This window comes from Flavobacterium sp. N502536 (assembly GCF_025947345.1).
Classification (GTDB): domain Bacteria; phylum Bacteroidota; class Bacteroidia; order Flavobacteriales; family Flavobacteriaceae; genus Flavobacterium.
On sequence record NZ_CP110011.1, the window covers coordinates 3056586 to 3114256 of the forward strand.

Here is a 57671-nt window from a genome sequence, read left to right on the forward strand (position 1 = left end):
TTATATGGTTCTTTACTAAGTGGAGGCTGTCTGCATTTGTTCAACAAAGAATCTTTAATGGATGGGGTGAAACTGCAGGCTTATTTTAACACCAACACAATTGATTGTATCAAAATAGTACCAAGCCACTGGCAAGCGCTACGTCTTGATACCGATTTGTTATTGCCAGCACGCACCATCATATTTGGAGGAGACGTATTACCGGTATCACATGTAAAAGAAATCGCAGCACAAGATCCAAACGTAAGCATTGTGAACCATTATGGTCCAACCGAAAGTACTATTGGAAAATTATTGCACAAAGTAGATCCTGATTTTGATTATGTGACCATCCCGGTTGGAAAATTATTCTCCAACAGTGAAGCTTATATTGTAAGCAGCGACATGTCGTTATGCCCAATTGGCGTTTCGGGAGAATTATTACTAGGAGGAGCAGGAATCTCAAAAGGATATTTGAATCGTGAAGATTTAACCCAGGAGAAATTCATCGCCAACCCATTTGCGGGAGCTAAGAGTGCGGTTTTATACCGAACCGGAGATTTGGTACGCAGAAATGCATTGGGAGAAATTGAATTTTTAGGACGTGTAGACGATCAGGTTAAAATTCGCGGCTATCGTGTCGAATTAAAAGAAATCAGCCGAGTGATTCAGGGATATTCCGGAATTGTACAAAGCGAGGTTTTGTTTAAAGAAGACAGCACAGGCGTTAAACGTTTGGTGAGTTATTTAGTGGCCGAAGAAGGTTATTCAGAGGCTGATTTGAAATCTTATCTTTTAGGAATAGTTCCTGATTATATGGTTCCTCAGGTATTTGTGGTCTTAGATCAGATGCCATTAACTTCAAACGGAAAGATCGACAGAAAAGCATTACCGGATCCTACCATTACAGCAGGACGCGACTATGTTGCACCAACTACAAAGGTAGAAGAGGATTTGGTTACCATCTGGCAAAATCTGCTTAATGTAGAGGAAGTAGGGGTAACGGATAACTTCTTTGAATTGGGAGGCGATTCTATCATTGTCATTCAGGTAGTGAGCAGAGCGAAGAAAAAAGGATATCAAATTCAGGTACAAGATTTGTTCGACTATCAAACGATAGCTGAGCTGGCGGTTGCTGCTGAACAAAATAGTAAAGAGCTAAGCACGGCCGAACAGGGAATCTTAGAAGGTGAGGTGCCTTTATCTCCAATTCAGCAATGGTTTTTCGAAAGAAACGAAGACGTGTTTTCACATTTTAATCAGGGTGTTTTATTAAGTATCGATAAAAAGATTGTCAAAGAAAAATTAGAAGAAACAGTAGCCTTAATTACCAAACGTCACGACTCGCTGAGATGCAGCTATCAAAAAGAGAGCACAGACGGGCAGACCGAATGGAAACAGTTTTATGGACAACCTGCCAATTTGTATCGTACCGAAACGATCGAAGCAGGAACGAACATTGCAGAAGCTGTTACAGCCATTTGTGTAAAATACCAGGAATCACTGGATATCGAAAAAGGAGATTTAGCACGTTTTGTTCTCATTGAAACACCGGATGCCGAGCAGTACAACCGACTTTTTATGGTTTCTCATCACCTGGCAGTAGACGGAGTTTCGTGGCGATTTATCATTGATGATCTGGAAACACTTTTAGCAGAAGAAACGCTGGATGAAGCCCAGTATTTAGCCAATAAAAACAACTCTTTCAGAGATTGGATCAACAAGCTGAAAAACTTTGCAGAAACCGAAGAAATAGAATCTCAGTTAGAGTACTGGCAGCAAATTAATACCGATTATAACCCGCTTCCAACTGATTTTTCGGCCAACAAACCAACCCGACAAACCAAGAAAACTCAGGTAGGAGTGCTGAGCGAGGAATACACCAAACAGCTATTAAAAGAGGCCAATACAGCCTACAATACTGAAATCAATGATTTGATGTTAAGCGCACTTCAAATGACTTTTGAAGATGTTTTCGGAACAAAACGATTGGCATTAGGTTTTGAAGGTCACGGAAGAGAAAATGTACTGAAAGACATAGATGTGAGCGGTACTACAGGATGGTTTACCAATAAATATCCTGTGATCCTGTCTAAAGGCGATGCAAAAACCGAAGGCGATACGGTAAAATCAGTAAAAGAAGCGTTGCGCAGAATTCCGACCAAAGGAATGGGGTATGGCTGTCTGCGTTACTTACACTCGTCTGATGAAATACGCAGTTCGTTAAAAAATTGCGGATGGGATGTAGTGTTCAATTATTTAGGACAGATTGATAATGTGCTGAATCAAAGCGCCATTTTTTCAGGAGCCTCAGAATTTTCGGGAGACCACATTAGCCCAACTTCCATATTAGAAGAGAAATTTATCATCAAAGCAATTATTGTTGCCAACGAACTTAGAATTTCCTGGGACTATTCGGAAGAACAATATCGTTCAGAGACTGTTCAGAATTTGGCTCGTACCTATGTCGAAAATTTAACGCAGCTGATCAAACACTGTATCAATAAAAAAGTGAGCGAAGTGACTCCTTCAGATTTTGGATTGAGTGACACCTTAGATTTTAAAGAATTCGACGCTTTATTTGAATCAGAAGCTGAGGTAGATTCAGAAAGCGAAAGCATCCTGAGATTCTAAACGCTGTTTTGTACGAACCTTATTTACTATTAATTACCTAACACCAAAACATATGAAATTACCTGTTTCTTATCACCAGCAAAGGATGTGGTTTATCGATCATTTTGAGAGAGATTATCTGTATGAAGGAGGACCTGTTTATCACAATATCCCTTTGAGTTTAACCCTTAAAAAAGAGGTGACCACCAACGAAATTTATCAGGCTTTTGCACAATTAATCAACCGTCATGATATTTTAAGGACGACCATAATAAAAGAGGGTGACCAGATTTTTCAATCCATTAAAACGCCGGAAGAAATTAACATAGAAAATTTGCTTACAGAACAGTCTGATCTTAAAGAAAATCAGGAAACATTGCGCAAAGGATTTTTCAATTTTGAAAATGAATTACTGGTAAAAGCTTTTTTTGAACGATTGGAAAATCAAACTCGAATTTTGTTTGTCTTTCATCACGCTATTGTTGACCGCTACAGTCTTGGTATTCTTAAGGAAGATTTTTTAAGTTTTATAGCGCATCCCAAAGATTCATTAGGATTCACCATGCAATACAAAGATTTTTCAGAATGGGAACAGGCCGTTGATCCTTACGAAACCGAAACATTGGTTGCGCATTGGAGAAAACGATTATCCAATCTACAGGTATTGTACATTCCGACAGATACAGAACGAGTACCGGTACATATTTATAAGGCCGCCACAACTGCTTTTTCGTTTAGCAAAGACCGTTTGCAATCTTTTGCCGCTATCAATGGCACGACATCACAAATAGTAACGCTGGCGGTTTACAAAATGGCCTTAGCTAAATTTTCAGGACTTTCTGAAATCGTGATCGGAACCCTTATGGACATGCGCAATCATCTTACCGCATCAACCGTAGGAGCTATCGAAAATCTGGTAGTCTTACAATCTGTTTTGGAAGAAAACACAACATTAGCTGAGGCTTGTACCGTTGTGGCCAATACCTGGAATACGGCAGATCTAAACAAGGGAATTCCTTTTGATAAGCTGGTGGTAGAGATCAATCCTAAAAAAGATATGAGCAGAACCGCACTATTTGATGTTTTATACCTCTACGATCAGCATAACGCTGTTACCGAAGATCAGGACGAACCATTTGAGTATAAAAATCAAGGATTAGGAAAATATGATCTTAACCTTTTGGTACAGGAAAAAGAGACCACTTTTGATTTTATACTCACCTATAACGACCTCTATTTTCAACCGGGAACCATTGCGGCATTTTTAGAAAGTATGGAAAATATTCTCGAAACCGCTGCAGTACACCAAGAAGAGTTACGAGGTATCGCATTGTTCTAATTACAACTTACACAAAAGATTGATTACGCTACTACTAGAAAATACATTTTAAAATCATGGAAAAATTCATAAAACAATTAAAAAGCCTTGGATTCGAACTTAAAATTGATGGCCAGGATTTAATCTTATTAGGAAAAGAAGGAAAACTGACACCTTCTGATATTAAAATCATTACAGAACGCCCTGATGTTACTTCTTTTATTAAAGAAAATAAAGCAGATATCATTACGTATTTAAAGAAAGAAGATTTTAAGCTGGACAGAAAAAACATCTCTTCGATGTATGGACTGAGCCCTGTACAAGAAGGTATCCTGTTTCACAGTACGTATTTGTACAATACAGAATCTAAGGAAAACACAACTTACCACACGCAGTTTGATGTTAGTTTTTCTTCAAAATTAAATGTAGACCTCTTTAAAAAGGCCTGGCAAAATGTAATCAATAACCACACCATCCTTAGAACCGGATTTATTTATGATAAAGTAAATATTCCAATCCAGTTTGTCAATAAAGAAGTAGAAGTTCCGTTGCGTTTTATCGATTTAACAAACGATACCAATCAGGAAAAAGAAGCAAAGTTCCTCGCCCTTAAAAACGAAGATCGATTTGAGGATTTCAGCTTTACCAATCCGCCGTTAATGCGTATCACTATTGCTAAGTTTGGAGAGGACGCTTATAAAATGATCTGGACAAAACACCACGTATTATGGGATGGATGGTCCGGACAGGTAATCATTCAGGAAGTAATACGAGCATATACCAACCTAATGTATGGTACCCCGATCGAGGTGCAGGCAGAAGATAAATATGAAGATTTTATCAACTACATCAAATCGATAGATGCTTTTGAAGAAAAAGCATTCTGGCAGTCTTATATGAAAGACTTTAGCGAGCCTTCTTTACTGCCATTTTGTAAAGCAGCGCACGAACGTAATAAAGGAAAAGGAAAATACGAACGTATCAGTATTGATTTTGACGAAGCATTGACACAAAAAATCAACGACTTTTCAAAATCAAATCACGTTACACCAAATACACTGACACAAGCGGTATGGGCTATTTTATTGTCAAAATACACAGGCCTTAAAGACATCGTGTACGGAGTGACGGTTTCCGGACGTCCGGCAGATTTAAACTATGACAACAAAGTGGGATTGTACATCAACACCATCCCTTTAAGAGCTAAAATAGACAACAGTCAGACTATTGCAGCTTTTTTAGACATGCTTCAAAAAACGTCAGTAGGAGCAAGAAATTTTCAGCATACCTCCCTTAGTAAAATCCAGCAATGGAATGAAATTAAAGGAGATTGCTTTGACTCTTTACTATCGTTTACCAACTATCCGTCTAAAAGCGGCGATAATTCCCGTAAAGCTGTTTTAGAAATAGACAATGTGAATGTAAAAGAAAATAACAACTATCTGCTTTCTATTCAGCCGATGCTGAAAGACAAACTTGCGATTGATTTTACGTTCAACAGTTCGATTATGGACAGGGCTTTTGTTCAAATGATTACCGAACATTTCAGAACAGCAATATGCAATATGGCAGAAGAGAAATTTACGACCATTGGCGATTTTGATATGCTGGGTGAAGACGAAATCATAGCCCTTACCAAAACCTACAACGCTTCTGAAACCGGATATCCGGCAGATCAGAATATGGTAGAGATCTTTGAAGAAAAAGTAGCCGCAACTCCAGATGCCATTGCACTAACACTTGATGGGGAAGGAATGACCTATAAAGTATTAAATGAAAAAGCCAACCAGCTGGCAGGATACTTAAAAGAACAGGGAGTAGGTCCGGAAAGCATGGTAGGAATGTGCATCAACCGCTCTTTTGAAATGATTGTTGGAATTTTCGGAATCTTAAAAGCAGGCGGAGCCTATGTACCTATTGATCCGCAATATCCTACGGAGCGTATTAACTTTATTCTGAATGATATCGATTCAAAAATTGTATTGGTAAGCACAAAGAGTAGTGAAGTACTAAAACTGGAAGATCATATTCAGCTGGTCAATTTAGATCAGGCAGATACACCCTTTTCAGGTTATGCTACAAGCAACCTGGAGTTAGATTTACCCTTATCCAATCTTGCTTACGTAATCTATACCTCAGGAACAACAGGAGTTCCTAAAGGAGTAATGATCGAGCATGGCAATGTGGTGCGACTTTTCTTTACCGATCAGCCTTTGTTTGATTTTGATGAAAAAGATGTATGGTGTGTATTCCATTCCTATTCTTTTGATTTCTCGGTTTGGGAAATATTCGGAGCCTTATTGTATGGAGGTCGATTGGTAATTGTTCCGGAGCTTGTCGCAAAAGATACCAAAGCTTTTGCACAGCTGTTAGAAGAAGAGAAAGTAACCGTTTTGAACCAGACACCTTCAGCATTTAATGCTTTACAAGAGGAGGTAATCGATAAAAAACAAGCCCTGAATGTACGTTATGTTATATTTGGAGGTGAGGCACTTACTCCCGGAGTTCTTAAACCCTGGGCAGCTCAATATCCGGATTGTTCCCTTATCAACATGTACGGGATCACAGAAACCACAGTACACGTAACCTTCAAGGAAATTGGAGCCCGCGAAATCGATCTTAACATTAGCGATATAGGAAGACCGATTCCAACAATGGGTTGTTACATACTCGATGAAAATTTTGATTTGGTACCTATGGGCGTTACCGGTGAATTATATGTTTCCGGTGCAGGAGTTTCAAGAGGCTATTTAAACCGTCCGGAACTTTCAAAAGAGCGTTTTATGACCAACCCGTTTAATCCCGGAGAGCGTTTATACAAAACAGGAGATGTCGCAAAAAGACTAACTAGCGGAGATATCGAGTATTTGGGAAGAAACGATAAGCAAATTAAAATTAGAGGATTCAGAATCGAACTTGGAGAAGTAGAGGCAGCCCTAAATGTGTGTCCGTACGCAAATCATGCCGCCGTTATTGTACACGAAGATCAATACTATTCTAAAGAATTGGTTGCTTATGTAGTGGTCAAAGAAGGGTATACCTTAGATAATTTTAAAGAATATCTTTCCGAAAGTTTACCTGCCTACATGGTACCTACCATATGCATTGAACTGGATGAAATGCCGCTTACTTCTAATGGAAAAGTAAACAAAAAAGCGTTGCCAAAAGTAGCCACACAAGGAACAACGGCTAACGGTTATGTTGCACCTCGTAACAACAACGAAGAGCAGCTGATAACCATCTGGAAAGAAATTCTGGACAGGGAACGCATAGGAGTTTTAGACAACTTTTTTGAGTTTGGCGGACACAGTCTTAAACTTACAAGACTAATTACAAGATACCATAAAGAGTATGGCGTAAAATTAGAATTGAGAGATTTATTCATCAATAAAACTATTGAAGAGCATTGTACCCTGCTATTTGGTGCCGCTGTTGAAACTAAAGTAGAAAAGATAGAGCCGGTAGCACAACAGTCCAATTACCCGCTTTCCAGCGGTCAGTATTGCATGTGGGTTTTGAGCCAGTCTTCTGAAGAAAGTAATATTTCATACAATATGCCGGCACATCTTACTTTAGAAGGATATAATATTCCTTTTTTAAAGAAAGCCATTGATGCGGTTATAGAACGCCACGAAACCTTGCGTACGGTATTTAAGGAAGACGAAAATTCGGAAGTAAGACAATGGATCTGCGCTCCTTCAACAATTGACTTTGCCATTACGGAACTTGATTTCAGAGCAGAAGAAAATATCGAGAAAGCGGTAGCAGCCTATATGAAAGAGGACGCCTTACAGCCTTTCCGTCTAGATCAGGGGCCTTTGTTACGAATTGCACTCTTACAAATTTCAGATACCGATCATATTTTCTATTACAACATGCATCATATTATTGGAGACGGAGTTTCAAAATATATCTTAAAACGAGATGTTTTAGCCTTCTATAATGGCTTTAAAAATGATACGGTGGTGTCACTTCCTGTTTTAGACATTCAATACAAAGATTTTGCGGTTTGGCAAAAACAACAATTGGAAAATGGTGCTTTTGAGCCTCACAAACAGTATTGGCTGCAAACCTTATCCGGAGACAGAGCTTTATTAGACTTGCCGACTCAGAAAGCGAGACCAAAAGTAAAGACCAACAACGGTCAGACCTTACGAACCTTAATTTCGGATACCGACACTGCTAAATTTGCCGCCTATTGTAAAGCCAATAACGGAACCTTATTTACAGGAGTATTGGCCGTTTGGAATATATTATTTTACCGATATACCAACCAAAAGGACATATTGATAGGAGCACCAATTGCCGGAAGAGATCATGTAGATCTGGAAAATCAAATTGGACTTTATTTCAACAATATGGTCGTTCGCAACCAGGTGAATCCGGAAGAGAATTTTGATGAGACTTTCAGCAAAGTAAGAGACGTTATGTTTGAAAACACAAAACATCAGATGTATCCGTTTGACAACTTGCAGGATGACTTAAAAATAAAAGGCGATACGAGCCGTAATCCGCTTTACGACGTCATGCTTTCCTACCATAACACGATAGACAACAACACCAACTATCAGTTTACAAAGGAAGAAACCGATCAAATTGTGGTTCAGGACGAAAGAGGTGCAAAACTGGATATGCTGATTAATTTTAAAGAGATTGGCAGCTATTTGTATTTTGATATTAACTACAATACAGATGTTTACAATCAAAGCTGTATTAAAGGTTTGATGCAAAATTTCAAAAACTTATTGTCACAGTTACTGGTGAATAGTCAGGAAAAAATAAGTGATGTCGATTTCCAGAAAGAGACAAAGGAAAACCTGAGAAATCTAAACGTCAATAAATTTAAGCTGGTTAAAAAATAAGCCAGTTCCCGAGACATCTTTCATTTAAAAATAGTGCTAACCCAGACAGTTTTAAAGCTGTATTTTAAAAAATAAGATCATGATCAATAGCATACAAAAATTAAAAAATATCAAGGCTGAGAAAGTAACAGCCGAAGTAAAAGTAGAATATTCAGTATGGCCTGGCGGTGCAGGTTTTCCTTTAGTGGTAAAACCTTCAACGGTAGGGATGCAGTTAAACGACTGGGTTGCTCAAAACAGACCCGAATTTCAGGAAAAAGTAAACACCTATGGGGCTTTACTTTTTAGAGGATTTCATATCAACACCGTGGAGAAATTTGAAGACTTCAGCAGGTTGTATGCCGATACACCTCTTGAATACAATTTAAGGTCATCACCGCGATATGCTGTTGGAAAAAACGTTTATCATACCACAACTTATCCTAAAGAATATTCGATCGAAATGCACAGTGAAAGCTCATATGCTCCTGCGCATCCCAGCAATATTGTTTTTTGCTGTATCGATCCGGCAGACAAACAAGGGGAAACTCCAATTGCCGATAACAAAAAAGTATTGGAGTACTTAAGTGAAAAAACAAGAACCAAGTTTTCTGAAAAAGGGGTTAAATACGTTAGAAACCTCAACGAAGCTTATGGTTTGTCCTGGAAAGAAGTTTTTCAGACCGAAGATAAAAAAGAGGTAGAAAAAACCTGTGACGAACAAGGCATTTCATACGAGTGGAAAAGCGACACCAACTTAGTCTTAACATGGGTCAAAAAAGCGATATGGGAACATCCTGCTACCGGAGTTCAGGTATGGTTTAATCATGCCTACTTCTTTAACAAATATGCATTGGAGGCCTCGTTCTTTGATCTGGTAAATTCAGAAGATCAGCTGCCTAATAACACCTTCTATGGTGATGGAAGCGAAATTTCTAAAGAAGAAATAGAAGAAATAAGAGCAGCTTATCTAAAAGCGACCGTACTATTTCCTTGGGAAAAAGGAGATGTATTGTTCTTAGACAATATGCTCATGTCTCACGGCAGAAGCCCTTATGAAGGCAGCAGACAAATCATAGCATCATTATTTTAAAAGGAAACACCTATCCACCAAAAACCAGAGCACTGTTCATGCTATGTTCGAACAGTTAAATACCTAATTAATCAGATACTAACATAATGGAAAAAGAAGCAATAAACAATGTTGAAGCCTATCAACTTTCTATAAATCAAATGAACTTATGGAGTGTAGCCCAAAAAAACATCCAGGATTATTACAATCAGGTGGTTATTGATTTGGGTAGAGAAGTAACTACAGAGAAGTTACAACGCGGATTAGCGCATGTAATACGTAAAAATGAAACTTTATTGTTTAAGATAAGTGTAGTTTCAGGTGCTGTTTTTCCAGTTCAGATAGTAGCTGAGGTAAAAGAAACTGAAATAGCAGAACGAACCGTTCAAACGCTGGAAGAAACCACTGTTTCGGCAGTAGCTCAGGAGTGTTTGGGGTACGGTTATGATCCTTTGGAAGATAACGCGATACGTCTTTGTTTACTGAAAGACCCGAACGGAAATCAGGTACTGGTTGTACGTTTGTATGCGTTATGGGCAGACAGTTATACCACTGCTTTTTTGTGCAGCGAATTGTCAAAAGCTTTGCTGGATGAGACTTCGTATGAAAAAGAAGAAAGAGAAGTGGTAGAATATCAGGATTTTTCGGCCTGGCAACAGCAATTGTTTAGCGAGCCTGAAGAAGAAGGCAGCAATTTCTGGAAAAACTATACCATCGATTTAACCAAAGATATTGTACCGTTTAAAACCAAAACAAACGCTGTATTTGCGCCACAAAGAAAATCGCTTTGCGTGATCGAAAGTGATGCCTACAACCAATTAAAAGCAAAATCGGCGCAGGAAGACTGCTCCGTAGAACATTTACTTTTAGCGCGTTATGCGGCTTATTTATCCAAATTCGATGAAGATTCTTTTACATTGGGGTACCTGCCTTACAACAGGTATTACAATGAATTGGAAAACACCTTTGGTTTAGTAGCCAAAACACTTCCGGTTCAGTTAGAAGGACTGTCCTCATTGCCAGAAAACGAAGCGGTTTCATTCCTTAAAAAATCAGTAGATGAAATCGGAACATGGTCAGACTACTTTTATGTAAACAGAATTCACGACAAAGAAGCGAGTGAGGCTACCATCTTTAAATATGTATTTGAATATGTAGCGCTAAATAAAAAAGAAACAGCGGATGTTTTAAAAATAAGAGATATCTACAGCGTTACCGATGCTTTTGAACTTAAAATAAGTGCAATCGATCACGGAGACAGGCTGGTACTCGATTTATATTATGATACTGCGCGTTATACCGATCAGGCAATAACTTTAATCGTTGCTCAGCTTCAGGCTGCCTTTACCGATCAAAAAAATGCGTTAGCAGGTCAGGCCATTATAGAAGCTTCCAACAACACCGCACAACAATTTGAATCCTTCAATACCGTTACAGCAATTTTTGAGCAACAGGTACAATTACACGCCAATAAAACAGCATTGTGTTATGAGGATGCAACCATTTCATATGCCGAATTAAATGAAAAAGCCAATCAATTTGCACACCATTTAATTCACCAGTGCGGTATTCAAAAAGGAGAGCCGGTGGCGGTTTTGTTAGACCGTTCTCCGTACTTTATGATTAGCGTTTTAGGAATCCTTAAAACAGGAGCCTATTACATTCCGATGGATACCGCGTATCCAAAAGACAGAGTACAATTTATTCTGGAAGACGCTGCTTGCACTGTTTTAGTAAGTACACCGGCCATTACAGTCGAAGGAGATTTTTCTACCGTAACCTTTCTTGATCCGTCTAAAGAAGAGATATACCAATCCGATGCAAACCCATCCAATTTCAATGAAATAAACCAGGAAGATATCGCGTATTGCATCTACACTTCAGGATCTACCGGAAATCCTAAAGGCTGTCTCATTACGCATGCCAACCTTTTAAACTACATACAATGGTCGAATGAGTACTATTTTACCGATGCCGAAACAGGCAACTGGGGCTTAATTACTTCAGTTTCGTTTGATTTGACGATTACGGCCCTTTTTACAAGTTTAACCAGAGGAAAAAAATTATGGATCGGATCTGACGCAAAAGCGATTAACGAATTGCTTACAGAGGCCTTCACCAATCCGGAAATCGATACCTTAAAACTAACACCGTCACACCTGGCCTTATTGAAAGAGCTGGCGATTGCAAAAACAAACGTAAAAATAATCATTTGCGGAGGCGAGCAGCTTACGCAAAACCAACTGCAAAATGTATGGGAGATTAACCCTGACATCCGCATAATTAATGAATACGGACCTACCGAAACCACCGTAGGCTGTATTGTACAGGAAATGACGGCAGCACAGTCGCAGGTACGTATCGGTAAACCTATTGCCAATACCGTGATCACCATTGCAGATCCTCAGGGCAACCCTTGCGATGTTGGAGTCTACGGAGAAATCATCATTGCAGGAGCCGGAGTTGCCAAAGGATATCTAAACCGTCCTGAACTGAACAAAGAACGATTTGTAACGGCAGAAAATGGAATACCGGCTTATAGAACCGGAGATATCGCAAGATGGATGGACAACGGAGAAATCATCTACAAAGAAAGAAAAGACGATCAGGTAAAAGTAAGAGGCTACAGAATTGAATTAAGCGAAATCGAACAACAGCTTATTCTTCATCCCAACATCAGTCAGGCTGTTGTTTTGGTAGATACCAGAAATCAGGACGAAAAAGAAATTGTTGCTTTTATAGTTTCTTCTCAAAAAACAGATTCAAAAGAAATAAAAAGATACCTCGAGCGCCAATTACCGGAATATATGATTCCTGCTGTTGTTGTCGAAGTAGATACCATCCCTTTAACCGTAAATGGTAAAGTCGATAAAAAATATTTGCTTACGCTAAACAAAGGAAGAGCATCAAGCGCAGTTTATGTTGCGCCTTCCAATGTGCTTGAAGAGCAAATTGCAGCCATTTGGCAGGAAGTACTTCATTTGGATACCATCGGAACGGAAGATGACTTTTTTGAATTGGGAGGTCACAGTTTGAAAGCCACACAGCTTATCAATCACTATCACAAAGCTTTTGAAGTAAAATTGGGATTAAAAGAAATATTTGCCAGTACGACCATAAAAGCACATGCTGCTTTGATTGAAAACTCAGAAGTTAAAAAACATAATTCCATACAAAAAGTTCAGGATGCCGAAGATTACCCGGTTTCAGCCGGACAACGCCGATTATGGATTTTAAGCCAATTTGCAGGGAGTACCGGAGTATACAATATGCCTTTTCGCCAGACCTTAAAAGGAACGTACGATCTAGGCTGTTTCTCAAAAGCAATCGAACTGGCTGTAGACCGACACGAAGCTTTACGAACGGTATTTAAAGTTAATGATGAAGGAGAAGTAAGACAGTTGGTAAAAACAACAGCAGAGTTGGGCTTTACCGTAAATCATATCGATTACACCACCGATTTGCATCAGGATACCAACGTAGCTTTATACATCAAAGAAGATGCCTATGCAGCCTTTGATCTCACCAATGGTCCTTTAGTAAGAGCCAGTATATTGCAGCTTTCGGATGATGAATATATATTTTGCTACAACCTGCATCATATTATTAGCGACGGCTGGTCGATGGATGTTCTTGCAAAAGATGTATTTGCGTTGTACGAACAGCTTTTGGAAGGAAAAGAACCGGTATTACCACTACTAAAAATCCAATATAGAGACTATGCGGTTTGGCAAGAGGAACAATTGAAGCAGGAACAAAATAACATTCATAAAGAGTATTGGTTAAAAACACTGGCAGGAGAACTTCCGGCTTTAGATTTACCTTACCAAAAAGTAAGACCAACGGTTAAAACCTATGCCGGTAACAGCCTTAAAACCTACATTACGCCGGAGATTACGAACCGACTTAAAAAATACGGACAACAGCAGGGCGGAAGTTTATTTATAGGATTGTTAGCCGCCTGGAACATCTTGTTTCACAAATATACTTCTGAAAAGGACATCATTATCGGGACACCGGTGGCGGGTAGAGATCATGCCGATTTAAGCGATCAGATTGGTTTTTATATCAATACACTGGCCTTGCGAAATACAATAGGACCGGAGGAGAGTTTTGAATCTTTTTACCATACGGCAAAAGAAAACACACTTCGCTCTTACGAACACCAGATGTATCCTTTTGATCACCTGGTAGACGATCTTGATATTCGAAACGATACCGGCAGAAGTGCCATATTTGATGTAATGCTGATGTTGCAGAACATGAGAGAGGTTGCCGAAAACAAAAAATTGAAGCAGTCGGCCTTTACTACAATAGAAGACCAGGGATACAAAGTGTCTAAGTTTGATATGGATATTGCTTTTCAGGAGCAGGGAGATTATCTCTCGTTTAATGTTACCTACAATACCGACCTGTATTCGAAAGAAGCGGCAAGCCGTATCATGGAGCATTACAAACAATTACTGGAAGTACTTTTAGAAAATCCGACGCAACAGATCAAAAACATAGATTACATTTCTGAAGAAGAAAAACAGCAGCTTATCGTTGATTTTAATACCAATTCGATAGCCTATCCTACCGGTACATTAATGGATTTGTTTGCGCTTCAGGTAGCAAAAACTCCTGATAACAAAGCATTATCCTTTAAGAATCAAAATTATACGTATCAGGAACTGGACAGCCTTTCCAGCCGATTGGCCCGCGCTTTAAGAGACGATCATGCCATTGTAAAAGGAGATTTTATAGGAGTAGAGTTAGAAAGAGACGCAACGGTCATTATTGCTATTTTAGGAATTATGAAAGCAGGGGCGGTTTACATTCCGATTGATACAGCCTATCCCGATGCGCGAAAAGCATACATCTATGATGATACCAAAATCAAATTATTAATTACAGACCGATCTCATATAACGGCCGGTACTGATTTTAAAGGCACTCTGTTTGATATTGTTACCGATTTTAAACCTTTTAATTATAGTGAAGAATTAGAAGATGTTACTCTAACGCCGGACGATTTGGCTTACATCATTTACACCTCGGGTTCAACCGGAAATCCTAAAGGAGTAATGATTGAACATAAAGGAATTGTAAATACCATTTTTGCACAAATTGATCTTTTTGACATCACGGCAGACAATAACGGATTACAGTTTGCTTCCTTCTCATTTGATGCTTCGATCTCCGAAATATTCACCGCTCTTTTATCAGGAGCCTGTTTGTGTGTTATAGACAGAGAACACCGCGAAGATCCTAAAATGCTGGAGAAATATATTGTGGAGAAAAAAATAGATATAGCCACGATACCGCCTTCTTATATGAGTTTGATGGACATCAAAACCTTAAGCAGACTTAAAACTTTAATTACTGCCGGAGAACCTCCTGTGTATAGTAAAGTAAAAGAATATCTGAAGCTGGGCAATTATTACAATGCCTATGGTCCTACAGAAACTAGTATTTGCTCTGCCATGTACGGTCTGCTTAAAGGAGCAGATTTGCCGACAGGAAATATACCGGTAGGAAAACCGATTGCCAATACACAAACCTTTATTCTCGACAAAGATCAGAAGATTGTACCTGTTGGAGTAATTGGAGAAATATGTGTAGGAGGAGCAGGATTGGCCAAAGGCTATTTAAACCGACCGGACCTTACAGCAGAAAAGTTCATCGAACATCCGTATAAAACAAACGAACGTCTTTACAAAACGGGCGATTTAGGAAAATGGCTTCCTGACGGTAATATCGAATTTCTGGGAAGAAAAGACGATCAGGTTAAAATTTCAGGATATCGAATAGAACCCGGAGAAGTAGAACAAGCCTTGCTGAGCCATGCGTTAATTAACGAAGCAGTTGTGGTTGTCGAGATCAATCAATTTAATATTAAAAGTCTGATTGCCTATATAGTCGTATCCGATACCACATTGTCGCTGGAACAGTTAAGAACATTTCTTAAAAACTTGATTCCGAACTATAGTATTCCTTCCGAGTTTATTGCCTTAGAACAATTGCCGATTACCATAAACGGAAAGATTGACAAAAAAGAATTGGCCAATACACCAGGAACCAGAATAGCCAGTGAAAGACAATATGTAGCACCCGAAACGGAAAAGGAGAGAGTGATCATACAAATCATAGCCGAAGTATTAGGAAAAGAAGCCAGCGTGGTAAGTATTCAGGATAACTTCTTTGATCTGGGAGCAAATTCCATAAAAATGGTCAAAATGCTCAATGAAATTAACAGGCAGTTAGGAACTGATATTAAAGTGGTAGCACTGTTTGAAAATCCGAATATAGAAGAGTTTGTTCAGTATTTAGACACCATCGATTCTCAGGAAAAAAACAATCTGGAAGAGCCGGAAGATATATCAGAGGCTTTTGATGAATTTATAAGCTTAATGTAATACAATACAATTTAATTACTATGGAAAATAAAATTAGAAAAAAGGATATTGCTATTGTTGGAGTTTCAGGTAAATATCCTAAATCAGATACTATTAATGCATTTTGGGAAAATTTAAAAAACGGCGAAGAACTAGTCCATTTTTATACCGATGATGAATTAAGAGCTGTTGGGGTAAGCGAAAAAGACCTGGCAAACCCAAGTTTAATAAAAGCACAAGCTTCTCTGGATGATCCTAATAGTTTTGATTATTCTTTTTTTGGATACACCAAACAAGAAGCGATCTCAATGGATCCTCAAATACGTTTGATGCACGAGCAGGTTTGGCTGGGATTGGAAGATGCAGGTTACAATCCGAGAACTTACAAAGATAAAATAGGCTTGTACTTATCGGCATCCGATAATATGAACTGGAGAGCCTACACCATGATTGCCAACAATGACAATGTTAACTCATTTTTCCTGAATCAGATCTCTAACAAAAACTTTATCAGTACACTGATCTCTTATAATTTAAACCTGAGAGGACCAAGTTATTATGTAGATACAGCTTGTTCAAGTTCGTTAGTAGCAGTACATCAGGCTTGTCGTTCTTTATTAATGCGAGAATGTTCTATAGCAATAGCAGGAGGTATACGAATCTATTCAAAACCCTACCGAGGACATTCTTATCAGGAAGGAATGACCAACTCTAAAGACGGTCACTGTAAAGCTTTTGATGAAGACTCATCGGGAATTGTATCCGGAGAAGGCGCGGGAGTTGTCATTTTAAAAAGATTAGAAGATGCCATAGCCGATAACGATCAAATCTACGCCGTAATTCGTTCTTCAGTGGTAAACAACGATGGAAACAGAAAAGTAGGTTACACCGCTCCAAGTATAAACGGACAATACGAGTGTATCAAACAAGCCCATCAAATTGCAGAAGTAACACCGGAGTCGATCACCTATATCGAAGCACATGGTACAGGAACAAAATTAGGAGATCCTATTGAAGTAGAGGCACTAAATAAATCGTTTGGATACAACGCTAATCATCACTGTGCTTTAGGATCGGTTAAAACCAATATTGGACATCTTGACGCTGCGGCAGGAATTACAGGATTTTTGAAGGCCACATTATCATTAAAAAATAAAATGATTCCACCGTCCCTGCATTTTAAAAACCCAAATCCTGAAATTAATTTTAAATCAGGGCCTTTTAAAGTACAAACCGAGTTAGCAGCCTGGAATTCGGTTAACAATCAACCTTTAAGAGCAGGAGTAAGTAGTTTTGGTATCGGAGGAAATAATGCCCATGTCATTTTAGAAGAAGCTCCTGAAAAAGCAGAAACGATAGCGGATAATTCGTATCAACTGCTGCGTTTTTCAGCACAGTCAGTAGGATCTTTAAATGCCTATCAGGAAAAACTAATTTCGGCTCTGGAAAATGAGGAAAGCGATAGTTTTAGAGACATGGCCTATACCCTTCAAACGGGCAGAAGCCAATTTAAGTACAACCGATTTTTAGTGAGCAATTCTAAAGAAAGTGCTTTGGAAATTTTAAAAGACCCTTTAAGCACGGCACTTTATTCGGCAAAACTGGATCAAAAGCGTAAAATAGTTTTTATGTGTACCGGTTCAGGAGCACAGTACCTTAACATGGGAAAAGACCTTTATGAAAATGAGCCTTATTTTAAACAGCTTATGGATGAAGGTTTTTCAATCATTAACGAACTGACTGGGGTAGATGTTAAAAAGGTTTTGTACAAAGAAGCTACAGCCACAGGAGGTTTTGATGTGAATAAAAATGAATTTACACAACCTATTGTATTTGTTTTTGAATATGCATTGGCCAAACAATTAATGCGTTGGGGCATACAGCCCGACAAACTGATTGGACATAGTACGGGCGAATTTGTTGCGGCCTGTTTAAGTGGTGTTTTTTCTTTTGAAACAGGATTGAGGCTGGTTGCAAAACGTGCTTTATTGATGAATAAATCTTCTGAGGGAAGCATGTTGAGCGTATCGCTTTCGGAAGAAAAAGTAAAAAAATATCTAAACAGCAATATTGCTTTAGCAGTGGTTAACTCTCCGGAATCTTGTGTTTTATCAGGTACCGTAGACGCAATAGAAACACTTATCGAAATATTTGAAGCCGAAGAAATTTTATGTTCTAAATTAAAAATTTCCTTAGGAGGGCATTCGTTTTTAATGGATCCGGTACTGGAGGAATTTAGAGAGGAACTGAAAAAGGTAGCATTTTCGACGCTTAAAATTCCTTTTGTATCCAACTTAACAGGAGCCTTAATAACGCCTGAAGAAGCCATGTCTTCTCAATATTGGATCGATCATTTGCGAAGCACAGTACGATTTTCAGATGGTTTAACCACCTTGTTAAAAGAGCCGAATACCGTTTTTATCGAAGTAGGTCCGGGAAATACATTAACAACCCTTTTCCAGCAGCAAAAACACGATCCGACTTCTAATAACACGGCAATAAATCTGATCAGACATCCAAAACAGGAAATCAACGACCAGGAACATCTTTTGAAAAAAATAGGAGAATTATGGACCAATGGTATCGATATCGATTGGGAAGCATACTACGGAGCACAAAAACCGTATAAAGTTTCAATACCGGGTTATGCTTTCAATAAAACAAAGCTTCCTGTAAAAGTAAACCCGTTTGAGTTTCTTAATTTCTCAGGAGCTGAAACATCGGCAGCAGCAATTCCTTTTGCACTGGAACATTTTGACGATACTGAAGCATTTCAGGAAGATCCGGAGGAGAATGCAATCTCTTTTATCAATTATGTGGCACCAACCAATGAAACAGAAAAAAAACTGGTCGAAATGTGGCAAACCTTTTTCAGCAAAGAGGAAATCGGAATTCTGCATGACTTTTTTGCTTTAGGAGGCAACTCTTTAAAAGGAGTGACCATGCTTAAACTGATTCAGAAAGTATTTGATATCGACATAAAAATTAAAGATTTCTATCAAAAATCTACCATCAAGGAAATGGCTGCAGAGATCGATATGAGATTAAAATTTGTTACAAAACTTGAAGAAGAAAGCAGCTATAAATCAGTAATGACGATCTAGACAGTATGGTCCTTATTTCTTTATCTGCTCAAAGCGACGGAAAATAACAACACAATTTATTACTTATAGACAAACTGTTACACAAACCAAAAACGAAATACAATGGTCAATTTATTAAATGAAATATACGAGAGTAATATTACGATATCATTAGATGGTACGGATCTTAAACTTGGTTTTAAAGACGATGTTATAGATGAGGCACTTATCTCAAAAATAAAAGAAAACAAGCAGGAAATTGTTTCTTATTTAACCAAGTATTCAGCATCAAATAAATATAACAATATACCAAGAGTTCCTATTCAGGAGAGTTATGAAGTCTCTTCATTTGCACTTGGAATATTATCTTCTGTACTTGCAGATTCAGATGGAAAGGGGTTCAATTATGTGCTGACTTCTTCTGCCCACTTAAAACAAGAAATTAATGTTGCCAATTTTAAACGGGCAGTATATAGTACTATAGATCGACATGAGTCTCTGCGTACGGTATTTAGAATCAGTGACAAAGGAGAAATAAGACAACATGTTTTGGAAAGTGCTGCTATAGATTTTACCATAAACTTTTTTGACTTTAGAGCTTTAGACAAAAAGGAAGAAATGATAAGAACGATTACCAGAGATGATTTGGAAAAACCTTTTGATATGGGTCAGGGGCCATTATTTCGAGTTCATTTGTTTCAACTTAACAATAGTGAGTTTATTTTTCATTTAAGCATACACCACGTAATAAGTGACGCCTGGTCTATTGATGTGTTGTTTAAAAATATTCTAGCGTTTTATTCCTCATTTGAGCAGGGAGTTCCGGTTGAACTTCCCGAATTAAATATTCACTACAAAGATTATGCGGCCTGGCAGAATGATCAGCTTTCTAAAGGGCTTTTTAAAAACGAGGAAGCCTATTTTAAAGAAACATTTTCGGGAGAATTACCGGTACTTAATTTCACCAATAACAAGAGTAGACCAGCAGCCAGAACCGTGAACGGAGTTGCACTAAAATCATATCTTTCTAAAGAAACCACAACATTATTTAAAAAGCTTTGCTCAGATAAAAAGGGAAGTATTTTTATGGGGTTGATTGCGGTATGGAATGTGCTCTTGCATAAATACACCAATAGTACAGATATCATTATAGGAACTGCTGTGGGAGGACGTGACCACATCGATTTAAAAGAACAAATTGGAGGTTACATTAACTCATTGCCATTGCGCAATCAAATTGATCCGGAGCAGTCATTTAGCACATTTTTTGAAACCGTAAAAGAAAATACCTTATCCGCCTTAGATTGCCAGTTTTATCCTTTTGCCGATTTATTAAAACTGATCAATTATAAAAGAGATATGTCAAGGTCTCCTTTATTTGATGTGATGATTCTGTTGCAAAATGCTGTAGACAATAATCAGCAGTATAATATAGATGAAACCCAGGTAAAAAACATTAAAAGATTAAGAGAAACCCCTGTGTTAACAGATTTAGATATCAACTTCATCGAAGAAGGAGATTATTTAGGTTGTCAATTGATATACAATACAGACGTTTTTGAATCAGAATATGTAATTGGATTATTGACACATTTTAAACAATTAGTAGAGGAAATTGTTTTGCATCCCAACATTCCCATCTCGAAAATTGATTATCTATCTGTAAATGAAAGAGAGGAATTATTGTTGGATTTTAATGATATAACATTAGACTATTCCGAAGAGGAGACTTTGCTGTCATTATTTGAAAAACAAGTAAAACAAACTCCAAATGGAACGGCTTTATTTGCAGGAAAGAAAGAATTTACCTATCAGGAATTAGAGGAAGCCTCAAATGATTTGGCACGTTATATTTTTAAACATTACCAAATTGAAAAAGGGAAATTCATAGGAATACAACTAGAACGCAATGAGTGGAATATTATATCCATGCTTGCAATTTTAAAAGTGGGCTGTGCCTATGTTCCTATTGCCCCGGAGATGCCTAACCAGGTAAAGGAGCATATCATTACAGATACTCAGTTAGAATTACTGATCACTACAACATCCTATATGTTTGATATGGAATTTTATACCGGAGCATTAATGGCAGTAGATATTGTTTTTGATACGGATGATTGTGATCCGGTAACCATTACTGTAGCTCCTACTGATCTAGCCTATGTTATTTATACTTCGGGATCAACCGGACTGCCGAAAGGAGTCATGATAGAACACGGTCAAATAGTAAATACAATCCTCTCTCAAATAGATTATTTTAAATTAGGTGAAAACAGTCGGGGTTTACAATTCGCTCCATTTTCTTTTGATGCTTCTGTATGGGAAACATTTATGATTCTTCTGTCAGGAGGAAGCCTGCATTTGGCAAGCGAAGAACAGCGAAAAGATGCAGATGCCCTAACTGCTTTTATTAAAGAGAATAATATCACTATTGCAACATTACCGCCTTCCTATATAGCTTTGGTAGATATTGAGGATTTAAAAACCTTGGAGATATTAGTTACAGCAGGTGAGGCTCCTGATTATGATATAATTAAACCATACTTAAAATATGGTACTTATTATAATGCATACGGACCAACAGAAGCCAGTGTATGTGCGACTATTTTTCAGATGCCGGAAGTTAATACACAGGATTACCGTAACATTCCTATTGGTAAACCAATTTCAAATGCCAAAATTTTTATCCTTGACCAGTATAATAATCTGGTTCCGACAGGTATCTCAGGAGAAATATGCATTGGAGGAACTGGGGTTGCCAGAGGGTATTTAAACAGACCAGAATTAACAGATCAGAAATTTATTAAAAATCCATTTGAAGGAGATGGCAGATTATACAGAACCGGAGATTTAGGAAAGTGGACAAAGGAAGGTAATATTATTTACGAAGGACGAAACGATGAACAGGTAAAAATAAGAGGATATCGTATAGAACTTACCGCTGTAGAGCAACAATTATTAGCTAACGAGCAAATACAGGAAGCGGTAGTTTGTGTAGAGCAAGGATTTGAAGACGCAAAAGAGCTTGTTGCCTATATTGTCGCAGCAGAGGCTATTAGCGCAGGAAATTTAAGATCCTTCCTTTCAAAGATTCTTCCGGAATATATGCTTCCACAAAAATATGTGCAATTAGAACAAATGCCGCTTACGATTAATGGAAAAATTGATAAAAAGGCATTGCGCAAATTGAATAATGGTACCGTAATGGAAGATAATCATGTATTTGTAGCAGCAACGACTTTAGAAGAAAAACTATTAGTAAGTGTTTGGGAAGAAGTTTTGAAAAAAGAAGGAATTGGTATTAAAGATAACTTCTTTAGTATTGGGGGTGACTCCATAAAATCAATCCAAATTGTTTCAAAATTAAAGCAACACGGATTTGTACTTAAAGCAGGTGATATTATATCAAACCCTAAGTTAGAAGATCTTGTGCCCTTGTTACAAAAAAATGACCAGATTCTGGATCAGTCAGAAGTGGAGGGAGAAGTTGTATTAACTCCTATTCAGGAATTTTTCTTTGATAAAGTACAAAACAAAATTTTTAATGCGCCTAATTACTATAATCATTGTGTGTTATTAAAAACACAAGATGAGGTAAATCCGGAGGTATTAAAGAGGTGTATCGAACAATTGGTAAAGCACCATGATGTACTTAGAATGAAATTCCCTGTCGAAAATAAGAGTAGAAAGCAATACAATAAAAATGTCAACGAAGAAAATTATACCATACATTATTATGATTTGCGAGAAGATGAAGAATATTTGACAAGTATTCGAAATATTGGAATTGAATTGCAGTCTTCCTTTGATATTGATAATGGGCCTTTGGTAAGAATTGGTCATTTCAGACTAAAAGATGGTGACCGTATCGCCTTTATTATTCATCACCTGGTCATAGATGGTGTTTCCTGGAGGATTTTATTACAGGATTTCGCTGATTTGTATGTTCAGTTTAAAGAAGGAAATCAATACAGACTTCCTTATAAAACAAGTTCATACCAAGCTTGGGCGAGTGAATTGAAAACATATGCGCAGAATTTGAAAAAAACAGAAGAACTTTCCTATTGGCAGGAGGTATGTATGCAACGTGGTATTCCTTTACATACTGTAGAAGAAAATGAAGGATACAAACTCAACTGTGACAAAAAGGCTACTATGGTTTTAGATAAAGAAACCACAACGCTTTTACAAACTTCGGCACATATCTTATATAATACTCAAATCGATGATGTAATCCTGACTTGTTTGGGACTTGCGATTAAAGAGACATTGCAAAGAGATCGGGTAACCATTCAAATGGAAGGACATGGAAGAGAAGAAATTATAGATACGGTTGATATAAGCCGTACTATTGGGTACTTTACATCTTTTTATCCTTTTGTATTGAATGTATCAAAAGACGAGGCATTAGAAAATTTACTAAAAGTAAAAGAAGACTTGTCAAAAATTCCTAATAAAGGGATAGGATATACTGCTTTACATTTTCTAAACGACGACGTAGATCTGAGCACCTCTTTTGATTTAGAATATAATTATCTGGGAGATTTTGGTTATGATGTTTCATCAAAAAATGATTCAGTATTTACCTATGCGAGAGAGAGTATAGGAGGAAATTCAAGTCCGGAAAACTACAATAACATCGGATTGAGTTTTGTAGGAATGATTTCATTAGGAGAACTCAAAATGACTATCGGATATTCTTCTTTATTATTTGAAAAGGAAATAATCGATGAATTAGTAAGTACTTTTAAAAATCATTTAGTAACCCTGGTAAATCATTTGTCATTACTAAGCGAAAGTCAGGCTCATAATAGCGATCATCTTGAGAGTAATACGGCAGCTGATTTTGAGGTAACACCTAATCAAAATTTTATATTGGGCAAAACTATGTCTCAGGGCATTATAGGCCCGGTAGTTACTCCTGAATTTGCCTCAAAAGAAGAGTTCCTTAAAAAGTTCAGATCCTTTATAGAGGTATATCCAATTTTGAGAACTCAATTTTATAAAGAAGGGGATTTTGTAAAACAGCGTATGTTACCTTCTTCAGAGGTTAAAATCGAAGTTTATCAGGAAACACAAGTAAACCAGGAACAACTTACTTCTTTACTATCAAAACCTTTTGATGTAATTGAAGGAGCATTATTGAAAGTGCTTATTATTCAGGATACAAACAACCAGTCAGATCAAAAATCGTATGCATTTGTAAGTATTCACCATGCCCTTACAGATGCCTTTACAAATAGTATTTTAATAGCAAATCTAAGAGCCCATTTTAATGATGAGCCTTTAGAAGTTAATCATACTTTATATTATGAATTTGCAACATGGCAAAAAGCATATTTGCACTCGGCAGAAGCAAACGAACATAGAAAATATTGGCTGGAGGCATTAAAAGATGTTGTAAGAAAAGAAGAAGTTGGTGATAAGCCAATTGGACTGCAGGATTATGTACAGCAAACTGTCTGGATAACGGGGGAATCATTTAAAACTATTTCAAAAATAATAAATAACACCGGTTTGACTTCTTCCGCATTTTTTACAGCATTACATCAGTTAATGCTTAATAAACATAGTGATAAAACCTTACAGTTGATATTAGCACAAGGGAGAGAATTTGGTGATAAAGACATCGAGAGTCATAAAGTGCTGGGAGTTGTAAATAACTTTTTGCCTTTACCAGTTTTGCAATTTTCTGACAGTACAAAAAATAAATACGTCAAAGAAGTTTACAGCGCTTACATGGAAGCACTTGGACATCAACAAATTCCTTATGAAGTAATATGCGAAGATATTGAGCGAGTGTATGATGTTTCGGTAAAAAGTGAAATAGGAGGGCTCTTAAATTTTATTATGAATGAAGGCGAAAAAAGGTTTTCGGATCCGGTAATAGAAAATAACACAACCTATTCTAAAAATGACTTTAATGAAGGATTAGACTTAAGTTGCAATATCTATTCGAATGCTATTGAAGTAACTATGTATTGTTCATTGAAAAAGTATAATTTATCATTTTCAAAAGACTTTAACTTTAAAAATTACCTATTTCAACTTTCTGAGGAATTAACCTAAGGATACAAATAAAGCCAATACCATCTTTTATGTCTTGCTTGAATATTATGGCGTGTGTATAAAATTATACAGTATGTCTTATGATATTCTAAAACACCTTGTGCGTGTTTTTACCCAAAACATCTGATAAAACAACAACAATATTTATTAAATAAAATCTGAAAAAAATAGAAAATATGGAAATCCAAAATGATGATTTAGTATACATTAAAAGAAATTTAGCAATAGAACCTTTAGTAGACAACTGGTATGCATGGCCACACTTGATATCTCCTGCTACTGCTGCAATGAATATTAAAGACCGACATTTGAAAATTATGACATCATATGTTCAAAATCCTATGATTCACGCTGCGGCAGTAAAAACGCCAAAAATGCTAGGAGGCCCTTTTATCGATTATGACGGAAAAAGGGTAGATGAAATTAAAGCACTTATTGACAATACTAAAGAGCAATGCGCAGACCTTTTAACATTGAGAGAAGATGTATTTGCGCTTAATGATATGCTTAAAAAAGAAGCCAAAGGATATGCTCTTACAGAATTATATAATAAGATACCAGAGAGTTTACAAGGACTTGTAGAATTGGTATATGATATCAACAACAATCCTTCATTCCGTATTTTTGAATCATTACTATACGAAACAGAGTTTTACAAAGAGTCGCTTCAAAGTTTCAATTTATTTTTAGTACACGACGACGATTCAAGATCATTTGTATTGAGTACACCAAAATTACCTGGTGAAGATATTTTACGTGTAAACTTACCTTTTAAAAGTGAAAAGATCGACCAACTGTTTGAAATGGAAGATCATCCAAGAACTTTTGGGGAAATCGCAGAAATATTTGAGATAGAGGCTGAAGACATTCCTTTGTTTAAATCCTTTTTCACAACAGAAAAATCTAAGAAATACGAGCGTTATAGCGGAGACGGCGTGCTAACAAGATATTTTGGACATGCCTGTATTCTTACCGAAACCAAAAACACAACCATATTGGCAGATCCTTTAGTGAGTTATGGCTATGAATCGGATATATCCCGATATTCTTATGACGACTTACCAGAATCGATTGATTACGTTTTGGTAACACACAATCACCAGGATCATATTCTTTTTGAGACTTTATTGCGTCTAAGACGCAAGATCAAAAACATTATTGTTCCTAAAAGTAATGGAGGTTTTCTTCAGGATCCAAACCTGAAATTAATGTTTGAAAGAATAGGATTCAAAAACATTATCGAGTTAGGAGAGATGGAAACCATTCATTTTGACGATTGTTCAATTACAGGTTTGCCATTCGTTGGAGAACATTGTGACCTGGACGTAAGAAGTAAATTATGTCATCACGTTGCTTACAAAGATGGATTAAAAGTATTGTTTGCGGCAGATTCCTGTAACGTATCGCCAAAATTATACGAGCGTATTCATAAAGTAATGGGAGATATAAATATCATCTTCTTAGGAATGGAATGTGAAGGAGCACCATTAACATGGTTGTATGGACCCTTAATGCCGGAAACTTTAGCCAGAGATAAAGACGAATCCAGACGACTGGCCGGATGTAATTTTGAACAGGCCAAAGCACTTGTAGATGTTTTTAAACCTAGTGAAGTTTTCGTATACGCCATGGGAATGGAGCCTTGGTTAAAATACATTAGCTCAATTAAATACACAGATGAGTCTATTCCAATTGTCGAGTCAAACAAATTGTTAGCGTATTGTCTGGCAAATGATATTGAACCGGAAAGGCTTTTTGGAGAAAAAATAGTTGAATACAAAAATGAACTTGTTCTTAGTTAGATATAAGAAAAACAATCGGGACATTATTATAAAACTTTAATGTCAAAAAAATAATAAATGTTAATAAATAAGATATCATGATAAAATCAACATTCATATATGCATTAGTATTGTTATGTATGTCTACAATATCCGCCCAGTCCCTGACTCAAATATCAGGAACGCTTTCTGCAGAGAATTCAGATGAGAAATTAGCTTATGCCTCTGTTATTGTCAAAAAAGATGCTCAGGTTGTAGAAACGGTGATTACCAATGATAAAGGAGAGTTTACAGTAGAAGGTCTTAAGATAGGGAAGTATACAGTTGAATTCCAATTTTTGAGCTTTCAGAATTCTACTATACCATTAAACGTAGATGGTTCTAAATTAAAGATTAATCTGGGAACTATTCATCTGAAATCTGATGTAACTTCACTTAAAGAAGTCGTTATAACTTCAGAAACATCTCAGGTATCATTAAAACTAGACAAAAAAGTTTTTGATGTTGGGAAGGATTTGATCTCTAGAGGAGGATCTGCAACACAAGTGCTGGATAATGTTCCTGCTGTAAGGGTTGATCCTTCCGGTGCTGTAAGTTTGAGAGGCAATAGTAATGTCCTAATTCTTATTAATGGAAGAAAATCGGGTCTCACATCGATTCAGGGATTAGAACAGATTCCTGCCGAATCGATAAAATCGGTAGAAGTGATTACCAATCCATCTTCGCGATATGATGCAGCAGGATCTGCCGGAATCATAAATATTGTTCTGAAGAAAAATACCAAGGATGATTTAAGTGGCAGTATGACTTTGGTTGGAGGTGTTCCTTTTGATAGCAGGGTATTAGGAAGTATCAACTATAAAAAAGGAAAATTTAATCTGTTTTCCAATTTTGGAGTTCGTTATACGGATTATGTTGGACTTAATACAAGAGATCAGGTCACTACATCAAATGGGAATGATCTTTTTTAAATCAGAGAGAAGACCAGAAAAGACATGATGATGGACGATTAGTGTATGTGGGATTGGATTATTTTATAAATGACAATAACACTATTACAACCGCATTTTATAGAAACGGAACCAAAGATTTAGACAAAAATACCCTAAAGTATAAATTTTCGGGTAACGGTATTCCGGATACACACATTCAAACCATAGGAGACTCGGAAGAAAACAGAAGCTACAATCAATTAGAATTTAATTATACAAAAACGTTTAAAAAACCAGATAGAAAATTTACGGTAGACTTTCAGTATGATTTTTGGAATAGTATAAAAGATTTTAATATTCAAAGAAGAACAGTGGATCCTGATAAACAAGATTTGTCAGTTATCAATACAAGATCAAACAGATCAAGTGATGATATTGCGTTACAGTCTGATTTTGTAACTCCTTTAAGTGAAACCGCCAATTTTGAAGCAGGTGTTAAAGCAGAACACAGAATAGTTTCTACAGATTTTGCTGCCAATGAGGAAAAGGGAGGTACAGTAAACCCAATAAATGGTTTTAATAATGGGTTAGATTATAAAGAACAAATTTTGGCAGCTTACACCCAATACGGAAATAAGATAAAAAAATTCAGCTTCCTGCTTGGTTTAAGAACAGAGTTTACCAATATTCAGATAGAGGATCAAAAGACAAATCGCGTTTTACGAGATAGTTCGTATACAAGATTGTTTCCAACCGTAAATTTGAGTTATGCTTTAACCGCAAAAACTACTGCTCAATTAAATTATAGCCAACGAATCAACAGACCTAATTTAGATCAATTGAACCCTTTTCCGGAACTTCAGGATTTTAATTCTCGCATTTTTGGAAACATCAACCTGTTGCCTTCTTTAACAGATGGAGTAGAATTTAGCATTTTAAATAAATTAAAAGGAATAGTAATTACTCCTTCATTATACTATTCAAAAACAAGAAATAATTTCCAATACTTTACTACACAAAATGATACTGGCATTTTTGAAACATTTTTAGTAAATCTTGATAATGAAAAACGATTTGGTATAGAAATTTCGGCTCAGTATGCTCCTGTAAAATGGTTGTCTCTTAGCGGAGAGATTAATGCTTACAGCTTCAGTCAGGAAGGAAGTGTTGGTACAACTAATTTGGATTATTCTAACGAAACCTGGACAGGAACATTAATAAGCCAGATTAAGTTTCCAAAGAGTTTTTCGTTTCAAAGTAAATTTGAGTATCAGGCACCTGTAAGTGATGCTCAGACTCATACAAAATCATATTATTATTTGAGTATGGCCTTAGGAAAATCATTGTTCAAGAATAATGCATCCTTAACGCTGGGGTGAGTAATATTTTTAATACCAGAAAAATACGAGAAACCACTATTGGCAGCGATTTTATGGTAAACCAGATGACCAACTTTAATGCGGCGAGATGGAACCTTAATTTTAACTATAAATTCAATAAAGCAAAAAACAGAAAAGAACATCAAAGTAATAGAAAATAACACTTTTACATATGTTACATCTTTAAAAAAATAAGTTATGTATTCAAATCAAAAAACGCAGATATTTTTATTGCATTTTGCAGGAGGAAGCTGTTATTCTTTTGATTTTCTTAGAAATGAGATTCAAGATAGTTTTGAATTTCATGCCTTAGAACTTCCGGGAAGAGGTAAAAGAAACCAAGAGTTACAACTTTTTAAAAAGACAGACGCAGTTCTGGATTATGTGTCTCAGATTAAAAAATTAAGAAATAACAATCAGCCCTATATTATTTATGGCCATAGTATGGGGGCAACCTTAGGGTTATCGGTGACAAAAAAAATGGAAGAACAGCTCGATCCGCCTAATATACTAATTGTTTCGGGTAATCCTGGGCCAGGGGCTTCCTATAATACCAAGGAAAGACACGCTTTAAGCGATGCTGAATTAAAATTAGAACTAAGATCTTTAGGAGGTGTCCCGGAAGAAATACTGGAGAACGAAGATTTATATAATTACTTCATTCCTATCATGAGATCTGATTTTGAAATTTTAGAAAAGAGTAAACTTGCCGAAGTAGGCCTTGTGATCGATACACCAATTTTTGCCGTAATGGGAGATCAGGAAGAAACTGTCGCAGATATTGAAAACTGGGAGCTTTACACTAGTGGTCAGTTTGATTATCAGGTAGTTCCGGGGAATCATTTCTTTATTCACCGTCAGGTAAAAACATTGGCGAAAATTATCAACGAATGTGCCTCTTATTCATCAGTCAGCATATAACAGAAATTAAGGTAAAAGCGATAAGATAAGTTTGTATTTATAGTTTACAGGAAAAAAATACATGTATGGTCTGGCTTTCACGAAAGTACAATTATCCCACCCAAAACTAAATCAGTAAAATAGAAACTCCAGCGTCGTGGGGCTGGAGACTATTTATAATTTTATTAAAAAACAGACATGGAAAATAATACATCAGAAATTAGTCACTCTAAACTTATACCAATAAGACCCTTAATTGGATATTCTTTACTGGCTATAATTTCAGGCTTGTCAGGATTTGCATTTATAACAATTATCAATAAAATTATAAGCAATTCTATTACTTCTACCGAAACATTCCCATTGCAAAACTACCTCTATCTATTTATCGGAACTATCTTAGCCTTTTTTATTTCTCGCAGATGGCTGGCAAGTGGTATCATCAAGTTATCTCAAAAAATATATTGGGATATAAGAAAAGATGTAATAAAGCTTATTTTGAGAGCTCCCTACAGGAAACTTCAGGAATATAAAGAAGAAGTTTATGCTACATTAACTGCAGATGCAAATCATGTTTCAAATGCCTCCTTAATGATTATTACTTTTTTTTCTTCAATTATTCTTATACTGGCCTGTTTGGTCTATATGGCTTTTCTATCCTTAAAATTATTCAGTGTTAGTGTTGTCGTTATCGCAGTGGGAGTAATAATTTATACACTCAGATCAAAGGCAAGTAATACAGAAATAAAAGAAGTAAGAGAGCTGGAAAAGACATTTATAGGGATTTTTAATAGCATTCTTAACGGAGCAAAAGAAATCAATATCAATGCTGACAAAGGAACTCAGATTTATGATCAAAAATTACTAAAAGTTGCTACAACCGGAGAAACGAAGTATGTGAAAGCACTTTTAAAATACCTCAATAGTGAAATGATAAGTCAGTTATTATTCTATTCTCTGATTACATTTATTTTGGTGTATGCAGGGGCGGTATTTCAAACACCTACAGCAATTAAAGTGAGTTTTATATTTGTATTGTTATACCTGATGGGGCCAATTGTAAGTGTAATGACAATCATTCCTGTTATGAGCAGAGCACTGGTATCACTCAAAAAAATGGATAAACTTCGAAAAGAACTTACTAAACTTGAAAAGACCATTAAAGTTGATAATAAAGGACAGTATAGAGATTTTTCAGATTTAAGGATATGTAATTATCTCTTTTCTTATGGTGAAAATCAATTTTCCGTAGGACCAATTAATTTTAATGTTAGACGAAATGAAACTGTTTTTGTCTATGGAGGTAACGGAGAGGGGAAAACAACATTTATAAATACAGTTTTAAATCTCTATAGCCTGGATGACGGAGAAGCCTATATAGACGGAAAATTAGTTCCTTTAGAAGAATTAGAGAAAATAAAAAACCTTTTTGCACCTGTTTTCAGTGATTTTTATTTGTTTGATGAGTTTTACGGAATATCAAGCGTTGATTATGAAAAAGTAGAAAAATACCTGAAATTATTTGAGTTAGAAGAAAAAGTACATATTAAAGATGGCTATTTTTCAACAACCAATTTGTCTACAGGTCAGCGTAAGCGATTGGCTCTAATTAGTACTTTATTAGAAGACAGGCCTATAATTGTATTGGATGAATGGGCAGCAGATCAGGATCCGCATTTCAGACATAAATTTTATACCGAAATTATTCCTGTGCTGGTTCAGGAGGAGGATAAAACAATCATTGCCATCACCCATGATGATAGGTACTACAATACAGCCGATGTTTTGCTCAAAATGGAATACGGTAAATTAGAAGAGGTGAACATTTCTGAGCTTACCGCAATTTTTTAATACAACTCAAATACCAAAAATCACTTCTTTTTAGTGACACTACACAAGTTCCTTTATGCCATAAGGTAAAAGGAAGAAGATTTCGTATGCTTTTTACATAAATGAATTACACCACAATTACTTATCAATATAAAAATAATCTCAAAAAATGAAAAGAAACAAAATAATTAAAAGAGTATTTGTAGTCCTATTATTCCTGGCGTGGATATTTGTTACTACTTTTAAAATTGGACCGCTTGGTTCGCTGGGTGAGCTAACAACCTACAAAACAGGTTTACTATCTGTGCCACTACAAAGTAATGAAACGCAAAAAATTAAAAGCGGTCAAAAATTAGACATCTATGTCGATAATATTGGAATTCCTCATATCTATAGCGCTACAAAAAGTGGAGCAGCTTACGGATTGGGATACATGCACGCAAAAGACAGATATTTTCAGATGGAAATGGTGTCAAGAGTTGTACAGGGAAGACTATGTGAGCTTTTTTCTTCAGGAACACTAAAATCGGATAAGTTTTGGAAACCTTATGGGTTTGAGCAAAAATCAGAAGAGCTTTTAGAAACGTACAAAAGAGAGAATCCGGAATTCTACGCTTATTTACAAGCCTATTCTGATGGAGTAAATGCCTATTTAGATAATAATGAAAACACAGATCCTTTTTACAAAGCTTTAGGAGCGACACCAAGAAAATGGAAAACAGAGTATTCTTTACTATTTACATGGTATATGAGTTACACGCTGACCTATTTTGATCATCATATTGATCAGCAGGAAATTTTTGAAAAATTACCCGGAAAAGAGATCACTTATTTCTATCCTTTACAGCCGAAAGGAATAAATACCATTTTACCTTCTGGTCTGTTACCCTCAAATACAAATGTACCTCATTTAACAACGCATTCTTTAGCGACTGCTTCATTAGAAACCGCTCAAAATGAGTCCTCGTTATTTGATTTAGGAACTAAATTAATGACAAATCATAAATTTTATCAAGGGATAGGAAGTAACAACTGGGTGGTAAACAATACCAGAACAAAGAGTAAAAACAATATTTTGGCAAACGACCCACACCTGTATTTAACTCTTCCTGAAGCTTTTTATGAGGCTCACATCGTAACAGGAAGTTTCAAAGGATATGGTTTTACGATACCGGGTGTTCCGGTAATAGTAAGTGGTCATAATGATAAAATTTCTTGGGGAATTACAAATGGAGAGTGGGATTTGGTTGACCGATACAAACTTCAGGTAAAGAATGACAGTCTCTATCTTTATGAAGGAAAATGGATTCCTTTTCAGATTAAAAACTATACAATTAAAGTAAAAGGGAAACCGGCCCATATCGAAAAATACAGAAGCACTGTACAAGGTAAAGTTTTAAAAGAAGAAAATGGGCAATATTACGCACAGCATTGGTATGCTGCAGAAAAAAGTAACTCTGTAAAAGCAATGTTTGAAGTGATGAAAAGTCAAAATTGGAATGGCTTTTCAACAGCCTTAAAAGACTACAGCTATCCTCCGCAAAACTTTGCTTATAGCGATGTAGAGAATAATATTGGGATTGTATGTGCGGGCGAATTACCAGCTAGAAGTAATGACTATATAGGTCAGGTATTAGATGGTACGAAAAAATACATTCCGGCGAAGCCATTGGATGCATTTTGGTCGACTTTTAATCCGGATAAAGGATTTTTGTTTTCAGCAAATCAACAGCCAATCCAGAACGATGTTTACTTTGGAGCACATGGTTCAAAAGACGATTACAGAGCAAAACGCATCTATTCTGTATTGGAAAAAAAGAAAGACTGGTCAGTTCCGGAAATTCAGAAAATGCAAAGTGATGTCGTTGACATTTCCTTAAACGATTTTAAAACATTAATCAATAACTATCCGGTAAAACAGAAATACAGCGGTATTGTAAAAGAATTAAAAAACTGGGATGGAAAAATGAGCGGTGATGGAAATCAGGGACTGGTTTTTGAAATGTTGCGAAAAGTTTCTCTAAAAGAGGCAAAGCAATTTGCAAAGACCAGACTACAGGTAAAACAAGAACCTTCCTTACAGAACTTTTTAAAATATTTAAATGATAAAAAGTATACCCTTCCGGGTGGTGATAACAAGCAAAAAATAGTGGACGTTATTTTTGAAAAAACACTGGACACCTTAACACAAAGTTATGGAGAACAATGGAAAAAAGTGGCTTATAAAAAGATGTCTAAATTTAATATCAGCAACATGCTCTTCATTCCCGGACTAGGAGAAAAAGTAGATAATATTGGAGGTAACGTGAATACCATTAACATCAATACAGAAAAGTTTCACCCGGTTTTCCGTGCGGTATATGAAGTGAAAGACGGAAACATACAGGCACATACAATTCTGGCAGGAGGTCAGGGTGGATCGATAAACTCAATACATTATAAAGATCAAATTGAATCCTGGAGTAAAGGCCAGTACAAAAAGAGTCAGTTTGTTTCAAACCCTGCTAAACTGGAAAGAATTATAAACACTATAAAATTTAACTAATGAAAAATATACTAAATTACTTGCCCTATATAGTTGTAATACTAGCACAATTTTTAATAAATAACTATATCATTATCATAATCTTTACAATTTTAACAGGCTTTGTTGCTGCTTTTAAAATTGAACACAAAAAAGTTTTTTTAAAGAGCTTTATAATCGGACTGGTAGTATTTACTATCGTATTTCTTATCTACGAATCGCGTGTAGAATATGTAAAAGGCCTTCTTGTAAATCTCGGGTTATCCAGTCTTTTTATATACGTATTTTTCCCGTTGTTTAATGCTTTAAACACTGCAATTCTGTTCCTTTTTGGTTATAAAATTGGTACTCTGGTTTTAGAAAGAAAACTGGCAAGAGCCAGTCAGGCATAGGTTTTCAAAGAAACTTGCTCAATCTGGACAGCCCGGACAATGGTTTGAAGAGAACCACAACTCCAGACCGTTTTTATTTATGATTACCATCCTATAGATACTGGTCGTTTCTTTCTAAAAGCAACGACCAGATACAGGAGGGTGAGTCTTCAGACCTTGCAGATTTTCTGTTTGTACAAAGCCATCCTCTTATTCTTTAAAAAATACTATTGATAACGTAAAACGCTAAAAAGATGAAAGATAATAAGCCGAAATGCAATTGCGCTAAAAATGGCGTAGTGTGCGCGCTTAAACTAAGTTTAAACAAACAAGGAGCGTCTGTAGCTGACACTGCTGCGAAAAACAAGATCGCTTGTCCTTTAAAAGCAGCCCTGTTTAGTAATGTTTCCTAAACTGTAATAGAAACCTTTTAAAAAAGGTCATTCAAGGTAAATAAATCAGCCACAACTAGCCTTTTATAGTTTTAGGAAGCTGGATTTAGATCAGATCCGTAGATATTCTGTGAGAATATGAAACAGTTAAAAAAATAACGTCATCGTTACAATACGTAACCAGGAGATGGCAAGGAATACTGAGAACATTATTCAATCATACATACCGTATCATTGAAATCAAAAAATATAAAATATTGGTAAAGTCTAATGCAAAATATATAGTGAAAAAACTCATTGTACATTTTTTATACATCTTAATAGTATTATGCAAAATTCGACACATTACTTAGCCTTTAGTGATTTTGAATCTATTCCGAAAATAGATTTGAAAGAAGATGAATACTATTTATTTCAGTATTCAAGTGATTGTAATTTCGATCAGGGTATTCTGGAATATTACCTGCAATTTTTGCCGCAAAAATTTAGGCAGGAAGTACTTAAATACAGAAGATGGGATGACAGATTCAATTGCTTGTTTGGAAAACTAATGGTGTGTATGGGATCTCATATACTGGGAAACCCTTCGTTTGAATTTGAGAAAATCGTGAAAGACCATTATGGGAAACCATACCTGTTAGGGAGCAACTTCAATTTTAATATTTCCCATAGCGGGAATACGGTTGTATGTGTTTTCAGCAAGCAGGAAATAGGCGTTGACATCGAAGAAATCCATGAGATAGATTACTCCTTGTTTGAAAATGTTTTTTCCTCCGGGGAATTTGCAGAAATCAATCGTGACGGACTGGATAAATTTTACGAATTCTGGACCAGAAAAGAATCTGTCATCAAGGCCATTGGAAAGGGAATGTCTATTCCGCTTACAGAAATCGAAATCAATAGAGGCTATACAACCTATGGTGGTGACACCTGGTACACAAAAAGCTTTAAAATTGACAACAAGTACTGCTCGATTACCACAAAGCGTGATCAGATAAGAGCACAGGAAACACAGGTCATTTTTTAAAAATTGGCATACAGCATTCACCTTCTGTGAACTATGATAGCGGACAATTGTAGGTATTGCAGAAGGTAGAACTGGCCAAAACAACTTCCACAGCAAGAAAATAATTAAAAATAAAAAACGAAAAAATTAAATCATGGAAAAATTATTACTTGAACTTGAGAGTGATACAATTCTCAAAGACCTATATGAAATGGATGAATGTCCACCAATAGGGCACACTCCGGCTCTAATGCATGCTTATGTCATACGACCGGAAAACCACGGAGCTCCGGATCAGGCATTTCAGCAGGAAATTATTGCAACCCCTAAGTTAGGATTTAACGAAGTGTTGGTCAAAGTTATGGCCGCAGGAGTAAACTACAATGGTCTTTGGGCCGGATTAGGAGAGCCGGCTTCGCCAACTGCCTTTCATGGCAAAGATTTTCACATAGCAGGAAGCGATGCATCCGGTATAATCTGGGAGGTTGGAGAAGGCTTAAAAAACAATCCTGAATTTAAATTTAAAATTGGTGATGAAGTCATTGTTCATTGTGGTCAAACCTGCGGGATATGTCAGGAATGCAATGGAGGTAACCCTATGATGTGTGAATCACAAAAAATATGGGGCTACGAAACACCCTATGGTTCTTTTGCACAGTACACCAAAGTTCGCGCACAACAGTTACTGCAAAAACCAAAACACTTAACGTGGGCAGAAGCAGGAGGGTATATGCTGACTTATGCAACGGTATGGAGAATGCTTTACGGATTTGCGCCAAACGATTTGAAACCCGGAACCAATGTATTGGTATGGGGAGGAAGTGGTGGTTTGGGAGCGACAGCGATTCAATTGATTAAACTGGCAGGAGCAAATGCAGTTGCGGTTACTTCAAGCGATGAGCGTGGAGAAAAATGTCTGGAACTAGGAGCTGTTGGTTATATTAACCGAAAAAAATTCAATTGCTGGGGAACCTTGCCCAACATTAACAACAAAGAAGAATACAAAGAATATTTAAAAGAAGTGAGGAAATTTGGAAGTGCCATTTGGGACATACTGGGTAAAAGAGTAAATCCGGATATTGTAATCGATCATATTGGTTCACAAACACTTCCGGTAAGTACCTACGTGGTGAAATCAGGAGGAATGGTCGTTTTTTGTGGCGCTACCTCAGGATTTAATATGTCATTTGATGCTTCATTTGTCTGGATGCGACAAAAAAGAATTCAGGGATCTCACTTTTCATCACTCTTTGAATTGCATCAGGCCAATCAACTTATTTTACAGAAAAAGTTCCACCCCGTTATATCCGGCGAGTTTAGCTGGGACGAATTGCCATTAGCACATCAAAAAATGCTGGACAACAGTATTGAATATGGAAATGTGGTTATCAACCTCGCTTCCTAATAAAACACCATAAGATTATTTTACACCTACCAAAAACAGTAAAAAATCAGATTCACTAAAATAAAAAAATACTAAAACGTAACCTCCAAAATCTTTGTGATTCTGGAGGTTTTTTTATGCCCAATAATCACTATTGGGCATAATTTGTTTACTCAAATTATCGGGTTTTACAACAATTGTATTTTTTCTTCCTGAAAAAAAATTACCTTGGTAGTGAAAATAGAACCTGTTGCTGCAGACCTGTATGACACATGGTCTAGGGAGAAGCGGCGGGTAAAAAGGATATACCAAAAAAAGAGAGATAAAGATGAGATCACCAAATGAACTGTTATTTTTTTTTAGTGCCTTAGGGGCATTTAATGGTTTTTTACTTTCATTATATTTTGCAATCAATGCTAAAAAGAAAATTTTTGCGAACTATTTTTTATCCTTGTTGTTACTGGTTTTAAGTATCCGAATTATTAAATCGGTATTCTTCTATTTTAATCCTCACTTATCCAATACCTTCATTCAAATCGGACTTTCAGCCTGCATACTGATTGGTCCGTTTCTTTTTTTATACCTCAAATCCTACGCCCAAAATGATAAACCCAATTGGGTCAAACATGTAGTACCTTATTTGGGTATAATGACTGTTTTAGGAACCTTTTACCCTTATGTCGAACATCAGGCAATTTGGAGCAGAGGGATCGTAAGAGTCATCTATTTTCAATGGTTCCTCTACATCGTTTTATCTTTTAAATACATTCAGCCAATCCTTCAAAAAATCAGAGAGAAAGAAAGTTTAAAAAAGCTGGAAGTATGGTTTTTAAGCATCTATTTTGGAGTTGCATTTGTATGGTTTGCCTACACCTTTGCCGCTTATACCTCTTATATCGTGGGGGCTTTGTCTTTCACCTTTATTTTGTACCTGATCATTTTACTTTTAGTTTTCAGAAACAGTCAGGAAACTGTTTTTTTTCAGGAAAAAGAGCGATATAAAAATAAAACCATTGATGAGGAAACACTAGACTTAATCCGTCAAAAAATGACGATTATAGACGAAAAAGAACTGTTTTTAAACCCTAATTTCACTCTTGAAGAAGCAGCAAAAGAACTGAAAGTAACCAAACATACCTTATCGCAATATGTCAACGAAGTATTGGGTAAATCCTTTTCAAACCTGATAAAAGAGTACCGAATTGAAAAAGCTAAAAGTTTGTTAGAAACCGAAAAAAACTATACCATTGAAAGTTTAGGGTATGACAGCGGTTTTAATTCGAAATCAACTTTTTTTACTGCATTTAAAAAACAAACCGGTTTAACACCCACCGAGTATCAAAAACAGCACTCCAAATGAGTTCTAATTTATAGAATCATACTTCAGTTTTATAATCTAAACCCCATAAACTAAGACTATCCCGGACATTTGCATTCATTATTAATAACCTAACAATTTTAAAAATGAAAAAAGTGCTTTTGTTTATCGGATTAAGTTTATTGTTTTTTAAATCAAATGCCCAGAGTCAGAATGCTGATGACGATTGGAGTCTGATTCATAAAACGCTAAATCTCTACATTGATGGTCAGGCCACCGGCGATTCTGTTATGGTAGGTCGGGCCTTCCACAGTTCCTGGCAGCTGAAAGGTTTCAGAGAAAAAGAATTTATAGTAGTACCCAAATCGAAATATTTGGTAGGGTATAAAAAACGCGATGCCAGACCGGCTAATTGGTCGGGGAGAGTCGTTTCTGTTGACTTTACAAATAATGCGGCCAGTGCAAAAGTAGAGATTAGTACCGCAAAACTATTATTTGTAGATTATTTCAATCTGCTGAAGACCGATCAGGGCTGGTTTATTGTAGACAAAATTTCAACCCGTACCCCTCACAAAACGGTTGAAGCGGACGTAAAACCAAAGGAGAAATCATAAACGCAGACCCGATAATTTCCAGCAAAATGAACAATTTAATAGTTTTAATACTGGTTTTTACAGGCCTGTATTCACAAAGTTTTTATGCACAGAAAAATATCCTGTTCGTTACCTCCAATCAGGATTATTATGGACCTACAAAAATTAGCACCGCCAATCACTTTGAAGAAATAGTAGTTCCTTATGATGTCTTCACAAAAGCAGGTTACAAAGTTGATTTTATAAGTCCAAAGGGAGGAGCAATCCCTATTGGATATATCAACGCATCGGATAGTATTCAAAAAAAGTATTTGTACGACAGTTGGTTTATGAGCAAATTAGCGCATACCCGAAAACCGGATGAGGTTATGGCCAACAATTATGCTGCAATATTTTATAGTGGCGGAGGAGCGGCAATGTTTGGAGTAGCAGAAGATCAAACGATTCAAAAAATAGCAAGAGAAATCTATAGCAAAAATGGAGTTATCTCGACAATTTGCCACGGAACGGCAGGCATTGCCTACTTAAAGGGTGAAAATGGCGTATCACTTTATGCGGGAAAAAAGATCACAGGTTATCCGGACAAATTCGAACGTAAAGAGGCGGAATACTACAAAACATTCCCCTTTGCAATAGACAAAGCCATTACAGCCAACAAAGGCAGCTTTGTTTATTCCGACAAAGGCGGAGATGGTTTTTATAGTGTCGATGGCAGGTTTGTAACAGGGCAGGACCCGAGTTCCGCTCCAAAAGTGGCTAATGAGGTCGTAACATTACTCAGCAAAAACTTTAAAGAATCCAATGACACCCATACAAAAAGCGATTCAGATCAAATCAGGGAGGCGCTTCTGGATTATATTGAGGGTACTGCAAACGGTCAGCCGGAGCGCTTGCGAAAAGCCTTTCATCCCAATTTTAACTTGTACAGCGTTGCCAATGATACTTTGTGGATCCGTTCGGGAAAACAATATATCGCTGATATAAAAGTCGGCCAAAAATCAAATCGAATCGGACGCATTATTGCCGTCGATATCGAAAAAGATGCTGCAATTGCAAAAGCAGAAATAAAAGTACCAAACTGGCGCACTTTTACAGATTATTTTATACTGCTAAAATATGAAGGAACCTGGAAAATAATACATAAAAGTTACAGCTGGCTGACCACATCTAAAAAAGAATAACCTTAAAACATCCGCTAACAGCAGTCTGACCAGGTGGCCAATGCAATAAAAAAATAGTTTTTTTCGATTAAATACTTGGGGTAAATTTAAAAGTTAAAGATGTTGAAAGGGCACATTTGGCCAGGCTGTTAACTGTTGGTGGTAATAGAAATAGCAAATCCGAAATTTCTATTTAAAAAAAACAAATCAAAATAACCATCGCATTCCATGAGAAAACAATTCATATTTGCTATCGTTCTATGCGCGTTAGCGGCAATAAATACAAAAGCGCAAAACCATCACAAAAAAAGAATTGATGATTATATCGTAGAAATTAAGAAGCAGTATCATATTCCCGGTCTGGCCGTAGTAGTAATCAAGGAGGGAAAAATCATTCACAGAAAAAATTACGGACTGGCTAATATGGAAATGGGAGTTCCGGTAACAGACAAAACGTTATTCCCTTTATTTTCAACCACAAAAGTAATGTCGGTTGTGGCGGTCTATCAGTTAATCGAGCAAAACAAACTTTCATTAGAGAATAACATTTCAGATTTTTTGGATGATTTACCGGATCGTTGGCGAAAAGTAAAAATTAAAAACCTATTAACACACTCGTCGGGTTTGCCAGATATTGTAAATTATACAAACGATAACGAAGAAGAGGCAAAACAGAAAGTATATCAGGATACCGTCAAGTTTGCGGCAGGAAAACAATTTGATTACAACCAAACCAATTATTGACTTTTAAACCGAATATTTCAGAAAGTAATTGGAAAAAAATTAAGCGAATATATTATGGAAACACAGTTTGCATTGGTACAAAAAGACGTTGTTTTTGAAGGCAATAATTTAAAAGTAGTCGAAAACTTAACCTATGGTTATGTAAATACAACAAATGGGAATCCCGTTTTGAAAAGAAATTGGAATTTTCCTGAGTACGAATATGGCGCTGCGGCACTCAATTTAACATTGGATTCGTTTATAGAATGGAACAGGAAATTCGATGATAGCGAGCTTATCTCGGAGCAAACAAAAAGGCAATTATTGACACCATTTCAGTATGAAGTAAAGCGAGACTTTACCTATGGGCTGGATTTGATCAAGTTTAACGGGGAAGTATCGTATGGTTTTTCAGGCGGTGTATCAACAGCTTTTAGAAAATTCACCAACAAAAAACTGACCATAATTCTTCTGGCAAATGGAATGTTTATCCCCACAAATCAATTAAACGGAATAAACGAAGTTGTAAATAATATTGCCCGTATTGCAGCTGAATAAGTAAATCATTACAATACACACAGCATGAAGTGCTACAATCTCAAACTTACTTAGTTTAACCTTAACATTAAACCAAACTGCAGACTTACACCTCCGTAAAAAACAATTAGAGTAAATAAAAGGCCTTAAAGTGTTAGAATAGAAATGGATACAGGATACTTTTTTTAATCAATTATAAAAATTAAAACGACATCTCAATATTAATAAATTATTAAATGACCCGCTGATAAAAATATCGATATAAGGTTTATTATACTTTTGTAAGGGTCTTCTTTAACAGTTTAAAATTACGTTATGAGTTCTAATTTGCTAATTTGTTTACGTGCTGGTGATGATTCCAGCTTTAAAGAAATCTATGATCTGTATCACTATAAAGTATTTTGTTTTGTAAAAAAATATACTGCACAACTCGCCGATGCCGAAGATGTGACGCAAAATGTATTCATCCATCTTTGGAAATACAGAAACAAAGTAGATCCTGCTGTAGATTTAGAAGCCATTTTGTTTAAAAGTTCTAAGCAGGAGATTTCGAAATGGTATAAAAAGCAAAACAGAATTTTTTCGGTAGAAAATGATCAGTTAATCAAAGAACTTGATATTGTATCTGAAACAGAGGATGATATTACTTCAAAATTGGAGGAAATAGAACATCTTTTAAACCAAATACCGGCAAAAAGAAGAAAAATTTTTAGCCTTCACAAATTTGAAGACCGCAGCTATAAGGAAATTGCTGTAGAAATGGACATGTCCCAAAGTGCCGTTGCCAACCAAATTTCAAAGACATTACAGTTCCTTCGAAAAAATACTGTGAAAAACCATGAACTCTATTGGTTTGCATTATTTTTTATAAGCCAGTCAGAATTGGTTTCTTAATGCTGTCTTTTCCCCTTTCAAATCTTAATTTACTTCAAAATTAAAGAGACGATAATCTTCTGTTGGATTAAGAAAAGGTTAACAGTAATGTTGTCCCGTGATATTTAATAGATTGAAAATCTAATGTAGTTGAATCGATAAAATTCATACCTGATTTTTAAACATTAAATGTTAATTGTAAAATGAAATCCAGAAAATTAAGAGAAGAGTGGAATGCAATACCTAACAGAGGAATTCTTCCAAACGAAACTAAATCGCGTATGTGGGATAACATACGTATTGCAACAATTGACCGATATAAAAGCTTTTATAATTGGACAGCAGTTGCCTGTATTGTATTTATTTTTTCTATTACAAGTTATCAGATATTCACGCAAGTCAATAAAAATAAGATTGAAGTTGCCGTTACCAAAACATTCAATGACGATATCCGCCTTTTATGCTTGTCAGACGGAACGAGAGTATGGCTTAATGAAAATTCAGAAATTGGATATCCCATTCAATTTGCAAAAAATGAAAGGTTAGTAACTTTAAAAGGAGAAGCTTTTTTTGAAGTCAAACGTGATCCTTCCCGTCCATTTATTATCACATCAGGAACAATAAAAACCACTGTTTTAGGAACATCATTTAATGTAAAAGCATACGATGAGAACAAACCGGAAGTAAATGTGAGAACCGGTAAAGTACAGGTTGAAAGTTTGAAAAACACGGTTTTACTGGAACGAGGTGATAAGGCAGTTTATAGACCAGATAATTTGTTACTTCAAAAACAAAAAACAAATGTATTAGAACCCGAATGGAAAAAGGTTTTGATATATGTGGATGGATTGACCTTAGAAGAAGTTTTAACCAAACTAAAGACAGACCACCAATTTGAGGTAAATTACCTCACAGCTGATTTAAAAAATCTGACAATTAAAGGAACTCTTGATACCCGACAAGGTTTGTATGAGATGCTTCAAACCATTGCTTTTGCTCTCGAAATTAAAATCAGGTCGACGGGCAATAATACTTATTTAGTCAGCAAATAAGCCAACACAAATTTATTGAAAAACGATCGTCGCTCAAACAAGTATTCCAAACTTACATTTTTAGCGACAGGATGCCTGCTGAATTTCTGCAGCAACATTACCCTAATACAAATTAAATTAATTACATAAACTAACAATCATCAATTATGAACAATTGCATTTCCAGGCAATTTGCCTTTTGGATTTTATTTTTTGGTTTTTTTCTCGGAATAAACACAATTTACGCACAAACCGGAACAGTATCGGTTGATTTTAAAAATTCATCACCTCAAAAAGTTATCGATAACTTAAAATCCCGCACGCCTTATCAATTTGTCTATCAAAAGGATCTCGATTTAAGTTTACCTCTTGTTACCCTTAAAAAAGATAATGTTTCAATAGATGAAATTTTAAGTGATTTACAAACGCTGACAAACTTAAATTTCAGAAGAAATGAAAATAATATAGCCGTAAACAGTAAAGAATCGGCTAAAAAAAAAAAGAAAGGAAAAATCACAGGTAAAGTAGTAGATGTCAACGGACTTTCATTACCGGGTGCCAATATTAATGTTACCGGAATGGGTTTGGGAACACAATCAGACATAGATGGTAACTATATCTTAGAATTGGAACCAGGTGAATATACGATTGAGATTAGTATTATATCGTTTCAAACGCAAAGAATCACCGGAGTTAAAGTAAATGAAGGGGCGGAAACACCTTTAGTAGTTTCTCTAAAAGAAGATGCACAATCGCTTAACGAAGTAATTATCATCCAAGATTATAAAAAGGCAACAGCATCGGTTCAGGGAATGCTGTTACAGCAAAAAAAAGCAGCTCAATTCTCTGATGGAATTTCCTCAGAACAAATCGCAAGAACTCCGGATAAAGATGTGGGAAGTGCGCTAAAGCGTATAACGGGTGTAACAACGGTGGGGGATAAATACGTTGTGGTGCGTTCTATGGCAGAACGATGGAATCAGGCTGTTATGGACGGAATCACACTGCCAAGTACAGACGCTTATCAGCAAAACTTTTCTTTTGATATAATTCCGACTGCCATCGTTGAAAGTATTGTCGTGAGTAAATCTGCAACTCCCGATATGTATGCCAATTTCGCCGGAGGATATGTGGAGGTAAAAACCATGGATATTCCGAAGGAAAACTTCACCAATTTCTCTATCGGTACTTCTTATAATAGTGAAAGTACTTTTAAAGAAAGACTAACCAAAAAAGAAGGAGATCATGATTATTTGGGTTTTGATGATGGAAGACGCGATTATCCCACGAATCTGACGGCATTGGAAATACCAAAGACAGCAGCTGAATCAGGTCCTTTTATAGCGCAGTCCAAACAATTTACACAGGATAATTTTAGTACTTATAAAACCTATGGTGCCCCGGGAACAACGCTTCAATTTGGTATTGGACGAACGTATAAACTGAAGGACGATAACAAGTGGGGATTTGTAGGTTCCTTAATCTTTAAGAATACACAGGAAAAATTAGATATTGAACATACAGAAAGAGGGAATTATAAAAGTAATTCAGAGTTTTTGGCAGAAACGAAAAAGACGCCCTATTCTACTTTTACAAAATATGGGTTCAAGAATTCAGGAGCAAATTACAACTACAATTCCACTTTAGGCGGAATGTTCAATGCGGCAATACAATTGGGCAATCATAAAATTACAAGCCGTAATACCGTAATGCACATTTACAACAATCAATTGAATCAAATTGCAGGCTGGGACATTGGTGAAAGCACTTCGGATATTGTAAGCGGGAACGATCTGGGGTCTGTAACCGAATCTAATTATCCGGTTTACACCACTTTTATTCAGAATAAAATTGAAGGAAATCACAAATTCGACAAACTGGAAATCAACTGGTACGGTGCTTACGGAAACGTAACAAAAGATACCAAAGACGCGACATTTCTAGAAATCATGAAACAAAAAGTAGGAGACGATGAGTTACTTTATTATGATGTTTATAATGCCGGAGCAAGATTTCCTTTCAGCAGAAGTAATTTTACTAATGACGAGATCGATTACAATGCCGCGATTAATTTCAAATACTCTTTTGACTTTAGTGATTTTTTTACAAACGATATAAAGGCAGGTTATTTTGGAACCTATAAAAAAGCAACCAACCAACAGGAATCGGCAAAATTGGTTACCGTAGGTCAAACTTCCGACAGAGCAAAAATTTACGATCCTTTGACAAAATTTTTAGACGGATCCAATTATTATTACGGTGGTTTTGGCTGGCAGGATTTTGGAATTTATGGCAACAAATATGTTGGAGATGTAAAAATACATTCCCCATTTTTAATGCTCGATGATAAAATAAGTCGCTTTGCAAGACTGGTTTGGGGAGTAAGAGCCGAAAGTTATATTTATACACAAATTGAAAGTCAGTCTGAAACGCCGGATGGATTTTCAGAAATTCAGGGAGACGATAAAGTTTGGCAATTTCTGCCATCAGCGAGTTTAATTATAAGTCCCACCAATAAAACGAATGTAAGATTCGGTTACAATAAATCGGTTTTACGTCCTCAATTTGCCGAGCGTTTGACCATTCCGTATTACGACCCAATCCGTTCTGCTAAAATTTATAACTACACAGGAGGATTAGTTTCCAGTATTGCCAATAATTATGATTTAAAATTCGAATGGTTTCCTTCAGGCGGCGAGATTTTATCTTTTGGAGTATACCATAAAAAAATTGATGATCCGATTGAAGCTGTTGGTTATTTGAATCCGTCAGGAGTTAGGGATATCTATAATATCAATTCAAATAATGCCAAGCTTTGGGGTGTAGAATTAGAGTTTTACAAAAGTCTTTCTTTTTTGGGTGATGGCGAAATTTTAAAAGATTTATTTGTTTATGGGAACGCTTCCGTAAACGATACAAAAGTGACATCGTATGTTAATTTAGATGGAACAGGCGGACTTTATGAAGCCAACAGACCACTTTACGGGCAATCGCCTTACACCTACAATTTAGGTTTAGATTATGTAGGAGAACGTTTAGGATTTAGCCTTAGACACAATGCTATTGGCGATCAGTATATACTGGTAGGTTTTGAGTATTTCGCTGAGGAAATCCGCAAACCTTATGCTGTAACAGATGCTCAGGTGAGTTATAAATTTTTTAAAGAAAGAAACCTGGAACTAAAATGCAGCATGAAAAACATGTTTGATGCCGGTATCGAAACCTATAACAACGCCAACAGTTACAGTAAAATTGAGAATGTTCCCGACGGAACAAATCCAAGAGCGAGATTCAGTCTGGGAGCCGGTGCTACTACAAAATTTGATCAGGATATCGACAGAGAAGTATTTAAAGCTAAAAACGGAAGAACCATAAGTGTATCAATCAATTATTCGTTCTAAAATGGGTTTTTAGCGGCTCTTTTACTTCAAGTTTAACTGATATAGCGGGATGTATTAAGAAACCGTTAACAATAAAAAAAGACATGATATTTTGGTTTTTCAAAAGCTAATGTATGTAGTTGTAAGTCTCAGATTTCTTTTTTGTTTAGTGCATTAAACAAAGATGTAAAAATGAACTTTAAGATGTTCTTTTAAAAATACAAAGTTCTTCATTATAAGATAAGGTTTTAAAAGAATGGAAAGTAAACCTTTTACTGCGTTAAAAAAAACCTATGAGTAAAAAGACGGAATAATAGGTATAAACCCCGATGGTAAAGCGGGATCGTTTATTGAAAAAGTTCTTTACTAAAAAAAGAGAAAGACCTAAGGAGAGATATTTTGCTGCTCTCTCCAAAGGCCTAATTTGTAATAGCAGCAAATATAGCATTAATAAAATTATTATGAAAAAAATTTTTCTATGTGCAATGATAGCTCTGGCTCTGGGCTCTTGCCAAAATGATGATTCATCTGCTGATTCTTCTTTTTCAATGAAAGCTTCTGGTGCTGATTACACAGGATATCCGGCAACAGTACAAACTGTAAGTGGTGATATTACAACAAACACTACTTGGACTAGTGATAAAGTTTGGGAAATTGAAGGAGTAGTACGTGTAAAATCAGGGGCTACATTAACCATACAGCCAGGTACATTTATTAAAGCTAAACCATTAGCAGCTGGAGTTGCTTCAGGAGTTCTTGTAATTACTAAAACAGGTAAGATCGATGCTCAGGGAACTGAAACAGCGCCAATTATTTTTACAAGTTACAATTTATTAGATGGCAACGCAGCTACAGGAGCTACTCCGGGAGATTTTGCAGGAGTAGTTATTTTGGGTGATGCTCAGGTAAATAACGGTTCAGTTACTAACATCATCGAAGGATTAGGAGATCAGCCAACTGTTTCTGATTTTTATTATGGAGGTTCAAACAATGCTCATAACGGTGGAATCTTAAACTATGTTCGTATCGAATTTGCAGGACGTATTTTAGATGCTGCAACAGGAGTTGAAATCAACGGATTAACTTTAGGAGGTGTAGGTTCTGGTACTGTGATCGATCACATTCAGGTATCTTACGGAAGAGACGATTCATTCGAATTTTTTGGAGGAACTGTAAATGCAGGACATTTAGTTTCTTTTGCACCAGACGATGATAATTTTGACTTTGATCTTGGTTATACAGGAACAATCACAAAAGCTATTGCAATTGCTGACAGTAATTCTACACATAGTTTAAGCGGAGGAAATCCGGATTCTAATGGTATTGAGTTAGACAACAATGCTACAGGAACAGTTACAGCATTGATCACACGTCCGGTAATCAACCAATTATCAATTATTGGTGTAAGCTCAACTGTAGTAGCTGATTTATACGAAAATGCTATTCACGTGCGCAGAGCAGGTAACATAAGCCTTACTGATGTTACTGTTACAGGATACAACAGAGGAGTTAATTTTGAGTCTCCTTCATTGCCAGGTGGTTCAACGTATTCTAAAGTTTCTATTCACGGTTTTGACAATGTAGCATTACCTGTAGGAACAACTTTTACAGGAATTGGTACTGCAACTTCTACGGTGAACCCAGCTACAAAATGGGCCTTAACACAACCATTCTTTAATGATGGTGCGTTAAACCTTGGTGGAGCTACAGGAGCATTTAAAACAGAAGCTGCGTGGACTAACACATGGACTAAGTTTACAAATTTTTAATAAGAGGTTAATTAAAATTATACATGGGCAGAATATTTCTGCCCATGTTTTTAATACATAAAAAAATGAAAAAAACTATACTTTTATTTGTGCTTGCTTTTGTTTCTGCAGTTTCATCAGCTCAGGTTACCGTTTGGGAAGATAATTTTGATGATGCAGATTTAGCTGGCTGGACATTACTGGACAGGGACGAAGACGGAATAAACTGGATTGCCAGAAAAAATATAAACCTTGATGAAAGCGGAAGCGCGATAGTAGATGGAGAACACAGTATTTTAGGAAACTACCTAATGAATCTGGATGATTTAAGCACAGTAGTTCGTTTAGTGGAGAACTGGGCTATTACACCAGCAATAAATTTAGCACAACATTCCGGCAAAAAAATACAGGTGGTTCTAAATGCACAAACCAGTATTTATGATACTAATCAGGATCTATTAGTATACGGATCTACTTCAAAAGACCCTGATACATTTACACTTTTGAGTACCCTTAAATTACAAAGACAAACAGAACTTGAAGCAGAATTTAAGGACTACAGTGTCGATATTTCTCAATATGCCGGCGAATCGGTGGTATACCTAGCCGTATCCAATGTAGCAGACGAAAATCTGAATTTCATAGGTTTTGAAATAGATAAAATTTCAATTGTAGCAGGAGGAAATTTAGGAATAGGGGATCATATATTGGATAAAAACCGTTCATTTCTTGCAGAAAACCCTGTTAGAGAAAATTTAGAATTGCAATTGGCAGATCAATTTAAAGACAATAAAACCGCATTGAAAATTTATAATGCAGCAGGCAATCTGGTTAAGGAAGTAAATTACAATAACCAAAATATTTCTGTAGCCGATTTACCTCAGGGCTTCTATTTTCTGTTACTAACTAACGATACAAATTCGCAAACAATAAAATTTATTAAAAAGTAAAAAAGGGCAGTAGGTTTTATTCCTGTATTAAAATTGCTGCCTTACTAAAAAATAGCATATGAAAAATAAGATTGCAAAAGCATTTTTCCTTTCTGTTGTACTCGCACTTTTGGGTGCCTGTGCTAATGATGAGCTAACGCCTTATTACGATCAGAGAAAAAGAGAAATTGGTAAAATCGTTATACACGGTTATAACGCTTTAAGCGATTCCATTCAAATGACCGTAAATGGCAAATTGATTGAAATAGGAAACGAAAAAAACAATACAGCTTTCGTAAAAAAAATAGAAAAAGAGCATGACTTTGTTTTTTTTAATGATGAGGTAAAAACGTTGGTAGTCACCAATAAAAAAACGAGTCAGATCTTGGGAACTTACCTTTTTACAAACCGGACACCTGTTAGTTCTCTATATTTCTACGCTAAAGAAAATTTATGGATAGACGATGTTTCCTTTTTAAAACCAGGCACATTGAGCCAAACTGGATATGCGGGTTTTAAGTTTATATTTCCATCACTCAATAAATATTCAGGCAGTACCTATAAGGGCGCGTTGGATGGTATTATTACAAAAAGCAATGGTCAGGTTTTAGGGATTGTAAAAAATATCAGCAAAGACGCTCCAAGTGATTTTATCGAATTTCCATTCAGTACACCGGCAGCCTTAAAAATGGAACTTGTAAAACACGGCACAAAGGAATCTTATGTTGCAGGACAAAAAGTTATTGTGGCGATGACCATGACAAACAATAAATCAAAACTAATTATTCTTGAAGAAGAACAAGATGTAAATGGTAAATTCTCCGGTGTGGGAGGCGTCATCAATTTAGCCGATTACTTTACTTTTTAAGGAGTGAACGGGCAGGGTTGAAGAGTCAATATTTTTTTGGAATTAAAAATTAAAAAATGAAATACTCCTATTACAGTCGAATATTTATTTTTCTTTTGCTTTCTTTTTTAATCCTTTCCTGTGAAAGTGATGATACACCAATAATTTACAATAAAGACTCTAATGAGTATGTAAATGAATGGATGTACGATCAAATGAAAAAGTATTATCGTTGGAATACATCAATGCCGGCTCAGGGTAATTTAACTTTAAACTCTAAGGAGTATTTTAAAAAATTATTACAAAAAGAGGATGTTTATTCTTATGCTGTTCATCCTGCATTGCCCGACACTGCACCACAAAGTCTCAGACGGAGCTTTGGTTTTGATGTGTCTTTTGTCGAATTTGAAGGAAAATATTATGGTGTAATACTATATACATTGGCAGGTTCTCCGGCCAAAAACAGTGGTTTGCAAAGAGGTCAGTTGATCACTAAAATCGATGGAACAGTTGTGAACGCAGGAAACTATGAGCAATTGTATAAAAATATGGTAGGTGCAGCAAAATTAAATCTGGAGACGGTTTCATTTTCTTCAAAATCCGGTTTTTCGAATCCAAAAGAAATTTCAGTATTGCAGGGATTTAGTTTTTCTCAGCCCATTCCATATCAGGTTATTTCGGATAAAAATGCTAAGATTGGTTATGTTGAAATTCCACATTTTGATGTCGGCCAAGCACAACAATTTTTACAAATCTTTCAGGAACTAAAAAACAAATCGATTACTGAACTTGTCTTGGATTTAAGATACAATGGAGGAGGAGATATTGCATCTGCGACCGCGCTGAGCATTATCCTGGCTCCAAATATTAAAGCAACTGATCTTTTTATAAAATTTGAAGGAAATGCTAACGGGGGCAATGTCGATCAATCATTTGAGCAAGCCTTAAAAAGTAATGAGTCAAAAATAAGTTTTGATGCTTTGCGTGGTGTCCATCCGTCAATAAACAGAATATATATATTGTGTGGAAGCCGCACCGCATCTGCATCAGAGCTTATAATCAATAATCTGAAACCTTACATGAATGTAATTGCTTTAGGCGGAAAAACTTTTGGGAAAGATGTGGCAGGATTTCCAATAGAAGATGATCGGATTCCCGGAAGTAAAGGTTGGGTATTATATCCGTCTATTTATAAGTTGTTTAATTCCAGACATGAAGGGGGGTATTCTAAAGGAATAGATCCCAATATTTATACAGATGAATTTCAGGGATTAGAAGTTTTTCCTTTAGGCAATCGGTCAGAAATTCTGTTAAGTGCAGCATTGACAAACATCTCGGGAAATACCGGTAAAATGAAAGCTGCAGAATTGCGATTACTGACTTTGCCTAAAGCCTATGCTGATTCGGACCCATTATTACGTTTTAACCCTTAATATTTTTTAAATTTTAGTCAAATAGTAATGTTATTATGCAAGGAATAAATTCTAAAGAGCATCGGATCTTGCTGACCGCTTTTCATAAATTCGAACATCTTTCTACTGTTTATAAAAATAAAATTGAAGAGGCCGAAGATGCCAGAACGCGAAAAGCTATGGAAGAACTGGATGCTCTATATGATAAATTTCAGCTATTGTATACTGAGCTTGAAAAATGTACCAAGGCTTATGAGATCAAGAAAAAATCGACAAGAAGTCTCCTAAACAGAAGCGTTCGGAAATTAATTCCAATCGCACAAAACAATAAGGATTTGCCCCGTTAAATCATATTATTGGATTAGAAAACGTGACAGAAGTAAAAGCATATCAAACAAAAGCCTTTAGACATCGGAGTTTAAAGGCTTTTGGTTTTTAAAGTTTTTTGAGACTTCTACTGGCTTTGATTTAAAAACAATTATCCCTTTCATTTTGCATCGTTGAACTTATCATTTTGATAGGAATTAGCAAGTTGAAAATTAAGTAAAAATTTTAACTTATTGGTTATTAGTGTTTTGTTTCATGTTGAGTTGTTTTGGCACACCAATTGTATCTAAAGGGGAAATCGAGACCATAATTTTAAGGTATAAAGCATCACCATAAGATTAAGTTTGAAAACGAAAAGAGTTTTCCGGATTTGCTCAGAATAGTATAGATAAATGTAAAACACCGTAAAATAAAAGAGATGAAAGCAGATAAAATAAGAAAGAAGAACATCGAAAAACTGGGGATATCAAACAAAGGCATCAAACAAAAAGACAGAGTCATCAACCTAATGGTGTTTTCTATAGTATTCTTTATTGCACTTTTGATGATTTCGCAAATCGTATAAAACATATTTTAATTAAGATATTAAAAGAAGTAAAGCTCTCGACAACGATGAGTTTTACTTCTTTTGTTTTTACATAAAAATGGCCGAGGACCATACTCTTCGAACGGCAGTCTCAAAATGATAAAATCGTATCATTTTGAGGCGTTTTTTTTACAGTTAAAATAGCTGTTTTAAGTGTAATGTGCTGATTTTTATAGGTTTTGTTGCGGTTTAGATATAGTGAAAATCTATTGGTATGTAATTTGAATATTATGCATTGTGTCTCCATCTCCTAAAATAACAAGGACAGTAAGAAATAGGAGTTACACCAAATCATATGAGAACCATAGCATGTAAAATAGGCCCTACGGAGAGAAGCTTTATGCTTTCGAAACCCTTACCAACCCAAACAGTATTTTTACCGCTAAAAGAGGCAGAGGAATCCGGTGATTTTATTATTGAAAAAGCCCGACCTATTCATACCTTTTGGATAAAACAAATTTGTGAAGTAACACTTGCATCAGCCATAGCTCGCGGAACCGGAATTTCCGGACGCTCTCCCGAGCTGCTGGAAACAAAAATGAAAAAAGGAGAAGCTGTCATCGCTTTTGCATCAGATGGGAGATGGGCAGGCTTTTCTTTTATCTCTTCCTGGGAAAATGGCAACTATGTCTCTAATTCGGGATTAATTGTAGCTCCAGAATTCCGACATACCGGACTTGCTAAAAGGATTAAAAGAAAAATTTTTGAGCTTAGCCGACAGAAATATCCCGATGCCCGTATATTCAGCCTAACTACTGGTCTTGCTGTAATGAAAATGAATCATGAACTCGGTTTTGAACCCGTCACTTACTCCGAACTAACTTCAGACGAGACATTCTGGGAAAATTGTAAATCATGTGTAAACTGCCCGATTTTGATGAATAAGGACAGGAAAAACTGTTTGTGTACGGCTATGCTTTATGACCCCAAACAAAATGGAACTAAGATAGATCTGGTAAAAGATCTAGAGATTATGTAATAGTTCTACAAATATTGACTGGGGTTTCAATCTTAGGGATACAATACATTACCACGATCTAAATAATTTAAATTTCAAATTCCATTTCATAATCACAATTTTAATATCTAGGAAATGATAGACAAAATTTGCTAGTTTTACTGAAAAGTAAATTGTAATAAAAAAGAATAGTATACAGAATATGAAGGAACAACTTACTGAAATTATAAGGCAAGTTTATCAGAAACAAAACAGAAATCTATTTACATTTTTAACGGGTGCAGGAATTTCCGCAGAAAGCGGTATACCAACTTACAGAGGAGTAGATGGTATTTGGATAAAAGGAACTAAATTTCATAAACCAGAGGAGTTTGGAACATTTAAATATTTCAAAGAAAATCCCGAAGAGGTTTGGCAATACTCACTGTTTAGAAAAAAGATGTTTGAAAATGCTCAGGCCAATGAAAGCCATCATGAGATAGTTGCAATTGAAAATCTTTTACAAGACAGATTTCATTTAATAACTCAAAACATAGACAATCTGCACCGACGTGCCGGTAACGAAAGAATCTATGAAGTACATGGAAAAACCAGAGAAATTAAATGTTCGAATGGATGTAAAGGAATAGAAAATTTGCCTGCTGAAATTCAAGGCAAAGACATAGATGAAGATTTAACAGATAAAGATATCGAATTGCTAAAGTGCAAAGAATGCGGCAGCTGGATGAGACCAAATATTTTATGGTTTGACGAGTATTATGATGAAAAAACAAATAAAAAATTCAGTTCTTTAAAAATTGCTAAAAATTCAGGGGTTCTGTTTATTGTAGGAACTTCAGGAGCGACAAATTTGCCAATGGCAATCGCAGAAACCACATTGAAATATGGCGGAACAATCGTTGATATTAATACTGAGGATAATTTATTTACAGCGCTTATTAAAGACAAGAAAAATAAAATGATCATTCGTGAAACTTCAACAGAAGCATTAAAAACAATTCGGGAAATATTAGAAAATATAGTAAAAGAATAAACTGTTTCTAAGAGTAAAATTTATGTGCGAAACTGGAAAAGAAATTAAGCTTTGTACTTGCGTTCCAAACGGGATGAATAGAATTGTACACAATAAAAAATCCCGTAGATTTAAAAATTTGCCTAAAGAATTCACCTGGACATTACGAAAATATGTGGGTTTTAGTAATTGCATGATGGATGGTATGATAATTTTTCCACTCGATATTTTATCAGAAGATTTGACAACTGAAAAAATGCTTGCAGATCTAAATAATAGAAATTGTTTTGATTTTGATTATCAACCCAATGAAGGTGATAATCTTCAAATTTTTACCCCTGAAAAGTATTCGAGACAGTTTTTATCTTTTATCTATCGAAATGGGGAATGGATTGCTGACTATTATAACGGTTTCAGAGATGCAACTGAAAAAATAAATCATGGAAAAGTATATTTTGATGAAAAAACTGAAAATAAAAATGATTAAAAAAACATTACTATTATTAATAACATTCGCAATCGTTACAAGTTGTAAAAATCAAAAAGAGGAGAGTAAATTTATAGATGTAAAAAGTGATAGTTCAAAATATCTTTTAGTAAAAGATGAAAATTACAAAGGTTTTAATTTGCAAAAGATTAAAGGCAAATGGGAACTTGAAAATGCTTCAATTGGGGATAATTCTAAAAATTATAATTTTGAATTAGGTGACAGTGAATTTACCCTGAATGAAGGAACTTGCGATACATCATTTGAAATTGATAGTATTCATAATCTGGAATATCATATACAAGGGCATTTTTATGGTCATTCAATAAAAGATGAAATGGAAATTTTAAGTGACAAATTCTACAATTTATTTAATGTTAATATATTAGACTTTAAAGGCGTTATCACCACAAAATGTGCCGTTCCGTTTCATAAAATATATGTGTTTGGAGATGATTTGTTGGTTTGGTATTCGGGAAATTATATGCATTTTTTAAAGAAGAAAGAAAACCCTAAAGAATTACTTTTTAAATGCAAAGAAAATGACAATGGCATTTCAAGATATGACGATCCTCTTAATAAAACATGTGTATGCAATGAAAACACATTCAATAACGCATATGAAATATTTTATGAGGAATCACCGGATTACTTAAAAGAGAGTTTATTGAAAAAATTACCGCAGAAAAATCATGAATGGAAAGCTGCGGATGCAGATGTGACCTATACTTGGATTTTGCAGGATACTCTAAAAATAAATATGTTTTTTCAGGGAGGTGAAAACCGTTATGTCTTTTATAAAAATAGCGACAATAAAATTGAATACAAAGAATATCTGTCGCTTCCTTAGTTTTAATATTTGATCATAACAGTAAACAGAAAGATAAACTATTTTAGTACTAAAAATTTATGTGCGAAACCGGAAAAGAAATTAAACTTTGTACTTGTGTTCCAAATGGTATAAATACAATTGTACATAACAAAAAATCCCGACGATTTAAAAAATTGCGCAATGAGTTTACCTGGACATTAGAAAAATATGTTGGTGATAGTCAGTGTATGATGGATGGAATGATGATTTTTCCTCTCGATGTTTTATCAGAAGATTTGACAACTGAAAAAATGCTTGCCGATCTAAATAATAGAAATTGTTTTGATTTTGATTATCAACCCAATGAAGGAGATAATCTTCAAATTTTTACTCCGCACAGATACGAACGGGAGTTTTTATCCTTTATCTATCGAAATGAGGAATGGATAGCTGATTATTATAACGGTTTCAGAGATGCAACTGAAAAAATAAATTATGGAAAAGTATATTTTGATGAAAAAACTGGAAATAAAAATGATTAAAAAAGTCAAAATTCTAAAGTAGCATCCTTGGAGAGTTTGTCGGTTTCATCACTTTTAATGATTAACAGCTATTAAAGACATTACCTGTGTTTTTGACGACAGGAACATAGTAAAATTTCGGGATATATTTTTTTAAAACTTGAAGAAATCATTCCGGTATAAAACAACAAAACCCTCAACAATGTTGAGGGTTTTGTCTTTTGCGGAGAAAGAGGGATTTGTACTCCTTCTCTAATGCTTTTATATATAAGGATTATATATTTTTTTCCTATTTTAGGGTCTCGCTTTTGCCCCTCTATTTTGAGTTGCAAATTTTGAAATCTTATAAGACAAATATAAAGAAATAAAATTACAATCAAAAAATAGTGAAAATTTAGATGTTCAATTATTGAAATAGTTTTAGAATATAAAATCAATTTGGAAGAAAAAACATTATAAATGATTTGGTTTTTCTTATCTTTCTAAAGCCTTTTAAAAGAAAAATAATGAATTTTTAATGTATGGAATTTTATAAAAAACGCCAACCAATTTCAGGGATTCCTGAAC

The 57671-nt window shown here is 35.7% G+C and carries 37 protein-coding genes (2 of these 37 cut by a window edge); all 37 read left to right on the forward strand.

Annotation, left to right across the window (positions count from 1 at the left end):
* Positions 1–2613, forward strand: the end of a protein-coding gene (locus OLM61_RS12960) for a non-ribosomal peptide synthetase (protein WP_264523070.1). 8505 nt of this gene lie to the left of the window's left edge; the window shows 2613 of its 11118 coding nt (coding positions 8506–11118); its start codon lies off the left edge, out of view; its stop codon occupies positions 2611–2613.
* Between the two features lie 52 nt (positions 2614–2665).
* Entirely contained in the window at positions 2666–3931 is a 1266-nt protein-coding gene (locus OLM61_RS12965) for a condensation domain-containing protein (RefSeq protein ID WP_264523071.1), read from the forward strand.
* Positions 3932–3987: 56 nt separating this feature from the next.
* Positions 3988–8772, forward strand: coding sequence for a non-ribosomal peptide synthetase (locus OLM61_RS12970; RefSeq protein WP_264523072.1), 4785 nt, complete (start codon positions 3988–3990; stop codon positions 8770–8772).
* A gap of 79 nt (positions 8773–8851) precedes the next feature.
* Positions 8852–9844, forward strand: a complete 993-nt coding sequence (locus tag OLM61_RS12975) for a TauD/TfdA family dioxygenase (protein ID WP_264523073.1) — start codon at positions 8852–8854, stop codon at positions 9842–9844.
* An 86-nt stretch (positions 9845–9930) separates the two neighbouring features.
* The gene (locus OLM61_RS12980; RefSeq protein ID WP_264523074.1) at positions 9931–16221 is read left to right on the forward strand and encodes a non-ribosomal peptide synthetase; all 6291 of its coding nucleotides are present in this window, start codon (positions 9931–9933) and stop codon (positions 16219–16221) included.
* Positions 16222–16241: 20 nt separating this feature from the next.
* Positions 16242–19304, forward strand: a complete 3063-nt coding sequence (locus OLM61_RS12985; RefSeq protein WP_264523075.1) for a type I polyketide synthase — start codon at positions 16242–16244, stop codon at positions 19302–19304.
* A gap of 102 nt (positions 19305–19406) precedes the next feature.
* Positions 19407–25352, forward strand: coding sequence for a non-ribosomal peptide synthetase (locus OLM61_RS12990; RefSeq protein WP_264523076.1), 5946 nt, complete (start codon positions 19407–19409; stop codon positions 25350–25352).
* A gap of 176 nt (positions 25353–25528) precedes the next feature.
* Positions 25529–27154, forward strand: a complete 1626-nt coding sequence (locus tag OLM61_RS12995; protein WP_264523077.1) for an MBL fold metallo-hydrolase — start codon at positions 25529–25531, stop codon at positions 27152–27154.
* A gap of 119 nt (positions 27155–27273) precedes the next feature.
* Complete coding sequence (locus OLM61_RS13000) at positions 27274–28104, forward strand: carboxypeptidase regulatory-like domain-containing protein (protein ID WP_264523078.1); 831 nt, start codon at positions 27274–27276, stop codon at positions 28102–28104.
* A 53-nt stretch (positions 28105–28157) separates the two neighbouring features.
* A complete protein-coding gene (locus OLM61_RS13005; protein WP_264523079.1) occupies positions 28158–29444 on the forward strand; it encodes an outer membrane beta-barrel family protein in 1287 nt (428 codons plus the stop codon).
* 198 nt (positions 29445–29642) lie between these two features.
* Complete coding sequence (locus OLM61_RS13010; RefSeq protein ID WP_264523080.1) at positions 29643–30365, forward strand: thioesterase II family protein; 723 nt, start codon at positions 29643–29645, stop codon at positions 30363–30365.
* A 177-nt stretch (positions 30366–30542) separates the two neighbouring features.
* Positions 30543–32195 carry a cyclic peptide export ABC transporter gene (locus OLM61_RS13015; protein WP_264523081.1) on the forward strand — a complete coding sequence of 551 codons (1653 nt, stop codon included), beginning with the start codon at positions 30543–30545 and terminating at the stop codon, positions 32193–32195.
* A 148-nt stretch (positions 32196–32343) separates the two neighbouring features.
* Positions 32344–34719 (forward strand): penicillin acylase family protein, encoded by a 2376-nt coding sequence (locus OLM61_RS13020; protein WP_264523082.1) that lies wholly within the window; start codon positions 32344–32346, stop codon positions 34717–34719.
* Positions 34719–35090: a hypothetical protein gene (locus OLM61_RS13025; protein ID WP_264523083.1), complete on the forward strand. Its 372-nt coding sequence runs from the start codon at positions 34719–34721 to the stop codon at positions 35088–35090. The genes OLM61_RS13020 and OLM61_RS13025 overlap by 1 nt, the downstream gene beginning before the upstream one ends.
* 233 nt (positions 35091–35323) lie before the next feature.
* Positions 35324–35482: a hypothetical protein gene (locus OLM61_RS13030; RefSeq protein WP_264523084.1), complete on the forward strand. Its 159-nt coding sequence runs from the start codon at positions 35324–35326 to the stop codon at positions 35480–35482.
* A 307-nt stretch (positions 35483–35789) separates the two neighbouring features.
* Positions 35790–36488, forward strand: coding sequence for a 4'-phosphopantetheinyl transferase family protein (locus OLM61_RS13035; protein ID WP_264523085.1), 699 nt, complete (start codon positions 35790–35792; stop codon positions 36486–36488).
* A gap of 133 nt (positions 36489–36621) precedes the next feature.
* The gene (ccrA, locus tag OLM61_RS13040; RefSeq protein WP_264523086.1) at positions 36622–37872 is read left to right on the forward strand and encodes a crotonyl-CoA carboxylase/reductase; all 1251 of its coding nucleotides are present in this window, start codon (positions 36622–36624) and stop codon (positions 37870–37872) included.
* A 307-nt stretch (positions 37873–38179) separates the two neighbouring features.
* On the forward strand, positions 38180–39211 hold the full coding sequence (locus tag OLM61_RS13045) for a helix-turn-helix domain-containing protein (protein ID WP_264523087.1): 1032 nt from the start codon (positions 38180–38182) through the stop codon (positions 39209–39211).
* 104 nt (positions 39212–39315) lie between these two features.
* Positions 39316–39783 (forward strand): nuclear transport factor 2 family protein, encoded by a 468-nt coding sequence (locus tag OLM61_RS13050; RefSeq protein WP_264523088.1) that lies wholly within the window; start codon positions 39316–39318, stop codon positions 39781–39783.
* 26 nt (positions 39784–39809) lie between these two features.
* Positions 39810–40943, forward strand: coding sequence for a nuclear transport factor 2 family protein (locus tag OLM61_RS13055; protein WP_264523089.1), 1134 nt, complete (start codon positions 39810–39812; stop codon positions 40941–40943).
* Between the two features lie 207 nt (positions 40944–41150).
* Positions 41151–41666: a serine hydrolase domain-containing protein gene (locus OLM61_RS13060; protein ID WP_264523090.1), complete on the forward strand. Its 516-nt coding sequence runs from the start codon at positions 41151–41153 to the stop codon at positions 41664–41666.
* Between the two features lie 54 nt (positions 41667–41720).
* Positions 41721–42203, forward strand: coding sequence for a hypothetical protein (locus OLM61_RS13065; protein ID WP_264523091.1), 483 nt, complete (start codon positions 41721–41723; stop codon positions 42201–42203).
* Between the two features lie 294 nt (positions 42204–42497).
* Positions 42498–43076 carry an RNA polymerase sigma factor gene (locus OLM61_RS13070; RefSeq protein ID WP_264523092.1) on the forward strand — a complete coding sequence of 193 codons (579 nt, stop codon included), beginning with the start codon at positions 42498–42500 and terminating at the stop codon, positions 43074–43076.
* Between the two features lie 182 nt (positions 43077–43258).
* Positions 43259–44107: a FecR family protein gene (locus OLM61_RS13075; RefSeq protein ID WP_264523093.1), complete on the forward strand. Its 849-nt coding sequence runs from the start codon at positions 43259–43261 to the stop codon at positions 44105–44107.
* A gap of 146 nt (positions 44108–44253) precedes the next feature.
* Entirely contained in the window at positions 44254–47487 is a 3234-nt protein-coding gene (locus tag OLM61_RS13080; RefSeq protein ID WP_264523094.1) for a TonB-dependent receptor domain-containing protein, read from the forward strand.
* A 440-nt stretch (positions 47488–47927) separates the two neighbouring features.
* Complete coding sequence (locus OLM61_RS13085; RefSeq protein ID WP_264523095.1) at positions 47928–49235, forward strand: hypothetical protein; 1308 nt, start codon at positions 47928–47930, stop codon at positions 49233–49235.
* 65 nt (positions 49236–49300) lie between these two features.
* Positions 49301–50164, forward strand: coding sequence for a T9SS-dependent choice-of-anchor J family protein (locus OLM61_RS13090; protein WP_264523096.1), 864 nt, complete (start codon positions 49301–49303; stop codon positions 50162–50164).
* A gap of 58 nt (positions 50165–50222) precedes the next feature.
* Positions 50223–51011, forward strand: a complete 789-nt coding sequence (locus OLM61_RS13095; protein WP_264523097.1) for a hypothetical protein — start codon at positions 50223–50225, stop codon at positions 51009–51011.
* A gap of 56 nt (positions 51012–51067) precedes the next feature.
* Entirely contained in the window at positions 51068–52423 is a 1356-nt protein-coding gene (locus tag OLM61_RS13100) for a S41 family peptidase (RefSeq protein ID WP_264523098.1), read from the forward strand.
* 35 nt (positions 52424–52458) lie between these two features.
* Complete coding sequence (locus OLM61_RS13105) at positions 52459–52749, forward strand: hypothetical protein (protein WP_264523099.1); 291 nt, start codon at positions 52459–52461, stop codon at positions 52747–52749.
* Between the two features lie 398 nt (positions 52750–53147).
* Positions 53148–53294, forward strand: a complete 147-nt coding sequence (locus OLM61_RS13110) for a hypothetical protein (RefSeq protein ID WP_264523100.1) — start codon at positions 53148–53150, stop codon at positions 53292–53294.
* Positions 53295–53610: 316 nt separating this feature from the next.
* Positions 53611–54294, forward strand: a complete 684-nt coding sequence (locus tag OLM61_RS13115) for a GNAT family N-acetyltransferase (RefSeq protein ID WP_264523101.1) — start codon at positions 53611–53613, stop codon at positions 54292–54294.
* Positions 54295–54475: 181 nt separating this feature from the next.
* Positions 54476–55306: an SIR2 family NAD-dependent protein deacylase gene (locus tag OLM61_RS13120; RefSeq protein WP_264523102.1), complete on the forward strand. Its 831-nt coding sequence runs from the start codon at positions 54476–54478 to the stop codon at positions 55304–55306.
* Between the two features lie 73 nt (positions 55307–55379).
* On the forward strand, positions 55380–55772 hold the full coding sequence (locus OLM61_RS13125) for a hypothetical protein (RefSeq protein ID WP_264523103.1): 393 nt from the start codon (positions 55380–55382) through the stop codon (positions 55770–55772).
* Positions 55726–56622 carry a hypothetical protein gene (locus OLM61_RS13130; RefSeq protein ID WP_264523104.1) on the forward strand — a complete coding sequence of 299 codons (897 nt, stop codon included), beginning with the start codon at positions 55726–55728 and terminating at the stop codon, positions 56620–56622. Before OLM61_RS13125 ends, OLM61_RS13130 begins: the two co-directional genes overlap by 47 nt.
* A 155-nt stretch (positions 56623–56777) precedes the next feature.
* Complete coding sequence (locus OLM61_RS13135) at positions 56778–57125, forward strand: hypothetical protein (RefSeq protein WP_264523105.1); 348 nt, start codon at positions 56778–56780, stop codon at positions 57123–57125.
* 500 nt (positions 57126–57625) lie between these two features.
* Positions 57626–57671 carry the 5' end (the start) of a hypothetical protein gene (locus OLM61_RS13140; RefSeq protein WP_264523106.1) on the forward strand. 1310 nt of this gene lie beyond the right edge of the window, so the window shows 46 of its 1356 coding nt (coding positions 1–46); its start codon is at positions 57626–57628; its stop codon lies off the right edge, out of view.

Coding starts and splice junctions, on each gene's coding strand:
- OLM61_RS13105 (WP_264523099.1), top strand. CDS start 52,459: ATGCAAGGAATAAATTCTAAAGAGCATCGGATCTTGCTGACCGCTTTT.
- OLM61_RS13035 (WP_264523085.1), top strand. CDS start 35,790: ATGCAAAATTCGACACATTACTTAGCCTTTAGTGATTTTGAATCTATT.
- OLM61_RS13010 (WP_264523080.1), top strand. CDS start 29,643: ATGTATTCAAATCAAAAAACGCAGATATTTTTATTGCATTTTGCAGGA.
- OLM61_RS13130 (WP_264523104.1), top strand. CDS start 55,726: ATGGAAAAGTATATTTTGATGAAAAAACTGAAAATAAAAATGATTAAA.
- OLM61_RS12975 (WP_264523073.1), top strand. CDS start 8,852: ATGATCAATAGCATACAAAAATTAAAAAATATCAAGGCTGAGAAAGTA.
- OLM61_RS13110 (WP_264523100.1), top strand. CDS start 53,148: ATGAAAGCAGATAAAATAAGAAAGAAGAACATCGAAAAACTGGGGATA.
- OLM61_RS13055 (WP_264523089.1), top strand. CDS start 39,810: ATGAACAATTTAATAGTTTTAATACTGGTTTTTACAGGCCTGTATTCA.
- OLM61_RS12995 (WP_264523077.1), top strand. CDS start 25,529: ATGGAAATCCAAAATGATGATTTAGTATACATTAAAAGAAATTTAGCA.
- OLM61_RS13095 (WP_264523097.1), top strand. CDS start 50,223: ATGAAAAATAAGATTGCAAAAGCATTTTTCCTTTCTGTTGTACTCGCA.
- OLM61_RS13045 (WP_264523087.1), top strand. CDS start 38,180: ATGAGATCACCAAATGAACTGTTATTTTTTTTTAGTGCCTTAGGGGCA.
- OLM61_RS13085 (WP_264523095.1), top strand. CDS start 47,928: ATGAAAAAAATTTTTCTATGTGCAATGATAGCTCTGGCTCTGGGCTCT.
- OLM61_RS12970 (WP_264523072.1), top strand. CDS start 3,988: ATGGAAAAATTCATAAAACAATTAAAAAGCCTTGGATTCGAACTTAAA.
- OLM61_RS13115 (WP_264523101.1), top strand. CDS start 53,611: ATGAGAACCATAGCATGTAAAATAGGCCCTACGGAGAGAAGCTTTATG.
- OLM61_RS13070 (WP_264523092.1), top strand. CDS start 42,498: ATGAGTTCTAATTTGCTAATTTGTTTACGTGCTGGTGATGATTCCAGC.
- OLM61_RS13000 (WP_264523078.1), top strand. CDS start 27,274: ATGTCTACAATATCCGCCCAGTCCCTGACTCAAATATCAGGAACGCTT.
- OLM61_RS13050 (WP_264523088.1), top strand. CDS start 39,316: ATGAAAAAAGTGCTTTTGTTTATCGGATTAAGTTTATTGTTTTTTAAA.
- OLM61_RS13075 (WP_264523093.1), top strand. CDS start 43,259: ATGAAATCCAGAAAATTAAGAGAAGAGTGGAATGCAATACCTAACAGA.
- OLM61_RS13025 (WP_264523083.1), top strand. CDS start 34,719: ATGAAAAATATACTAAATTACTTGCCCTATATAGTTGTAATACTAGCA.
- OLM61_RS13060 (WP_264523090.1), top strand. CDS start 41,151: ATGAGAAAACAATTCATATTTGCTATCGTTCTATGCGCGTTAGCGGCA.
- OLM61_RS13015 (WP_264523081.1), top strand. CDS start 30,543: ATGGAAAATAATACATCAGAAATTAGTCACTCTAAACTTATACCAATA.
- OLM61_RS13090 (WP_264523096.1), top strand. CDS start 49,301: ATGAAAAAAACTATACTTTTATTTGTGCTTGCTTTTGTTTCTGCAGTT.
- OLM61_RS13100 (WP_264523098.1), top strand. CDS start 51,068: ATGAAATACTCCTATTACAGTCGAATATTTATTTTTCTTTTGCTTTCT.
- OLM61_RS13020 (WP_264523082.1), top strand. CDS start 32,344: ATGAAAAGAAACAAAATAATTAAAAGAGTATTTGTAGTCCTATTATTC.
- OLM61_RS13030 (WP_264523084.1), top strand. CDS start 35,324: ATGAAAGATAATAAGCCGAAATGCAATTGCGCTAAAAATGGCGTAGTG.
- OLM61_RS13065 (WP_264523091.1), top strand. CDS start 41,721: ATGGAAACACAGTTTGCATTGGTACAAAAAGACGTTGTTTTTGAAGGC.
- OLM61_RS12985 (WP_264523075.1), top strand. CDS start 16,242: ATGGAAAATAAAATTAGAAAAAAGGATATTGCTATTGTTGGAGTTTCA.
- OLM61_RS12980 (WP_264523074.1), top strand. CDS start 9,931: ATGGAAAAAGAAGCAATAAACAATGTTGAAGCCTATCAACTTTCTATA.
- OLM61_RS13080 (WP_264523094.1), top strand. CDS start 44,254: ATGAACAATTGCATTTCCAGGCAATTTGCCTTTTGGATTTTATTTTTT.
- OLM61_RS13120 (WP_264523102.1), top strand. CDS start 54,476: ATGAAGGAACAACTTACTGAAATTATAAGGCAAGTTTATCAGAAACAA.
- OLM61_RS13125 (WP_264523103.1), top strand. CDS start 55,380: ATGAATAGAATTGTACACAATAAAAAATCCCGTAGATTTAAAAATTTG.
- OLM61_RS12965 (WP_264523071.1), top strand. CDS start 2,666: ATGAAATTACCTGTTTCTTATCACCAGCAAAGGATGTGGTTTATCGAT.
- OLM61_RS12990 (WP_264523076.1), top strand. CDS start 19,407: ATGGTCAATTTATTAAATGAAATATACGAGAGTAATATTACGATATCA.
- ccrA (WP_264523086.1), top strand. CDS start 36,622: ATGGAAAAATTATTACTTGAACTTGAGAGTGATACAATTCTCAAAGAC.